The sequence below is a fragment of the Tabrizicola flagellatus genome (assembly GCF_046295235.1).
Taxonomy (GTDB): domain Bacteria; phylum Pseudomonadota; class Alphaproteobacteria; order Rhodobacterales; family Rhodobacteraceae; genus Tabrizicola; species Tabrizicola flagellata_A.
The window spans coordinates 54664-108501 of sequence record NZ_JBKBLV010000008.1 but is presented as its reverse complement, the minus strand read 5'-3'; the positions used below and the strand labels follow the sequence as shown (position 1 = coordinate 108501).

The following is a 53838-nucleotide window of genomic DNA, read 5'->3' as shown; positions in this document are numbered from 1 at the left end:
CTGCTTGACAGGGGCGCCATTCCGGCCGACCGCCTTCAGGCCGCGCGCGAGATCTTCGACTTCAACGGCTATCGCACGACGGCGCTGACGGCCCTGTAGGCACCGCTCGTCGATGCCTTCGCCACTCCTCGCCGGGTGGGCCTCCGCGACGAGGCGACGAAATCGGCCGAGGAGCATTCAGCGGACCCGGTCGAGAAGTGTCCGCAGATGGCCGCCCATGTCGCGGGCGCCGACCGCCGCCTCGCGCACCAGAAAGTCGAAATGCTGGGTGATCGTCTCGATCCGCGCGCTGTCGCGAAAGGCGAGATAATGGCGGCCGAGGTAGATCACCGCCAGCAGCGGCCCGAAGATCGTCACGGGTGCCGAGAAAAGCCGGCGCGCATCGAAGAGGCAGACGCGCAGCGACGGATAAAGCTGGTCGCACAGCGTCATCAGGTGGACAAGCTGCGCCCGCCGATGCTCGGCTGGAAGGCCCTCGTAATAGCCCGTCGCGGTGGCGAAGGCGGTCAGCTCGTGCAGGGGCAGCGCGATCTCGTAATCCGATCCCGAGGCGCGCATCCAGCGCAGACGGTCCTCGAAGGCGCCGATGGCCTGTTCCGCCGTGCGCCCGAGCTGCGGTTCGTATTCCCATTCGACCATGGTGCGGGTCTTCAGCATGTCGGGCAGGGTCGCGGGGACATGGCGGATCTTGTATCCAGCCGCCTCCTGGTGCCAGGCGAAGATGCGTTCGTCGATCAGCGCGCGCGGCGCCTCGGTCAGGGTCAGCGAGGCGGCGAGGAGGTCGGCGATCGGTTCGGGCCGCCCGGACAGGCCCAGAAGCCAGTCGGCGCTGATCCCGAGTGCCCGGGCGCAGTCGGCGGCAAGCTGGGCATTGGGCAGCCGCTTGCCCGGTTGCAGGAGCGCCGAGATGGTGGACCGGTCCACCCCCGTCTGCCGGGCCAGTTCGGCCTGGGACATCGCGCGGGCGGCCATTGCCTCGGCCAGACGGGCGCGGAACTGGGCGGCGCGGTCGCGTTTGTCGATCCTGTCCATCATGTGTTGACCTTAGAAAACATTCGTTGATTGAAGTTTACGATATCCCGAGTTCACCGCATAGGACGCATTTGCTAGCGATACAGAAAAGCTAGACTGCCGGGGACCATCTTGACGACCGCGACCCGGGCCACCGAATGGCCGACCCTCATCGTCTTTGCCGTGACCTATGCCCTCTGGGCCGCGGGAACCGCCGTCCTCTGGCCCCTGTCGCCGGTCCTTGCGATCCTCGTCACGACGGTGACGATCGCGCAACTGTCCTCGCTGACCCATGAGGTGCTGCATGGGCATCCCTTCCGGTCGCAGCTTCTGTCCGAGGCGCTGGTCTTTCCGGCGGTCGGGCTGTTCATCCCCTATCTGCGCTTCAAGGACACGCATCTGCAGCACCACAACGACGCGGCGCTGACCGATCCCTACGACGATCCCGAATCCAATTACCTGGATCCGGCGGTCTGGGCGCGTCTGTCGCGACCGGTGCGGCTGATCCTGCGGGCCAACAACACGCTGGCCGGTCGGATGCTGATCGGGCCGGCGGTGTCGATCCTCAACCTGGCGAGGACCGACCTGCGACTGGCGCTGCAGGGCGACCGGAGGGTGATCCTGGCCTGGGCGCTGCATCTGCCGGGGCTGGCGCTGGTCGTGGCCTGGCTCGCGACCGTCGGGCAGATGCCGGCCTGGGCCTATCTGACCGCGGCCTATCTGGGTCTGAGCCTGCTGAAGATCCGCACCTTCCTGGAACACCGGGCGCATGAGGCCGCCCGTGCCCGCACGGTCATCATCGAAAGCCGGGGGCCGCTGAGCCTTCTGTTCCTGAACAACAATTTCCATGTCGTCCACCACATGCACCCCTCGGTGCCGTGGTATCGGCTGCCTGCGATGTATGCCGCGCGGAAAGAGCATTACCAGCGCCGGAACGAGGCCTATGTCTATCGCAGCTATACCGAGATCTTCGCGCGCTTCCTCTGGCGCGCCAAGGACCCGGTGCCGCATCCGATCTGGCCGGTCTACAAGGGCGCGATGGGCTCAGACGAGACGGCGGAACTGCGGGGTGGTGCCGGAATTGTCGAAGAACGGCACGCCGGGCTGGTCACCGCCCGCCACTAGCGCCGCGACCTCGGCCAGCACGACCTCGGTAATGAAGGGCAGGTCCAGCGCGCGCGCCTGCGGCAGGGGCAGCCAGCGCAGGTGAGACAGTTCGCCGGAGGCGGCGGAAAAGTCGTCGCCGTCGCCCTCCAGCCCTTCGGCATGGGCCAGAAGGAAGCGCGCGTCGAACCGGCGGCTGCGGCCCGGCGGTGTGATCGCGCGGAAGACAAAGCGCAGCGAGGGGCGGTCCATCGCGGCAAGGTTCAGGCCGGTCTCCTCGGTCAGCTCGCGCAGCGCGGCCGCGACGATGGCGCCGGGCATGGGGGCGTCCTCGGGAACCATCTGGCTCAGCCTTCTGACGCAATCGGGCGACAGGAACCCCTGGCCTGCAGACGGGAGATCCTCGGGATCGACGCGACCGCCGGGGAAGACGAATTTCGACGGCATGAACACGGCGCCTTCGCCGCGCTGGCCCATCAGCACCTCGGGGCCGGTGCCGCCCTCGCGCCACAGGACCACGGTGGCGGCCGGGCGGATCGGTTCAGTCATTCGGGGCCGAGCCGAAGCCGTGCATGCGGTTGGCCCATTGCAGCGCTACCAGCGCGCCTTTGAGGCGGGGCAGCAGGTAGAGCGACAGCGCCACCGTGCCGATGGTGAAACCGACCGCCAGCACCAGCGGCTCGGGGCGCCACTTGGTATAGGTGAACAGCAGGATCGGTGCCAGCAGGTGCCCGACGATCAGGATGGTCAGGTAGGCCGGTCCGTCGTCGGCGCGGTGGTGGTGCAGTTCCTCGCCGCAGACCGGGCAGGCATCGCGCACCTTGAGATAGCCGCGCAGCATCGGCCCCGCGCCGCAGTTCGGGCAGCGGCGGCGCCACCCGCGCAGGAGCGCGGGTTTCAGCGGGCGGTCTTCGGACGTGCTGGTTTCGGTCATTGTCATGGGTGCGGTCCTCGGCTCCCGGGCGGGGCGGCCGGGTGCTGTGGACAATAGCGCCCTGCGCGGATGCTTCACAGGGGAAAGGTCGGTCCTGTGTCCGCGTGTCGCATATTCCCGCGACGGAATGGCGGGGTCTTGCCGTGTGACTGTGCAGAAGGGGCCGACAGGCGGCCCCGAGGCAGGAGATGATCCGATGAAAGCAGCGCGCAAGACCACTTTCGCACTTCTGGCCCTGACCGGTGCCTTGGCGGCATCGGCAGCCCTGGCAGACCGTGGCATGGGCGGAATGGGCGGAAGCGGCGGCATGGGTGGATCCGGCGGCCGGGGCGCCATGATGCTGGAGATGTTCGACGCTATTGACGCGAACAAGGACGGCAAGATCACCCAGGACGAGATCGCCGCGCATCGGGCGGCCGAGTTTGCCGCGGCAGACACCAACGGCGACGGTCAGCTTGGCTCCGAGGAGCTTCAGGCGCAGATGCTCAAACAGATGATGGCACGCCGGGCCGCCCGGATGATCGGGAACATGGACGCGGACGGCAACGGATCGCTCTCGGCCGACGAGATGCGTGAGGGTCCGCTGTCGGCGAACTTCGCCCGGATCGACACCGACAATGACGGCGCGATCTCGAAGCAGGAAGCGCAGGCCGCGGCCGAGAAGGTCGGCAAGCGCCGGGAAGGGCGCCGCCACATGATGGGCGGCACCGACAACTGACGCCTTTCCCCGCGACAGGTGCCGGGTTAGACCAGACGCAGGATGACGATGGCCTTCGATGCAGGCGGTGAGCTCTCGGACGAGGCGCTGATGGTGCTCTATGCCAATGGAGACCGTCAGGCCGCGCTGGCGCTGACCCGGCGCGTCACCCCGCGCGTCCTGGCCTATGCCTCCCGGCTTCTGTCCGGCGACCGGGCCGAGGCCGAGGACGTGGCGCAGGAGACGATGCTGCGCCTGTGGAAGGTCGCGCCCCAGTGGCGGCAGGGCGAGACGAAGGTGACGACCTGGGCCTACCGGGTCGCAACCAACCTGTGCATCGACCGCCAGAGGGCGCGGGGTCGCAGGCGGCAGACGGCGCTGGAGGATGCACCCGAGGTTGCCGACGCCTCCCCCAACGCGGAAGGCCGCTTGCAGGAAGCCGGGCGGATGCAGGCGCTGGAGGCGGCGCTGGCCGGGCTTCCCGACCGGCAAAGGCAGGCGGTGGTGCTGCGGCACCTCGAAGGGATGACCAACCCCGAGATCGCGGCGATCATGGAGATCGGGGTCGAGGCGGTGGAAAGCCTGACGGCACGCGGCAAGCGCGCGCTGTCGGCGGCACTATCGGGCCGGAAGGAGGCCCTTGGCTATGAGGATGACGGACATGCAGGATGATGATCTGGACCGTCTGCTTTCGGCGGCGGCGTCCGCACCCGTCCGGCCCACGGACGCGCTGATGGAGCGGGTCCTGGCCGATGCGCTGGCGCTGCAGCCGGCACCTGCCACGCTGAGGCCCGGTCTCGCCCGTGCGCGCCCCGGGCTTCTGGCCCGGATCGCCGCCGCGATCGGAGGGGGGCCGGTGCTGGCCGGCCTGGGCAGCGCCGCGATATTCGGGCTGGCGCTGGGCTATCTCAGCCCGACGACCCTTGATTACCTGACAGGATCCACCGTCGATGCGGCGGAATTCTTCCCCGATGCCGATTTCCTGACGTCCGAAGGCTGACCGCGATGACCGAGCAACCAGGCCCGACCCAAGAGCTTTCGACGCCGCCGCAGCCGCCCGAGGCGCCCGGCTCCGGCGGCTCGCGCTGGCTGAAGCTGGCACTGGCCGTTTCGGTCGCGCTGAACCTGGCCGTGGCGGGGCTGGCTCTGGGCGCCTGGCTGGGCGACGGGCCGCGCAAGGGCATGCCGCGCGATCTGTCCTTCGGTCCCTTCACCGAGGCGCTGAGCGACAAGGACCGCCGCGCTCTGCGCCGCGACCTCATGGGGCGGCTGGGCGAGTTCCGCACCTCGCGCGAGGCGGCGCGTGCCGAGTTCACCGGGCTTCTGGCCGCATTGCGGGCCGATCCCTTCGACGCCGAAGGCCTGAAGGCGGCACTGGCCGCGATCGAGAGGCGCAACGCCGAGCGGCTGGAAATGGGCCGCAGCCTGATCGAGAAGCGCCTTGTCGAGATGACGGTCGAGGAACGCCGGGCCTTTGCCGACCGGCTGGAACGCGGGATCCAGCGCCTGCCGAAACCCTGAGCCGCGACGGTCAGGCCGCGCTGAGCCGGTAGGTCACCTGGTTCCGTCCGGCACCCTTGGATTCCAGAAGCGCGAGGTCGGCCTGTTCCACCAGCCCCTCGATCCCGAAACTGTCCGGACCGGCGGTCCCGGCGACTGCGACGCCGATCGAGACGGTGACCCGCAACGCCTCGCCCGAGTCGATGCGGATCGGTTCGTCGTCCATCGCCTGGCACAGCCGCTCGGCAACCGTGCGCGCCATGGGCATGCCGGTGCGGGGCAGGATGGCGAGGAACTCCTCGCCGCCGATCCGCGCCAGAACGTCGGTGTCGCGCAGGTTGGCGGACAGGCGGCGCGCGACCTCGATCAGCACCTGGTCGCCGGCCGCATGGCCGTAAAGGTCGTTGACCTGCTTGAAGCGATCAAGATCCATCACCATGACCGCGAAGGGCGCCCCCTCGGCCCGCGCCCGCTCGGCCACGGCGGTCAGCTGCGGGGCGGCGAAGCGGCGGTTGTAAAGCCCGGTCAGGGGGTCGCGCATCGCCAGGCGCAGGCCATCCTGCATCCGGGCGCGCTGCCGGTCGGAATGGCGCTTGCGCCGCAACAGACCTCGCGTGCGCAGCACCAGTTCCTCGGCGGACACTCCCGGTCCCATGGCGTCGTCCGCCCCGAGGTCGAAGGCCATCGCCGCCTCGTCCCCGGCGCCGGCCGGGCCGACCACGCAAACCGCCGCATGGCGCGTCGCCTGGTGGCTTTTCAGCTCCGACAGAAGCCGCAGCGTTGCCGACGGATTGCGGCCATCGTCCTGCAGGACATAGACTTCCGGCAGCGGGTCGCGCCCGGCGCGCCGGGCGATCTCGGCCAGGGCCTCGCCGCGCGAGAGCACCACCAGCCGGTCGCGCAGGCGCCCGGCCAGCGCCTCGCGCAGGGTTTCGCCGGTCTGGTGCTGCGGCGTGACCAGGGCGATCGTGGCCTGCGGTTCGAAGACGGCAGAAGCCTCGGCCAGGCCGGCCATCGCCAGGGCGTCCGGCGCGGGAAAGTCGCTTTCCGCCTTGAGGCGCAGAAGGTTGCGCAGCCGCGCCAGAAGCACCCGTTCGTTGGCAGGCTGTTCCATCACGTCATCGGCCCCGGCCGCGAAGGCCGCCAGACGCTCCGCCGCCGTGCCGGTTGCCGTCAGGGCGATCACCGGAATGTCGCCGCAGACCGGGTCGCGTCGCAGCCGTTGCAGCACCTCCAGCCCCGAGATGTCGGGCAGCTCCAGGTCGAGAAGGATCAGGTCGGGCCGATGGTCCTGCACCATGGCAAGGCAGGTCGCCCCGTCCTGGGCAAGCGTGGCCTCGTAGAAGGCGGCGGAGAGCCGAGCCTGCTGGACGATTCGGTTCGAAGCCACATCGTCAACGATGAGAATCCGTGCGCTCATCTTCCTTGCCGTCTTGTCCATCGCCGTGATGCGGGACAGTCTGCGTGGAAGAAGGTTAAGAAATCCTTTAACACGCTCGGTAAGGTTCTGCCCTGGCGGAGCCGGACGCCAGGAAATGATCGTGAAGCATATTGGATGGGGGCCAGGCAGGGATGACGCCCGAGACTGCGGAGGTGCTGGCCTTGCAGGCCCTGGCATGGATCGTCGCCGAGGACGAGATCCTTCCCCTCTTTCTGGCCGCGACCGGCGCCGGGCTGGCCGATCTGCGCGCGCAGGCGGCCGAGCCGGAATTCCAGGGGGCGGTGCTGGATTTCCTCTTGCAGGATGACGCCAGGGTGGTTGCCTTCTGTGACGGTCACGGTCATCCCTACAGCGCGCCCCTGTCTGCGCGCCTGGCCTTGCCGGGCGGGGCCGAGACGCATTGGACCTGACCCTTGATCCTGGATGCGCCCGCGATGATTGACGGTCTCTTGTTCGACAAGGACGGAACCCTGTTCGACTTTCGGGTCAGCTGGGGCCGCTGGGCAGAGGGCTTCCTGTCCCGGATCGCCCGGGACGCCGGTCATGCTGCCCGGCTAGGACGGGCGATCGGTTTCGATCCCGCCACGGTCAGCTTCGCCCCCGACAGCCCGGTGATCGCGGCGACGGCGGCCGACATCGCGGCGGCGCTCGCGCCGGAACTGCCGGGCGTGACGGTGGCCGAACTGACCGAGCGGATCGACGCCAGCGCCGCCCAGGCGCCGATGGCCGAGGCGGTGCCGCTGCGCCCGCTCCTGGCGGGGCTTCGGGAGCGGGGCCTGCGGCTGGGGGTGGCGACGAACGATTCCGAGGCGCCGGCCCGGCAGCATCTGGCCAACCACGGGATCACCGACTGTTTCGACTTCATCGCCGGCTACGACTCGGGTCATGGCGCCAAGCCTGGTCCGGGCATGTGCCTGGCCTTCGCGCGGGTTACGGGACTTTCCCCCGACCGCGCGGCGATGGTTGGCGACAGCCGGCACGACCTCGAGGCGGGCCGCGCGGCCGGGATGCGCACGGTCGCGGTCCTGACCGGCATCGCCCGGCGCGAGGACCTTGCGCCGCATGCCGACGTGGTCCTGGACGATATCGGCGAGATTCCGGGCTGGCTTTCCGGCCTCTCACGCTGACGAAGCAGGGCGGGAAGCAAAAAGCGACACGTTTTTGTCGCGGATGCGGTAACGCACGGCGGTTCCGTTCCGCATCTTCGGACAGGTGCTACGGAGATTGAGCGATGACCGATGAACCAGTCCGCAGGAAGCGTGCCGGGGGCCGGGCCGGGATGAAGGTGCGGGCCGGGACCGCGGTGATCGACCAGATGCCGTGGCGGATCCCGGTGAACCCGGACGCTCCGGTCGAGCCCCTGGATCCCGAGGGCGTGCAGCGGATCCACAAGACCGCGATGCGGATCCTGCGCGACATCGGGATCGAGTTCCTGAACCCCGAAGCGGTGGAGCACCTGCGGAAGGCGGGCTGTATCGTGAACGGGACGAACGTCCGGATGGACGAGGATTTCGTGATGGAAATGGTCGCCCGCGCGCCCGAGACCTTCACCATCACCCCCCGCAACCCCGAGCGGGAGCTTATCATGGGCGGCAAGCACATGCTGTTCGTGAACGTGAGCTCTCCGCCGAACGCCTGGGACATGGAGCGGGGCAAGCGGTCGGGCGACTTCGAGACGTTCAAGGAATTCATGAAGCTGACGCAGTATTTCAACTGCATCCACATCGCGGGCGGCTATCCGGTGGAGCCGGTGGACATCCATGCCTCGGTCCGGCACCTCGACTGTCTGTATGAAAAGCTGACGCTGACCGACAAGGTCGTCCATGCCTACTCCCTGGGCGCGGAGCGGGTCGAGGACGTTATGGAGATGGTCCGCATCGCCGGGGGGCTGAGCGAGAGCGAGTTCCAGGCGAAGCCGCGAATGTACACCAACATCAACTCGGTCAGCCCGCTGAAGCACGACTATCCGATGCTGGATGGGGCCATGCGGCTGGCGCGGCGCGGGCAGCCGGTGGTGGTGACGCCCTTCACGCTGGCCGGCGCGATGGCGCCGGTGACGATGTCCGGCGCGGTGGCGCTGTCGATCGCCGAGGCTTTGGCGGCGGTGGCGCTCTTGGAATACATCGCTCCCGGCTGTCCGGTGGCGATCGGGACCTTCACCTCGAACGTCGACATGAAGTCGGGCGCGCCGGCCTTTGGCACGCCGGAATACATGCGGGCCACGCAGATGACGGGGCAGCTGGTGCGGTTCTACGGCGTGCCGATGCGGGCTTCGGGGGTCTGTGCGGCGAACGTGCCGGACGGGCAGGCGATGTGGGAGACCTCGAACAGCCTTTGGTCGGCGGTCCAGAGCCGGACCAACATGGTCTATCACGCGGCGGGCTGGCTGGAGGGGGGGCTGATCGCGAGCCCGGAGAAGTTCGTGATGGACTGCGAGGTCCTGCAGATGATCCAGCGCTATTTCGAGGAGGCGACCTTCGCCACGCGGGACGAGGACCTGGCCTTCGAGGCGATCCGCGAGGTCGGGCCGGGCGGGCATTACTTCGGCATCCAGCACACCCAGGACCGCTATCAGCACGCCTTCTATGCCCCCTTCGTATCGGACTGGCGGAACTATGAGGCGTGGCAGGCCGATGGGGCGGTCTGGACGGTGGAGCGGGCGCACCGGATCTACAAGCAGATTCTGGCCGAGTTCGAGGCGCCCGAGATGCCGGGGGACCGGCTGGAGGAGTTGCAGCGGTTCGTCGCCCGGCGGAAGCAGGAGGGGGGCGCGCCCACCGACTTCTGAGGTGTCCACGGTGGACAAACGCGGATGGTCTATTGGAAACAAGGACTTGGTCGCGGACGTCAGGGATTTGTCAACCATGTGATCCGGGGCCATCCCGGGTGCCCCCCACCCCCATCCCCTCCCCACAAGGGGGAGGGGAGGCGCCTTGACTGTCGAGGTCCGGTGCGGGGGAGGCGGCGGCGGACTGGCGCGCCTGCAGCGCAAGCCTGTTGTCTCGCCTCTGGCCGTTCCGGCCAACCGGCTTGGGTACCTCCGGCGGGAGTATTTGGGAAAAGGGCAAGGGATGGGTCGGGCGTTCCGGGGCGCCGGAAGGGCGGGGGCGGCTGGCGGTCAGGCGGGGAAGGTCAGGTCCTCGATGCGGGCATGGACCTCGGCGAGGCCGTCGGTGAAGCCCTGTGCGATGGCCTCGGCCCGGGCGGCGGCGTCGGGGTAGCGGAGGGTGACGGTCATCCTGGTACCGGAGCCTGCGGGCGCAAGGGTGGTGGTGACGGTCGGGCCACGGCTGGTGTCGCCGTTGAAATGTTCGACATGGACCATGCGGTGCGGCGGGTCGGCTTCGAGGATGGGGCAGGAGAAGAAGAATTCGGGCCAGTCGTAACGGAAGCTGCCGCCGGGTCGGGCGTCCATCCGGCAGCCGGCCAGGTCGGGCGAGAGCCATCGGCGGATCAGGGCGGGTTCCGTCAGCGCGCGCCAGACCGTCGCGGGGGGATGCGCGAAGCTGCGGCGGAGGATGATGTCGGTCTCTCCCTCCAGCGCAAGGCGGGTGTCGGGGGGGGTAGTCGGTGGTCCTTTCCGCGGAATGGCGGCGGGCGGCGGAAGGCTGTCGAGGCGCTGGAACCGGTCTTGCCGGAACGCGCGATACTTGCCGACCCAGCGCCGGAGCACTGTGAGTGCGTCGGGCCTGAGGCGTCTGGAGCCGGCAGTGCCGGCGATGCGCGCCTCGATCAGGCCGGCATCCTTCGGCATCTTCGGAGCGCGGCTGATCGCGGGCCGCGAGATGGCGAAGCGACGGGCGTGATCCCGGACCGTGGCCTGGCCCTGTGCCGGCCGGGCAAGGGGGGGATCGCCTGGTTTGACCAAGCCTTCACATGACGGAATTTTGAGAAAGGACAGTCCGTGCGGACCGGCCGGAAACCGGCGGCGGGGCGGGGTCTGCCTTGACCTTTCCGCCCCTGTCCCGCAGGTTGCCGGGCACTTCACAAGGGCCCGAACGGGGCGGCAAGGCAGATGGCAAAGAGCACGGCGCCCTTCTCGGGCTTTGAATTCATGATCGCCTGGCGCTATCTGCGCGCGCGGCGCGCCGAGGGCGGGGTCAGCGTGATGACCTGGATCAGCCTGATCGGCATCACGCTGGCGGTCTTTGCGCTGATCCTGACGCTGGCGGTCAGGGCGGGGTTCCGGGCGGAGTTCGTCGATACGATCCTGGGCGCAAACGCGCATGTCACGGTCTATTCGTCGGGCGTCGTCGGCGAGGACGGGCAACTGATCCGCGGCTTTACCCAGCCCGACGCGATGGCGGCGGCGATCGCGAAGGTGCCTGGGGTGACGCGGGCCGCGCCGCTGATCAAGGGCAAGCTGATGGTCTCGGACGGCGAGAACACCACCGGGGCCGAGGTCTATGGCATGCTGCCCGAGGATTTCGCCGCGATCCCGCGCATCGGGGCCGGCTCGGGCGCCATCGGCGACCTGGCGCGCTATCCCGAGGGCATCGCCATGGGCTCCGGCATCGCGCGCGAGCTGGGCGTGACGGTGGGGGACCGGGTGCGGCTGATCTCGCCCTCGGGCGTGCGGACCGCGATGGGGACGACGCCGCGGGTCAATGCCTACGAGGTCGTCTACATCTTCACCGCCGGCCGCTATGACATCGACACGACGCGGATCTACATGCCCTTCGCCGAGGCGCAGAGCTTCTTCAACAAGGAGGGACGCGCGGACGAGATCGAGGTCATGGTCGAGAACCCCGACGCGATCGAGAGCTATGGCCCGGCGATCCTGGAGGCGGCGGGGCCGGCGGCGATGCTGTGGACCTGGAAGGACAGTTCGGGGGCGTTCCTGCGCGCGCTCGACATCGAGGACAACGTGATGTTCGTGATCCTGTCGGTCCTGGTGCTGATCGCCACGATGAACATCGTGTCGGGGCTGATCATGCTGGTGAAGAACAAGGGCCGCGACATCGGCATCCTGCGCACCATGGGGTTGACGGAGGGTTCGGTCCTGCGGGTGTTCTTCATCTGCGGGGCCTTCACCGGGGTGATCGGGACCATCGCGGGGGTGGTGCTGGGCTGCGTCACCGCGCTGAACATCGACCAGATCATGAGCTTCATCAACTGGCTGAACGGGGCGGAGGTCTGGGACCCCTCGATCCGGGGCATCTATTCGCTGCCGGCGAAGTTGCAGCTGAAGGACGTGCTGTCGGCGGTGGCGCTATCCCTGGGCCTGTCCTTCGTGGTCACGCTTCTGCCCGCGCGGCGGGCGGCGCGGATGAACCCGGTGGAGGCGCTGCGCTATGAGTGAGATGCTGCGGCTGGAGGGGATCACCAAGGGCTACAACCGGGGCAAGCCGTCCGAGGTCATCGTGCTGCGCGGGGTGGACCTGGCAGTGGCGCCGGGCGAGGTGGTGGCGCTGGTCGCGCCCTCGGGGGCGGGGAAATCGACGCTCTTGCACATCGCGGGACTGCTGGACGTGCCGGACGAGGGGACGGTGCGGCTGGACGGGCGCGAGATGGGGGGCCTGACGGACCGGGCGCGGACCGAGGCGCGGCGGGGCGAGGTGGGGTTCATCTACCAGTTCCACCACCTGTTGCCGGAGTTTTCGGCGCTGGAGAACGTGGTGATCCCGCAGCTGGCGAACGGGGTGGCCAGGGCCGCGGCCGAGGCGCGGGCGCGGGAGCTTCTGGAGAAGGTCGGCGTGGGGGCGCGGGCCGGCCACCGGCCGGCGGCCTTGTCGGGGGGCGAGCAGCAGCGGGTGGCCTTCTGCCGGGCGCTGGCCAATGCGCCGAAACTGTTGCTGGCGGACGAACCTACGGGGAACCTGGACCCGGCGACCTCAGACCAGGTGTTCGGGGTCTTGATGGATCTGGTGCGGCAGACGGGCCTGTCGGCGCTGATCGCCACGCACAACCTGGAACTTGCCGCGCGGATGGACCGGGTGGTGCGGCTGGCGGGCGGTCGGGTGACCTGAGTCAAGGCACGCCGGGGCATGCGCTGCAAGGCTGCCGGCAAGCGATGGAGGGAAGGATGCGGCTTGTTCTGCTGGTGGCGGCCCTGGGTCTGGCGGGCTGCGTGGAAAAGGAGCGGACCCCGACCGGGGCCGAGGATTTCGCGACCTATTGCGCGGCCTGTCATGGGGCGGGCGGCAAGGGAGACGGGCCGGCGGCCGCGGGGCTGGACCGCAAGCCGGCGGACCTGACGCGGATCGCGGCCCGCAATGGCGGGGAGTTTCCGGGCACCCGGGTGATGGCGAAGATCTGGGGTTACACGGGCGGGCGGAACGGCGCCTCGCCCATGCCGCAGTTCGGGCCGCTGTTGCAGGGGGATCTGGTGCCCTATGACGGGGGCGACGGGATCGCCACGCCGACGCCGGTGCGGCTGGTGCAGATCGCCGAGTATCTGAAGACCTTGCAGGACTGAGGGAGAAGCTCCTCGTGCGGCGGGGCCGCCTCGTCGCAGGGGTATGGCCGCTGGCCGGGGACAGATGGCTCCGGCGGGAGTATCTGCATGGGGCAAGGACGACAGGCTCGGCGCCTGGCCGGGCTTCAGTCAGCTCTTGCGGACGTAGCGGATGAAGGGCGTGACCTGGCCGATTCGGTCGTAAAGCTGGCGCGCAGTCGCGTTGAACTCCTGCGTCAGCCAGTAGACTGCGGGCGCCCCCGCCGCATCGGCGCGGGCATAGACCGCCTCGATCAGCGCGCGGCCGATGCCGAGGCCGCGCGCCGCGGGGGCAGTGAAGAGGTCCTGGAGATAGCAGACGTCCTCGATCTTCCAGGCGTGGCGGTGGAAGAGATAGTGCGCGAGGCCCACAAGCCTGCCGTCCACCTCGGCCACCAGGGCGTTGAAGTCGCGCGGGTCGTCACCCAGAAGCCGGGCGAAGGTCGAGGTGTAGACCGTCTCGGGCACCTCGGCGTTGTAAAAGCGCAGGTAGCCGGTCCAGAGCAGGCGCCAGTCGGCCTCGTCCTTGGAACGCAGCGGACGGATCAGCGCGGCGGGGTGGCGGGTTGTCACGGGACACCTCGGATTGGGTCAGAGCCAGCCTGCACCCACGCAAGGGGCTTGGCAACAGGGCGGAAATCCTGACTATGCCGCCCCAAGGCCGGAGCCAATAACCGGCGGCAGGATGCAGGAGGTGCGGATGACAGGGCAGATTGCGGCGCGGTTGCAGCTCGCCGTGGCGGGCGCCCTTGGCGGGGCGCTTCTCTGGGCGGCGGCAAAGGCGGCGGAGCGGGGCTGGATCGGGGATTACCCCGCGCTGATCCTGATCGGCGCCCTGATGACGCTGTTCGCAGCGCTTCTCGGCATGGCCGGGCCGCTTGGCCTGGGACGGGCCCTGCCGCGCGCTGCGGGGCTGGCGGTCGTGCTTGCGGGGCTTCTGGCGCTGAGCATGCTGCGCTATGCGACCCCGGACGAGTTCCTGCGCGGCGGGCTGCCGGTGCTGGCGGCACTGACGGTGGCGGGCCTGCCGGTTCCGTTCCTGATCGCAGCCGCCAGGACGGGCTGGCGCGACTATCCGGCGCTGTTCCTGGAAGCCTGGTCGGTGGTGTTGCGCTTTGCCGCCGCGGTGGCGTTCACCGGGCTGGTCTGGCTGGTGATCTACCTGTCGAACGAGGTCCTGCGGATCGTGGGGATCAACGTTATCGGCTCGCTGCTGCGCCAGGAGCTTGTGGTCATGGTGGTGAGCGGCGCGGTGCTGGGACTGGGCATGGCGGTGATCCATGATCTTGCCGACCTGTTGTCGCCCTATGTGGTGCTGCGCCTGTTCCGGCTGTTCCTGCCGGTCGTGCTGGCGGTGATGGTGGTCTTCCTTGTCGCCCTGCCGTTCCGGGGTCTGTCGGGGCTGGCCGGCGATCTCTCTCCGGCGCTGCTGCTCCTGACGCTGGTGGGCGGCGGCATCGCGCTGGTCTCGATCGCGGTCGACCAGTCGGACGAGGAGGCGGCCGGAAGCCCGGTGCAGCGCCGTTCGGCGCAGGCCATGGCGATCATCCTGCCGGTCCTGGCCGGCCTTGCACTGTGGGCGATCCGGCTGCGGGTGGCAGAGCATGGCTGGTCGCCCGACCGGGTCTTGGTGGCGCTGGTCGCCGGCCTCGGGGTTGCCTATGGCCTGGTCTATGCCCAGGCCGTGCTGCGCGGCGGGCCGTGGATGGAGCGGATCCGGCAGGGCAACATCAGGATGGCGCTGGTGGTCATCGCGCTGGCGGCGCTGTGGCTGACTCCGATCCTGAACGCCGAGCGCATCTCGGCGCAAAGCCAGTTGGCACGGTTCCAGGACGGCAGGACCCCGGTCGAGGCGCTGGATGTCCAGGCCATGCGCGGCTGGGGCAAGCCGGGTGCCGAGGCTGTGGCGGTGCTGGAAGCGAAGGCGAAGGAACCGGGGCAGGAGATGCTTGCACGGCTCTTGACCGGCGAGACGCTGGGGCCCGGGGAGGCCGAGCAGGACCTCCTGCGCGCCGAGGTGGCCGCGGCGCTGCCGGTGCAGCCGGCCACGGCCACGGGCACCCGGGACACTCTGCTGGACGCGGCCGAAGCCTACATGCTGCGGGACTGGAAACAGGTCTGTGCCGCAGGCCCAGATCCTGCCCATCCGGGATGCCTGATGGTGGTTGCGGACCTGATGCCCGTGCTGCCAGGCGAGGAGGCGGTGCTGTTCCTGCGGCGCGGAGCCGACTATGTCGAGATCCTGGGGCTTTACCTCGCCCCCGACGGGAGGGTGGTGCAACGTGGCGTGTCTCGTCCAGACGGCGCCTACTTCAGCGCCTCCGAGGCGGACGACCTGATGCGGGCCTACCAGGACAGTCCTCCGCCCGTGACACCGGCGCTGTTGAACCAGCTTGGTACCGGCGAGACAGGGTTGATGATCCAGCCGTGACCCGGAAGGGATGGGGATTCCGTTAAGACATGCGCGCTAAAGTGGCTGCGAATCCGTCGGTGAGGTCGGGAATGGATGCGCTTTTGCTGCGATCCGTGCAGAACTATGTGTTGGAGACTTTCGGCCAGGCCAGATGGCAGGACATCTGCGATGCTGCCGGTCAGCCGGGCCGGACGTTCGAGCCGATGCTGCGCTATGCGCCGGGCCTTGCCGACCGGATGGCAGAGATTGCAGCAGAGGTGCTCGGCCGCCCGGTCGAAACGATCTGGGAGGACGTCGGAACCTACCTGGTGACCAGCCCCGACCATGAAGGGGTTCGCCGGCTGCTGCGTTTTGGCGGGGTTTCGTTCGGCGATTTTCTGCATTCGCTGGAGGAACTGCCGGGCCGTGCGCGTCTGGCGCTCCCGGATCTGGATCCTCCGGAAATCCTGCTGAGCGAGGTTGGTCCCGACCGGTTCGAACTGCGTTGCCGGTCGCATCTCAAGGGGATGCCCCGGGTGCTGGCCGGCATGTTGACGGCGATGGCCGACGATTACGGGGCCCTCTGCCTGATCGAGGCGGGGAAGGACGAGGTCGTCAGGATCTCGGTGCTTGACTCCCGGCACTCGCGGGCCCGTGCCTTCGACCTGGCCTTTCCGGGGCGCTGACCGATGCGTCTGGACCTGACCGGTGCGCGACTGAAGATCGACAGTATCACGCTGGCGCGGTTCATGCCGATGCATTTGCTGCTGGGGGCGGATGGCTGCGCCCAGAGCTTTGGCCCGACGCTGGCGCAGGTCCTGCAGGACAAGGCCCGGCTCGGGACGCCGTTCGAGGAGATGTTCGAGGTGCGCTCGCCCGGTGGCGCGGTGACCGTGCACGAGGTTCTGGAACGGGCCGGGCACCGGTTCAGGCTGTGGACCAGGACGGAAACCCGCTGCGGTCTGCGCGGCCATGGCCAGAGCCTGCCCTGGGACGGCCGGATCCTGTTGAACCTGACCTTCATCGATCCGGTCGGTGCGGTGCGTGACCATGGCCTGACCGACGCGGATTTCGCGGCAACCGACATGGCGACGGAAGTCCTGTTCCTGGCCGAGGCCAATTCCGCCGTCACGCGCGAGCTGAAGGGGCTGACCCTGCGGCTGGAAGGCGCCCGGATCGCGGCCGAGGAAGAGGCGATGACCGACCCTCTGACCGGCCTGCGCAACCGCCGGGCGGTCGATCTGATCCTCGACCGCCTGTGCGCCGCCCGGTCGAATTTCGGCCTGATGCACATGGACCTTGACCACTTCAAGGCAGTCAACGACACGCTGGGCCATGCGGCGGGGGATTTCGTCCTGGAACGCGTGGGCCGGATCCTGCGCGACCAGCTGCGGTCCGAGGACTGCGCCGCGCGGATCGGAGGCGACGAGTTCGTGCTGATCGTCGCGGGGCGTTCGGACGCGGCGACCCTGGTGGCCATTGCCAACCGGATCATCGCGCGGGTGGGCGAACCGATGGAGTTCGCGGGTCAGACCATCCGGGTTTCTGCCAGTATCGGCATCGTCCGGTCGGTGAACTGTCCCTCCGCCGAAGCCGCACAGGTGAGCGCCGCCGCGGATCGCGCGCTCTATGCGGCGAAACACGCTGGCCGGGGGCGGGCTGTTCTCGCGGACTGAGGCGTTACTCCCCGCCGGTTGCCGCCCGTCCCCGGGGCACGACCCACAGCGCAGCCGGGGGCAACGAGATCGGCACCTCTGATCCGGGGGAGAGGGCGCGGCCGGCATCGGGGGCGACGAAGGCCTGTAGCGCCACGCCCTGCACGGTCAGGTCGATCCGGGTCTGGGTGCCGAGAAAGGTCACCGCCCGCACCCGCGCGTCGCGCCGGTTCGGGCCGGGGCCAAGGCGGATGGCCTCGGGCCGGATGGTCAGAAGGCCCGGACCCTCCGTGAGGTCCGGCAGAAGGTCGAGCGGGCCGAGAGGGCCGTCGAACCGTCCGCCCCGGGCGGTGCCGGGCAGGAAGTTCACGCCGCCGAAGAAGCGCGCCACCGCCTCGGAGGCAGGGCGGCTGTAGAAGGCTTCGGGTGGTCCGTGCTGGGCGAGCCGGCCGTCGAGCAGAAGCGCGATGCAGTCGGCAAGCGCCACCGCCTCGGCCTGGTCGTGGGTGACGACGAGGGTGGTGATCCCGGTCTCGCGCTGGAGGTCGCGGATCAGGCCGCGCATCTCGTCGCGCAAGGTGGCGTCGAGGCTGGAGAGCGGTTCGTCGAGGAGCAGCACCGCGGGTCGCAGGACCAGCGCCCGGGCCAGCGCCGCCCGCTGGGCCTGGCCGCCGGACAGCTGCGCGGGCCTGCGGTCGGCGAGGTCCGACAGGCGGACGCGGGCCAGCATCGCGGCAACCTCGGCGGAAATCCGGTCGGGCGGCAGCCCGCGCATTCTCAGGCCGAAGCCCACGTTTCCCGCCACCGTCAGATGCGGGAAGAGGAGCGGGTTCTGGAACACCATCGCCACCCCGCGCTGTTCCGGCGGCAGGTCACGGATCGAACGGTCGTCCAGCCGGATGTCGCCGGCATCGGGGGCGATCAGGCCGGCGATCAGCTTCATCGTCGTGGTCTTGCCCGACCCGGACGGGCCGAGTAGCGCGGTCAGGCTGCCGCTTTCCACGGTCAGGTCCAGCCCGTGCAGCGTGGCCGGGCCGGTGCGGGCGTAGGTCTTCGCCAGCCCTTCGAGGGTCAGCCGGGTCATGGCCGCAGGCCCTGGGTCAGCGCCGCACCGCGGCCGGTCACCTGGCGGGCGGTCAGGATCAGGACCAGAACCCCCGGCAGGATGTAAAGCAGCGCGATGGCGCCGGCGATGTCGTTCCGTCCGGCGCTGGTGAAACTGAAGAGGAGGAGCGGGAGCGTCTGCACCCTGCCGCCGCCGATGGCGAGCGTCAGCAGGTATTGCGACCAGGAGACGAGGAAGGCGAAGAGGCAGGCGGTCAGGAGGCCGGGCAGGATTGCCGGAAGGGTCACGGCAAGGAACGCGCGGAAGGGCGTGGCGCCGAGGGTGCGGGCCTGGGCCTCGAGGTCGGGGTCGAGGCGCGAGAAGACCGCGGCCATGACCAGGGTCATGTAGGGCAGGACCGGGATCAGGTGGGCGAGGATCACGCCCGCGACCGTGCCGGTCAGCCCGAGGCGGAGGAACAGGCCGTGCAGGCCGAAGACCACGGCGATGGAGGGCAGGACGGCGGGGGCGAGGAGGAGCAGCGTGACGATGCCCTTGCCGCGGAAGCGGTAGAGCCCCAGCGCCCGGCCCGCCGGCACGCCGACGAGCGCGGCGATCAGGGTGGTGGCCAGCGCGATCAGTGTGGTCAGGGCGAGGCTTGCCAGCACTCCCGACGCGGGGTCGAGCGCATGCGCCCAGGCCCGGCCCGACCAGGCCTGCGGCAGAAGCGCGGGAAAGCGCCAGCCCTGCGCCACCGACCAGAGCGCGAGCGGCACCAGCGGCAGGATCAGGAAGCCGGCCAGCGCGAGGCCGGCAAGGAGACGCAGCCGGTCAGCGCGCATCGTGCCCCCCCTGCCGCAGGCCGCGCGCGACGATGGCGAGCAGCGCAAGGCCGATCGTCGCGATGACGATGGCCATGGCCATGGCCTCGGGCCGCAGGGTCAGGTCGGTGTCGGTCCAGGCTTGCCAGGCGAGCACGGGCAGCGCCTTGGGCGCGTGCTGGCCGAGGACCAGCGGCACCTCGTAGGCGCCGAAGGCGAAGGCGAAGACCAGCGCCGAGGCGGCGGCGAGGCCGGGCGCCAGCATCGGCAAGAGGACGTGGCGGAAGGCCTGCCAGCGGGTCGCGCCGAGCGAGCGGGCGACAGATTCGTGATCCTCGCCAAGGGTTTGCAGGTTGGCGAGCAGGATCAGCGTGATGAAGGGCACCTCTTTCCAGACGTAGAGCAGGATGATGCCGATGGCGAAGGGGTCGTTCACCAGCGCCGGAAAGTCCGCCGGCCCGGCGATCAGCCCGCCGGCATGGGCAAGCCGGGCGAAGGCGCCGGATTGGGACAGGAGGTAGAGGATGCCGATGGCGCCCACCACATGCGGGACGGTCAGATTCAGCTGGACAAGGAAGCTGATGAGGGCGCGGCCGGGGAAGCTCTGCCGCATGAGAAGTGCGGCGCCAAGCGCGAGGAGGGCGGAGAGGAACGTCGAAGCGGTGGCGATCCAGAGCGAGAGGCCGAGCGAGGCGAGAAAGCCGGGCGAGGCCAGGATCGCGGCATAAGCGGCGAGGTCGGAGTCGGTCATCCCCAACGCGGGGAGATAGCGGAAGGAACGCAGGAGCGTCAGGCCAAGCCCTGTCAGGAACAGCCCGCCCAGCACCAGAAGCGCGGGAAGAAGGAGCAGGGCGATGCGGGTGCGGTCGGTCAAGCGGGGCCTTTCGAAGGGTCGCGGCAGCTTGCGTCAGGGCGGGGCTGCGGGCAAGCGGGCGGCTCGTCCTGCGCCTGCGGCTTGTCCTCGCGCGGGCGACGACGCGCCAGAGGCGCAGGAGGAGCGGCCGTCAGTTGCCGACATTCTTCGCCCAGCCCTTCTCCAGCGCCTCGAGCCAGTCGGCCTGCAATTCCGGCAGCGCGGCCTTGGCGAGGTCGGCGGCCGGCACGACCGAAGGATGTCCCTTGATCGCGGCGAAACCGGCCTGCACCTCGGGCGAGGTGCGCGCGACAACGATCGCGGGCGCGGCGCCCCAGACCTCGGTCTTGGCCTTTTCCAGCTGCGCCTCGCCGGACAGAAGCAGGTTCTGCACCACCATCGCCGCCGCCTTGTTCGGCGAGTTGAACGGGATCAGCGTGTAGTTGGTGTTGCCGATCGTCCCCGAGGCCAGCCCGAAGGAGCGCGTCGTCTGAGGCCAGGTGCCCGCCTGCACCGCCAGGCCGAACTGCGCGGGATCGTAGTTGAAGCTGAAATCCACCTCGCCATTGGCGAAAAGCTCGTTCAGCTGGGTGACCGTCGTCGGATAGGTCTGCCCCTCGCGCCAGAGGAAGGGCTCGATTTCGTTCAGGATCTCCCAGGTCCGGGCCGAGACCTCGTCGAAGGTGGCGGGATCGAACGGGCCGATCAGGCGGTCGGGGCCGCCGGCAGCGTGGATGAAGACATGGCGCAGGAAGGCCGAGCCGGTGAAGTCGGGCGGCGCGGGGTAGGTGAAGCGGCCGGGATGGGCGCGGATCCAGTCGAGAAGCGCGGCCATGTCGGCGGGGGGTTCGAGCACCACGGCGCTGTCATGGGCAAAGGCGAACTGGACGGTGTTCCAGGGCACCTCGCAGCCGTCCACCGGCACGCCGAAATCATTGGCGATGGCGGGATTGTCCCAATCGACCAGCGCATTGTTGGGCAGAAGCTCGGTATAGCCGCAGAAGGCGAGGCCCCCCTGCTTCATCGAGCGGAAGTTCTCGCCGTTGATCCAGATGAGATCGACGCTGCCCGCATTGGTGATGCCGGCCTCCTTCTCGGAGAGGATGAGGTTGACGATCTCGGCCGCGTCGGTGATCGGCACGCGGTTCAGGGTGATGTCGTGTTCGGCCTTCAGCCGGTCCGCGACATGGCCCGAGACATAGGAGTTGATCTGGTCCGACCCGCCCCACATGAACCAGTTGACGGTGCCGCCGCGGGCCTGGGCCTCGATCTCGTCCCAGGACATGGCCTTCAGCGCCTCGCCATCGGCGGTGTCGGCCAGGGCGGCGGACGAGAGCAGAAGAAGGGTGGTCAGGATGCGCAGCATCGGGGGCCTCGGGTTGCGGTGTCGCACGCATAAAAGCCGGGCCGGCCGGAAAATCCAGTCACATCGCCGTAGGCGGGTTGTAACGGAAGTGGCAGCCCGTAGGGGAGTCGAACCCCTCTTCCCAGGTTGAAAACCTGGTGTCCTAACCGATAGACGAACGGGCCACTGGCGCGCCAGATAGCCGCCGGCGCGGGGGAGTGCAAGGGGTCAGCCGTCGATCTGCGCGCCCATGATGGCAATGGCCTGCTGATAGACCTTGGCGGCGTTCCATTCCTTGATCACGGCAAAGTTCGGCTCGCCTTCCTGATAGCCCTGGCCGGGTTTCCAGCCCTTCTGGCGCAGGTAGTTGGCGGTGGTGGCCAGTGCGTCGGCCTGGTTGTACAGGTCCACCCGTCCGTCGCCGTTGCCGTCCACGCCATACTTGTAGGCATTGCCCGGCAGGAACTGGGTATGGCCCAGCTCGCCGTGCTTGGCCCCGATGGTCTTGGCCGAGATCATGCCCTTGTCCACCATCTTAAGCGCCCCGATCAGGTGCGGGCGGAAGAAATCGGAGCGGCGGCAATCGTAGGTCAGCGTGGCGATGGCCGAGACGACATTGGTGTCGCCCATGAAGCCGCCGAAGCCGGTCTCCATCCCGTGGATCGCGATCAGCACCCCGGCGGGCACGCCGTAGGCAGCTTCGAGGCTCTGGTAGAAGCCGGCGTTCTTGGCCTTGCGGCTGCGGCCCTGCTTGACGATCGTGTCGGCGCCGCGGACGCTCAGGAACTTGTCGAGGCTGTACTTGAAGCTTTTCTGGTTGCGGTCCGCCCCGATCGTGGCCTTGGAATAGGAGGTCGCCATCAGGGCGTCGATGCCGCGCTTGCCGACCCCCTCCGCCTTGGCCTCGGCCGCCATTTCGGCCTTCCATGCCTCGTACTGGCCGCCGGTATCGCTGCACCTGGCAGCCTCGGCAGAGAAGGGGAGCGAGAATGCAATCAACGCAATGGCAGTCAAGGGCAACAGCTTCACGTCATTCACCTTTCCTGGGAATTTTTGCCAGTCTATTCAACGAGCCGAAACAATCAAGCACGCTGGCGTGATTGCCATTTCGCAGGGTCTGACATGTTGGTGAAGTGGCAGCCCGTAGGGGAGTCGAACCCCTCTTCCCAGGTTGAAAACCTGGTGTCCTAACCGATAGACGAACGGGCCGCGCTGTCGGTGGGCGGTGTCTAAATCGGGCGCGGGGCTTCTGCAAGCGGAATCTTGCGGGGTTTCCGTCTCAGGCCGGCGCGGCATCGTCAAGGCGCAGCTGCACCCGGGTGCGGCCGTTCCAGTGGTTCAGCTCCAGCTTTCCGGCCAGGTGAAAGCGGCGGTGGCCGGGGTTTTCCAGCGCCGGGCCAAGCGGGCCGTCGAAGGCACCGAAGGCGATGGCGTCGAGCGCGGGGCCCGAGCCGTCGCTGACGCTGAGCTTCAGGTGACTGTCGCCGATCCGGCGGGCGCTGACCTGGGCCGAGGCGAAGGCAAAGCGCGGAGCGGGGGCGGCGGCGCCGAAGGGGCCGGCGTTCTCGATCTCTTCCACCAGGGCCACGGTGGCGGCGCCGGTCATCAACAGGCTGTCGATCCGCAGGTCCCGCGGGCCCCCGGCGCCGGCCCCCTGGCGGGCGAGAAGCTCGGACAGACGCGCCATGGCAGGTTCGAGCTGCGCGCGCGTCAGCGAGAGGCCCGCGGCCATCTTGTGCCCGCCGCCCTTGACGATCATGCCTTCGGCCGCGAGCCGCTGGATCGCCGCGCCGAGGTCGATGCCGGGGACGGACCTGGCCGAGCCCTTGCCCTCTTCGCCCTCGAAGCCGATCACGACCGCGGGGCGGTTCGCGGCCTCTTTCAGCCGGGCGGCGACGATGCCGACGACGCCGGGGTGCCAGCCGTCCGCCGCCGCCCAGACGAGCGGCGCGTCGAGCCCGCGCGATTCGGCCTGGGCGAGCGCCTCGGCGCGGACGGCCTCGGTGATCTCGCGGCGGTCGGTGTTCAGCTGGTCGAGCAGGGCGGCCAAGCGGGCGGCCTCCATCTCGTCGGCGGTGGCCAGGAGCCGCGCGCCGAGGTCGGCCTGGCCGATCCGCCCGCCGGCGTTGACGCGCGGGCCTAGGAGGAAGCCGAGCGCGTAGGGCGTGGGAGCCTGGTCCATGCGGGCGACATCGGCCAGCGCGCGCAGGCCGGGGCGGTCGCGGCGGGCCATGACCTTGAGCCCCTGGCGCACGAAGGCGCGGTTGAGGCCGACCAGGGGCGCCACGTCCGCGACGGTCGCCAGCGCCACGAGGTCGAGCATCGCCATCAGGTCGGGGCCCTGCCGGCCCGCGGCACGCAGGCGGCGATTGGCCTCGACGAGGAGGAGGAAGACCACCCCGGCGGCGCAGAGATGGGCGAGCGTGCCGTCCTCGTCCTGGCGGTTGGGGTTCACCACGGCCAGCGCCGGGGGCAGCGTCTCCAGCGCGAGGTGGTGGTCGAGGATCACCACGTCGGCCCCTTTGGCGGCGGCGACAGGCTCGTGGCTGAGCGTGCCGCAATCGACGCAGAGGATCAGGTCGTGCGCGGCGGCGAGGCTGGTCATGGCGGGGACGTTGGGGCCGTAACCCTCGTCGATGCGGTCGGGGATGTAGAGCGTGGCCTCGATCCCGAAGGCGCGGAGCCAGGTGAGGAGGAGGGCCGCGGAAGAGCCGCCGTCCACGTCGTAGTCGGCGAAGACGGCGATCCGGTCGCCCCGGCTCACCGCGCGCACGAGGCGGTCGGCGGCGGTGCCCATGTCCTTCAGTGTCAGGGGGTCGGGCATGAGGTCGCGGAGCAGAGGGGCCAGGTAAGCGGGCGCGTCCTCGGGCGCGACGCCCCGGGCGGCGAGGATGCGGCAGAGGGGAAGGGGCAGGCGGGTCGTCTGGGCCATCGCCTCGGCCAGCCGGTCGGCGGCCGGGTCGGGGCCGGTCCAGCGGCGCCCGGTCAGCGAGGCGGTGACGTTCAGGAAGGCGGTCATGCGGCAAGGGGTGCCGGAAAGGGCGGCGCGGCGCAAGGGCGCTTTGGCTGTCCACGCGGGACAGCCAGGGCGCGTCCCTTGAAATCAGGTGGTTGGCCGTGGACGTTTACCGCCCGGCAACCAGGATCGCCGCGCCGGTCCCGAGACCCCGCGCCGGTCAGGGCGCGGGCGGGACCACGCGCAACACGAAGTTGTCCGTCGCCTCGCCCGGGGCGAAGGGGCCGGGAACATCGTTCGCAACGGGCGGCAGGGTCTTCAGGAAGGCGGCGATGTCGGCGGCGTCCCGGTCGGTCAGCGCTGCATAGTTCATCCAGGGCATCGCGGGGGCCAGCTGCCGGCCATCGGGGCGGACCCCGGTGCGGATGGCGGTGGCGATCTCGGCCTCGCTCCACTCGCCGAGGCCGGTCGGGTCGGGGGTCAGGTTCGGCCCGTGAAAGGTGCCGAGGCCGGGGATCTCGAACCCCACGTCGGACCCGCCGAGGAAGCGGGCCATGTCGGGCTGGCCGAGGAAATGGCCCGGCGTGTGGCAGTCGGTGCAGCCCATGATGGTCACGAGATAGCGGCCATGGTCGATGTCCTGCGCCTGGGCGAGGGTGGTCAACAGGGCGAAGATCAGGGGGGAAAGGCGGGTCATTCGGGTCTCCGTGCAAAGGGACGCCCGAGGAAGGCCGGGCGCCGGGGGAGCAAGGGGGGATCAGGCGGCCACGGCCGCGTCGAGGATGAAGCGCAGGTTGAACTGTTCGCCAATCCGACAGATGCGGTCCATGTCGGCGTCGGGCTCGCGCGCGGCGGCGGGGAAGAAACCCTCGAAACCGCCGGGGGTCACGATCACCATGAGCCGCCCCAGCGAGGCCCCGATGTTCTGAAAGCGATGCTCGGCGCCGCGGGGCACGCAGATCACCCCGCCCTCGGTCAGCTCGACCCGGGCGCCGTTGCACCAGAAGGCGAAACGGCCTTCGAGAACACGGAAGAATTCGTCTTCCTTTTCATGGACATGCAGGGGCGTTCCTTCGCCCGCGGGAACCTCGGATTCGAAATACCCGAGGTTCCCGCCGGTCTGGTCCGCGGAAATGCGGATGATGTGGCGCCCGAAGGCGAGGGCCTCGGCCCCCGCGCCGGGAAGGGAAAAGGCAGCCTGGTCGAAAGCGGTCATCTTCTGTCTCCTGATGAAAAAACCGTTGCGAAATTGCTTTGGCGGGTGCGGTATAGGGCCAATCGGGGGCAGGGATAAATCGCCCGGACCTTGCAGCATTGTCTGGATGATCGCACGAATGAAGACGGTGGATCCCCTGCACGGTCTGGCGGCCTTCCTGGCGGTAGCCGAGCATGAAAGCTTTACCGATGCGGCAGCGGCGCTGGGCCTGACCCGGGCGACGGTCAGCGCCCAGGTCGCGGATCTGGAGGCGCGGCTGGGGGTGCGGCTTCTGCACCGCTCGACGCGCAGCCTGCGGCTGACGCCCGCCGGTCTGGCCTATCGCGCGCGGCTGGCCGACCTGCCGGGCCGTGTGGTCGAGGCCGAGCGCGCCGCGCGGGCCGAGCAGACCGTGCCCGAGGGACGCCTGCGCGTGACCGCGCCGCCCGATCTGGCGATGCGCTTCCTGGTGCCCTGGGTGGCCGAGTTCCTGGCCGGTCATCCGGGCATCTCGATCGAGATGGAACTGTCGAACGCGCCGCGCAACCTGATCGAAAGCCGGTTCGACCTGGCGATCCGGGGCACGCTGGTCGTGGAAGAGAACCTGATCACCCGCCCGATCGGCCAGTCGCGGCTGATCGCCTGCGCGCGCGCCGATTACCTGGCGCGGCGCGGGATCCCGCAGGCGCCGATGGATCTTGCGGACCATGACCTGCTGCACTTTTCCGGTCTCAGGCAAGGGCGCAGCTGGACCTTCCTGCGGCAGGCGGAGCGGGTGGACGTGCCGGTCACGCCCCGGCTGGAGCTGTCGGACGGCTGGGCGCTGCGCACCGCGGCGCTGGAGGGGGCGGGCGTGGTGCAGCTGCCGGCCTTCATCATCGGCCATGACCTGCGCGAGGGGCGGCTGATGCCGGTGCTGCCGGACTGGCAGGGCAGGCCGGTGCCGCTGCATGCCGTCTATCCCGACAACCGGCTGATCGCGGCGCGGGTCAAGACCTTCGTCGCCTTCCTGGCCGCCAGGGCAAAGGCCGAGGCGGACCTTCAGGCGGAGTGACCCGTGCCGCCGGTCACCGGACCGGGGTCTTGTAGGTCATCCGCCGGACCGATCCGGTCTTGGAGCGCATCAGGATCGTCTCCAGCGTCACCCAGCCCGGATCGCGCTTGATGCCGGCGAGGAGCGAGCCGTTCGTGACCCCGGTTGCCGCGAAGATCACGTCGGATTTCACCAGGTCGTCGCGGGTATAGACGCGGTCGAAGTTGGTGATGCCGGCCTTCCTGGCACGGGCCTTCTCGTCGTCGTTGCGGAACAGAAGCTTGCCGAAGAACTGCCCACCCATGCATTTCAGCGCGGCGGCCGCCAGCACCCCTTCCGGCGCGCCGCCCGAGCCCATGTACATGTCGATGCCGGTGATGTCGGGCTCGGCGCAGTGCATGACGCCGGCCACGTCGCCGTCGGTGATCAGCCGGATCGCCGCGCCGGTGGAGCGGACCTCGGCGATCAGGTCCTCGTGCCGGGGGCGGTCGAGGATGCAGACGGTGATGTCCTCGGTCGAGCAGCCTTTGGCGGCCGCGAGCGCCGAGACCCGTTCGGAGGGCGACATGGCCAGCGTCACCGTGCCGGGCTTGTGGCCGGGGCCGATGGCGAGCTTGTCCATGTAGACGTCGGGGGCGTGCAGCAGCGTGCCGCGCGGGGCCATGGCGATCACGGTCAGGGCGTTCGGCATGTCCTTGGCGGTGAGCGTCGTGCCTTCCAGGGGGTCGAGCGCGATGTCCACTGCCGGGCCGTTGCCCGAGCCTACCTCCTCGCCGATGTAGAGCATCGGTGCTTCGTCGCGCTCTCCCTCGCCGATGACGACGACGCCCTTGATGTCGAGCAGGTTCAGCTGGTCGCGCATGGCGTTGACGGCGGCCTGGTCGGCGGCCTTCTCGTCGCCGCGGCCGATGTAGCGGGCCGAGGCCAACGCTGCCGCCTCGGACACGCGACCAAGGCCGAGGGACAGGAGCCTGTCCTGGAATTGCAGTTTTTCTGACATCTGGTCCCTCGGGCCGTCGCGGTTTTCCACCGTGTAGCGGGGGGCCTTCGGCACGGCAAGCATGGTGACGCTAACGGGCGTCAGGGGCCGAAGGAAATCCGGTCGCGGCGGGCGAGGACACCGGCATAGCAGGCGTCGAGGGCTTCGGCCTTGGCGCGGTCGCCATTAGGGGGCGGCCCGGGACGCAGGCGGATCAGGGCGGCAAGGCCGCGATCGGACGCGGCGAATTCCACCGGGTCCAGGACATCGGTGAAGGGTTGCCATGCCTCGACGCTGCCGAAGGGCTGGCCGGGATAGACGAGCGCCGCAGTTTCGCAAGTGGCGATGCTGTCGGGGCAATGCGCCTGGCACAGGCGGGTCAGGGGAAGAAGCTCGGCCCGTGACGCCAGCGCTTCGCGCGCGAGGGCGGCGGTGGCGGCGGGGGTGGGGGGCGTCGAATGCGAACCAGACGGCCCGGACGGCGCGGGCATTGGCGATGCGCGCCTTGGTATCGGCGGCGGACAGGCCGGTACCGGCATGGGGACTGCCGATGATGTGGAAGATCCGGGGTTCGGTTTCCAGCAGCTGGACATAGGCGACCCAGGCGGCCAGCGCGATTCTCGCGCATGAGCGTCAGCAGGCGGGCGGCCTCCTCTGCCGGGTTGCCGTCGTGGTAGACGGCTGAGGTCAGGCGCCCGGTCAGCGCAAAGGCGCCAATCATTGCGGGGATTTCGTCGGAGAAGATCTCGGCGGGAAGGTCGCCCTTTCCACCCGTCTGGTTGACCCAGGCATGAAGCAGCAGGGCGGCCTTCGCGGGCTCTCCCAGCGCCAGAAGGCCGGCCGCGCGGTCTGGCAGGGTCATCGCGTCTTCGACACGGCCCCCGTTCCACAGGGCGATTGCGGCATGTGCCGCGGCAGCGGCATCCTGGGCCTTGATGCCGGCGACCTGCCGTTGGGCGTTCTTTTCCTTGAGGTTGCCCTGCGGCGGAACCCAGGTCAGCGCGAGAGGCAGGGTGACGAGGGCGGCGGCATTGCCGGCCTCGGCCAGGTCGCGCAGCGCGGCTACGGCGGCGGGGTCGTCCTTGGCGAGAAGGTTTGTCAGCGCGGCCCGGAAGGCCGGATCATCTGCGCCGTCCAGCATCTGAGCCTGCGCGGGCGCGGCGAGGATAAGCGAGAGAAGGACGGCGCGCATGATCTCTCTCCCCACCGCTCAAGCGCAGGTGCAAGCATCGGGGCCGGCGGCGCGTCCTGTCAAGGCGAAGGTCAGACTTCCTCGATCCGGATGGCGACGGGCTTGCCGACCAGCACGCCGGTCGCGGCGAAGCGGGTCATGGCGTGGGCCACGTCGTCGGGGGCGGCCTTGTGGGTGACGATCAGGACCGGGGCGTTGGCGCCCTGGTGGCCATACTGGCGCATCTGGTCGATGGAGACGCCGGCATCGCCGAGGCAGGTGGCGATCTTGGCCAGGGCGCCGGGTTTGTCGAGCAGTGTCATGCGCAGGTAGTAGGGCGCAGGCGTCGCGGCGCGGGCGGGCTGGGCGGCGGTCAGGGTGCTCGCGGGCTGGCCGAAGGTGGGCAGGCGGAAGCCACGGGCGATGTCGATGACATCGGCCATGACGGCGGAGGCGGTGGGCCCCATTCCGGCGCCGGGGCCGCGCAGGACGATCTGGCCCACGCTGTCGCCTTCGAGGACGACCATGTTGGTGCCGCCCTGCAACTGGCCAAGCGGGCTGTCGGCGGGGACGAGGCAGGGGGTCATGCGCTGTTCCAGCCCCCGGCCCGTCATCTGCGCCACGCCCAGAAGCTTGATGCGGTAGCCCATGTCCTCGGCCAGCCGGATGTCGTCGATCGAGACATTGCCGATGCCTTCCAGTTCCACGGCGTCGAAGGCGACGCGGGTGCCGAAGGCGATGGCGGCGAGGAGCGACAGCTTGTGGCCCGCGTCGATTCCGCCCACGTCGAGGTTCGGGTCCGCCTCGAGATAGCCAAGCTGGCGGGCCTCCTCGAACACGGTCTCGTAGGGCAGGTTCTCGGCCTGCATCCGGGTGAGGATATAGTTGCAGGACCCGTTCATCACGCCCATGACGCGCTTCATGCGGTTGCCGGCGAGCCCTTCGGTCAGGGCCTTGATGACGGGGATGCCGCCCGCGACGGCGGCCTCGAACCGCAGGGCGAGGCCGGCGGCCTCGGCAGCCTCGGCAAGGGCCTGGCCGTGGTGGGCCAGGAGCGCCTTGTTGGCGGTGACGATGTGCTTGCCGGCGGCGATGGCGGCCTCGGTCGCGGCTTTCGCCGGGCCTTCATGGCCGCCCATCACCTCGACGAAGACATCGATGTCGGGGCGCTTCGCCAGTGCGACCGGATCGGTTTCCCAGTCATAGCCGGACAGGTCTGCATCGCGGTTCTTCGCGCGGTCGCGGGCGGAGACGGCGGTGATGACGACCGGGCGGCCAGCGCGGGCGGCGGTCAGGTCGGCATGGGCCCGCACGATCTTCACCACACCGATGCCGACGGTTCCGAGACCGGCAAGGCCAAGGCGCAAGGGGGCAGCAGGCATCGGGGAACCTTCGGCAGTTTGGGGCAGGTGTCTGTTAGCCGGAAGCCGGGCGGGGTGCAACGCCGTCACGACGCGGGCGGCGTGGTCTTGATCGCGGCGGCGCGGGCCTTCAGCCGGGCGGCGCGGGCCCAAAGCGCCGGGCCGGGATCGTCGGTGGTGACCTGTGCCTGACTGACGAGACTGTCGATCGGCAGCAATTGCGGCGGCGGCCCGGTGTCGGGTCCGATGGCGTCAAGCTCGGGGAAGGGGGCACAGGCGGCAAGTGCGCCGAGCACGGCAAGACTAAGGACAGGCGTTCGCATTGTCACCCCGATGAAATCCCGGCGAGATTAGCCGGGCTTCCCGCCGGGGGAAAGCCGCTGTCGCAGTCCCAGGTTCGTGGCCCCGATCAGTTGCAGGTCGTCGTGCCCTGAAGGCAGAGCCGGCGGTGGCGCGGCTTGGTCACGATGAACTGGCCGTAGGTGGCGTCCTCGACGCCGACCATGAAGCCAGCGATCGCGGTCTGCAACTGGGCCTTGAACTCGACCGAGGTCTCGACAACGTACACGCTTTCCAGATTGTTCAGCACCGGGATCTTCACGCCCTTCCAAAGCTGGATATCGGCCTGGGTCAACGGTTGAACCTTGCCGCCCGGCGAGAACGAGAACAGAAGCCGATAGGTTCCGTTCGTCGCCGTGCAACCGCCACCGTTCGCGCCCTGGCATTCGAGGCTGGTGATGCGCATCTTCACCGGGTGGCCGCCGGGCGTGAGGAAGTCCATCACGTTCTGCAGGCCGTTGGCGAAGTTGGTCGAGATCGTGTCACGCTGCCGCGACAGGAGGTCTGCGACGCCGTAGGCGGCCTTCTGGGTCACGTTGATCGTCCGGAACACGTCCCAGTAGATGAACATCGCCACCAGCGCCCAGACCACGAGCGGCAGCATCAACAGGCCCTCGGCAAGGACCAGGCCGTCTTCCTCGCGAAGGAAGCTGCGGAAACGGTGCTTGAGGCTACTCATCACGTCAGGCCCCCGGTTCGTTCACGAAGACGGAGGTCACGATCATCGCGACCGATCCGTCGGGCTGGGTCGGCATCTTCACGCTGACCGCCGAGGTCGGGAACATCGGCCATTCCTTCAGGCAGATGCGCAACAGCATGATGTCGTTGTCGGTGCCGTAGGCGAATTCGTTCGCCGGCGGCTCGTCAGTGTTCACATCGCTTGCCTTGTCCACGCAGGTGACCGGTGGCGCGTTCATCGCGAAGTTGCCGGTGTTGACCGGCTGCATCCAGATCCGCATCCGGTTCATGCAGGCCGCCTTGGAGTCGCCCATGATCCCGCTTTCGCAGATCCGCTCCTTGAGGCTCTGATGCGTGACGTTGCGCAGGTTGCCCAGCCGGATCTGGCGGACAACTTCGTCTACGCCACGTTCGAACATCACATAGCGTGCCATGTACATGCTGCTTTCGAACGAAGCGGTGAAGACCAGGAACACGATCGGGAACACGAACAGGAACTCGATCGTCGCTGTCCCCGACTCGTCCTTCAGGAAGCGACGGAGCGCGGTCATTGCGTCAGCCTCAGTTCCGAGATCAGCACGGCGATCTGTTCGAAGGCGGCGTTCAGGTCGTCGGCATTCTTGACCCAGTAGAAATAGCCGGTCCCGGGGGACGAGCAGTTCTGGATCGGGCCTGGGGTCACGTCGTCGCCCAGCACGATGCCGAAGATCTCGACGCCGGCGTTCTTGGCCGCGGTGCAGTTCTGGGCCAGCAGGGCGTCCATGTTGGCCGTGCCGCTCATCCAGTTGCCGACCATGGTGTTGTAGACCGTGTTGTAGTTGGTGGCACCGACCACGTTCGAACGCATGAAGAGCTGCTCGATCACCCAGTCCACGGTGGCGTAGCGCCAGACTTCGCTCCAGTCGAGGCGCCGGACGGCACCGCTGCCGCTCCAGGCTGGGGCGCCGTTCACCGGGGCGATCCAGGCGCGCGGGTCGCAGGCGCCGGTGACGTCGCTGCCCGTGTTGCCGTTGCCTTCCGCGCGGGTGGGGTCGGTTGTCCTGCGAACGGCGTTGGCCTTCAGGTGCGGCACGAAGAAGTTGCGCTTGACGGTAACGCCGTTGACCACGGTGTTTGCCAGAGACCAGCCCGAGCAGGAGTTCTTTGGGTTTCCGTTCGGGTTGATCCCGGGCCGGGTCCCGCCGTTCAGGCCGACGCCGCTGTCGTTGTATTCGATCGCCATCCGGCCGTCGGCGCCGCGCCAGATGGGCGAAGGGCCGGACTTGTATTCGTCCTTGACGTATTTGCTGGTGACGTGGGTCCCGTCGGTCATCAGCACGATGATCTTGCGGGTGTCGTTGTCGTTGTTCGCCGCCGGCCGGCCCGCCATGGCGGGGTCGGTGACGATGTTGTCGTAGATCGGGCGCGCGGATTCGTCGATCAGCGCGGTGGCCCAGCGCATGCCCGCGGCGATCGAGGTCGTGCCGCGCGGGCGGAACGAGTTGATCTGGGTCTTCAGCGCCGCGATGTTGGTCGTCGGCAGGGCAAGCAGATTGGACGCCCATTCATCCGCGCCGGTGCTGGGGTTGTCGCCGTGGTGGCAGGTGTAGCTGCCGTTGTTGATCTGCGGTGCCGTCGCGGCGGTATAGCCCAGGTTGAGAAGGCCGCCGTTGGCGCCGTTGGTGTTGTTCGCGCCGGGCAGAGTGATGGTCCCCACGCCCGGTGCGCTGGACTGGGTGTGCGCCACGGCCTGCATCGGAATCGCGTCGGTACGCGACAGCGCCATCGTGCCGTATGTGCTTTCCGGGATCTCGAAGCAGTTCGTCTTGGGCACACCCTGGTTCGCCACGCCATCCCACGAGGACAGATGCGAGACGGCGAACTGGCCCCGCAGGTTCGCGGGGATGTTCACGCTGGACGAATAGGGCACCATCCCGATCGAGATCAGGTTGTTGGGATCCTTCGGCACCGTGTAGTTGCCACCGGCATCCTTGCTGTACTTCAGGATGGTCAGGAAGTTCGACGCCGCCTGTTTCAGCGCGGCGATCTTGGTGGTGGACCCGGACGCTTCGGCCATCGAGCCGGTGATGTCGAGCGCCATCATCACCTCGATCTTCGAGACGCCCTGCTGGGCGGCCGCTTCAACCGGCATGTTGAAGTAGGGAATGTCCAGCATGTGCATGAAATGGTTGTAGGATCTCACCTGGCCGACGGCCTTCGCCTCGCGGGAACTGGCGGTCGAGGTGCCGGTGAAGGTCGGGGTGCCGAAATCGACCATGAACTCGTCTTCGAGGCCGGCCGAAGTATACCAGCTCTGGCCCACGGTGATCGGGGTCTGGTCCGGCGGCAGCGAGATGTTCGCCGCAGCGAGCACCGCGCGATCGAAGGTCTGCTGGTAGGTGACGCGGCGCATCTCGGCGCGCATCACGTCCACGGCGATCCCGCCGACCAGCAGCATCATCACGAAGATCATCAGGACGAAGATCGCGATCGATCCGCATTCGTCGGTCCGGAACGCCGTGACCTTGCGACGGAAGCGTGAGGAAACGGTTAGCTTGGCAGCTTTGTCAAACATGGCACGATCCATAAGCAGCAATTGCCCGCCAAATACCGACGGAACCCCAAGCTTCGAGTTAGGCATAACTTCTGGCAGAAGTAAGGCAAATCCTGAGAGTCTGGGGTGTGTTCGCCACAATCCCGAAACAATTCGCCCCAAAGAATACGGTTGGCGACTGAGCGTGGAAATTTGGCGTGCCGTTTACATGTTGGAAAGACTTTGCCGGTTGCCCGATTCGCAGGCAGTTGGGCTGGAACCCGCCGGGAGCGGCTTGTGGCGAAAATCCGCTTCCGGGGTTCCCTACACCCCCTGTCGGGGACTAGTCTGACCGCGCCGGCGCCCCAGGCGCGGCCTGTCAGGGAGGGGCAGAATGCAGCAGACGAAAGAGCCGAGTTTCCGCGAATCCGTTGATCTGATGTTCAACCGGGCGGCAAAGCTGATGGACCTGAGCCCGGGTCTGGAGCAGAAGATCAGGGTGTGCAACTCGACCTACACGGTGCGGTTCGGGGTCCGCCTGCGCGGCAAGATCGAGACCTTCACCGGCTATAGAAGCGTCCATTCCGAACACATGGAGCCGGTCAAGGGCGGCATCCGCTATGCGTTGTCGGTCCATCAGGACGAGGTCGAGGCGCTGGCGGCACTGATGACCTACAAATGCGCGCTGGTGGAGACGCCGTTCGGCGGCTCGAAGGGCGGATTGTGCATCGATCCGCGCCAATGGGACGAGCACGAGCTGGAACAGATCACGCGCCGCTTCGCCTATGAACTGATCAAGCGAGACCTGATCCATCCGGCGCAGAACGTGCCGGCCCCCGACATGGGCACGGGCGAACGCGAAATGGCCTGGATCGCCGACCAGTATGCGCGGATGAATACGACCGACATCAACGCCAAGGCCTGCGTGACGGGCAAACCCCCGCATGCCGGCGGCATCCAGGGCCGGGTCGAGGCGACGGGCCGGGGTGTGCAATATGCCCTGCGCGAGTTCTTCCGCCACAAGGAGGACATGGCCAGGGCCGGGCTGACCGGCGGTCTTGATGGCAAGCGCGTGATCGTGCAGGGCCTTGGCAACGTGGGATATCACGCGGCCAAGTTCCTGTCCGAGGAGGACGGGTGCAAGGTCATCGCGGTGATCGAGCGCGACGGGGCGCTGCTGGATCCCAAGGGGCTGAACATCGAGGACGTCCGACAGTGGATGAACCGCCACGGGGGCCTCGCCGGCTATCCGAACGCGACCCATGTCGCGGATGGCGCGCCGGTGCTGGAGGAAGCCTGCGACATCCTGATCCCGGCGGCGATGGAGGGTGTCATCAACCTGGGCAATGCCGAGCGGATCCGGGCGCCGCTGATCGTCGAGGCGGCGAACGGCCCGGTGACGTTCGGAGCCGACGAGATCCTGCGCCGCAAGGGCTGCGTCATCATCCCCGACATGTATGCCAATGCGGGCGGCGTGACCGTTTCCTATTTCGAATGGGTGAAGAACCTGTCCCACATCCGCTTCGGCCGGATGCAGCGCCGCGCGGAAGAGGCGCGGAGCCGTCTGCTCGTCGAGGAACTGGAGCGTCTGAGCGCCGACAAGGGCCTGGGCTGGACCCTGGCCGAGGATTTCAAGGAACGCTTCCTGACCGGCTCGGACGAGCTGGCGCTGGTGCGCTCGGGCCTCGACGACACGATGCGCACGGCCTACCAGGCGATGCGCGAGGTCTGGCACAGCCGGCAGGATGTCGAGGATCTGCGGGTCGCGGCGTATATCGTGTCGATCGGGCGCGTGGCGCAGACCTATCGGTCCAAGGGCCTTTAACCGCGACGCGACGGGCTGGGCTTGCACGGCCCGGCCTCAGCGTGAAGAGTGCGGGCCAGTCGGGGCTTCGGGGACCATCGTTCGGTGCAGGACACATCCAGGCGGGAAAGGGCCGAGGCGGCCGTCGTGGTCTGTTCCGATGCGACCTGGGCCTGGCAGGGCGCCTATGTGCTGGCCCGGTCGATGGCGCTGGATCGGTCGGGCCGGCTGGACCACCATGCCTATCTGGTGGGCGAGGTGCCCGAGGGGCTTCTGAAGGTCTATCCCGAGGGCGTTACGGTCCACCACCTGGCGGAATATCCGCGCGCCTTCCACTATGACGCGACCGCGCATGTGCCCGCCGCGACGATGCTGCGGCTGTTCGCGCTCGAGGACCTGGCGCGCGACTATCGCCGGGTGATCTATCTGGACGGCGATGTCTATCAGGCCTGGGGCTCGCTGGCCGATCTGCTTGACCTGCCCGAGACCGGCCGTCCGCTGGCGGCGGTACGCAACCGGTCACACTGGGCCGACCGGGGGCGGCTGCACCAGCAGCGGGCCTATGTCGCCGCCCTGCATCCCGGGATCGGCGCCAACTATTTCAACGCTGGCGTGCTGGTGGTAAACGGGCCGGTCTGGGCCGAACGCGCCCTGTCCGCGGCCGCGCTGGATTTCTTCGTCCGGAATCCGGGGCTTTGCCGCTTTGGCGACCAGTCGGCGCTGAACGCGGTCGTGGCAAGCAACTGGGACAGCCTGTCGCCCGGCTGGAACTGGCAGATCTCGCAGAGCAGCTATCTGATGCTGCAGGGGCGGCGGCCGCGGCTGGTGCATTTCACGGGGCCGATCAAGCCATGGACCGACCGGCTGAGGCTTTTTGATCCCGCGATCTACCGGGACATGAAGCGGTTCCTGCACGACCGGGGACAGGCGCATCTGCTGGACTCTCAGGCCGGGCCCGACGGGTTCACGCTGGACATGGAGCGGCGACGGATGCGCGCGCTGGCCCATCTGGCCGACGATCCCCTGGGCAAGCGCGAGGTGGTGAAGCTGTTCCTGGATGCCCCGGCGCATGTCGATCTGGCGGCCGGGATCGCGGCCTATGGCGTGGGGGCGGCCGGGTCGGACTGAGCCAAGGCGACAGGGCCGAGACCGTCTCCGACATGTGATGTCGCGGATGACCAAGGAAATCCTGGCGCGGGCTTGAATATGCCCGAGGTTCCGGTTTGATACCCGGTGCACGAGGAGGCAGAGCGATGCGCTATTCCGGGCTGAGGGTCATCACCGAGGGGCTTTTCGGCAACAAGGGCTGGACGCCCGCCTGGCGCGAGCCGTCACCCAAGGCCGAATACGACGTGGTCATCATCGGCGGCGGCGGGCATGGGCTTTCGACGGCCTATTACCTGGCGAAGAACCACGGCATCACCAGTGTCGCGGTGCTGGAGAAGGGCTATCTCGGCGGCGGGAACGTGGGGCGGAACACGACCATCGTGCGGGCCAACTATTTCCTGCCGGGCAACAGCGAATTCTACAGCCATTCGCTGAAGCTGTGGGAGGGTCTTGAGGCCGAGCTGAACTACAACGTGATGCATTCGCAGCGCGGTCTCATCAACCTGTTCCATTCCGACGGCCAGCGCGATGCCTTCGTCCGGCGCGGCAATGCGATGATCAATCAGGGCGATGATGCGATCCTGCTGGACCGCGAGGGGGTGCGGGAACATCTGCCCTACCTCGATTTCGACAACACGCGGTTCCCGATCTATGGCGGGCTTCTGCACCCGCGCGGCGGGTCGGCCCGGCATGACGCGGTGGCCTGGGGCTATGCGCGGGGGGCGGACAAGCGGGGTGTGGACCTGATCCAGAACTGCGAGGTCACGGGCCTCGACATCGAGAACGGGGTGGTGAAGGGCGTGCAGACCACGCGCGGCGCGATCCGGGCGAAGAAGGTCGGGATCGTGGTGGCGGGGCGGTCGAGCCAGGTCGCGGCGATGGCGGGTATGCGCCTGCCGATCGAGAGCCACATCCTGCAGGCCTTCGTCACCGAGGGGCTGAAACCGGTGATCAACCATGTGGTCAGCTTCGGCATGGGGCATTTCTACATCAGCCAGTCGGACAAGGGGGGCCTGGTGTTCGGCGGGGACCTCGATTTCTATGCCAGCTACGCCGCGCGGGGGAACCTGCCGATGGTCGAGCATGTGATGGAAGCGGGGATGACGCTGATGCCGATGATCGGGCGGGCGAAGGTCTTGCGGTCCTGGGGCGGAATCATGGACATGTCGCCGGATGGCTCGCCCATCATCGACAAGACGCATGTCGACGGGCTGTTCATCGACTGCGGCTGGAACTACGGGGGGTTCAAGGCGGTGCCTGCGTCCGGCTGGTGCATGGCGCATCTGATGGCCACGGGCGAGCCGCATGAGGTGGCCAGGCGCTTCCGGCTGGACCGCTTTGCGACGGGGCATCTTCTGGACGAAGAAGGCACCGGCAGCCAGCATAATCTGCATTGAGGGCGCGTGAAATGGACGGCCACCTGCACCTAGCACGACCGTCGGATGCCTCCGGCGGGGATATTTTTGGACAGATGAAAGCGGGGGCCGGATCATGCGGCTGACATGTCCCTTGTGCGGCGAGCGGGACCGGCGGGAGTTCTACTACTACGGGGCGGAGGATTACCTGCACCGGCCCTCGGAGGACGCCGAGCCTGCGGCCTGGGACAACTACCTGCACTTGCGGGACAATCCGGCGGGGCTTGTGCGCGACCTCTGGTATCACGAGGCGGGGTGTTCGCAGTGGCTGCTGGTCACGCGGAATACGGTGACGCATGAGATTTCCGGGGTGGAACTGGTAGCGGGGCGCAAGGCATGAGGATCGACGGCAAGGGGCTGATCGACCGGACGAAGCCGGTCCGCTTCCGCTTCGACGGGAAGGATTACGCCGGGTACAAGGGGGATACCTTGGCCTCGGCCCTGCTGGCCAATGACGTCCGGCTGGTGGGGCGGTCGTTCAAGTATCACCGGCCTCGGGGTGTGCTGACGGCAGGGTCGGAGGAGCCGAACGCCCTGGTCGAGGTCGTGGGGCCGTCGAACCAGACGCCGAACGTGCGCGCCACGATGCAGGAGGTGTTCGAGGGGCTGGTGGCGCAGTCGCAGAACCGGTTGGGGTCATTGCGCTTCGACCTGCTGGCGGTGAACGATTACCTGTCGCCCTTCCTGTCGGCGGGGTTCTACTACAAGACCTTCATGTGGCCGCGCGCCTTCTGGGAGGGCCTTTATGAGCCCTTGATCCGCCGGGCGGCGGGGCTGGGGAGCCTCTCGGGCAAGCATGACGAGGGAACCTACGAGAAGGCCTTTGCCTTCTGCGACGTGCTGGTGATCGGCTCGGGGCCGTCGGGCCTGATGGCCGCGCTGACGGCGGGGCGGGCGGGCGCGGATGTGATCCTGTGCGAGGAAAGCCATGCCTTCGGCGGGCGGCTGCTGTCGGACGGGGGCGTGATCGGGGGGATGCCGGCGGGCGAGTGGCTGGCGCAGGTCCTGGCCGAGCTGGAGGCCTTGCCAAACGTGCGGCTGATGCTGCGGACCACGGTCACCGGGGCCTATGACCACGGCACCTATGGCGCGCTGGAGCGGGTGGGGCTGCACAAGCCGGCGCGGCCGAACCTGCCGCGCGAATGTTTCTGGCGGATCGTGGCGAAGCATGCGGTCCTCGCCGCGGGCGCGCTGGAGCGTCCGGTCGCCTTCCCCGACAACGACCGGCCGGGGATCATGCTGGCCTCGGCCGTGCGCACCTATCTGAACCGCTATGGCGTCAGTCCCGGCAAGCGGGTGACGCTGTTCGCCAACACCGATCAGGCCCGGGCCGTGGCGCGCGAGCTGATGGCGGCGGGAGTAACGGTGGCGGCGATCATCGACCCACGGCCCGATGCCTCGGCGGTGGAGGACTGCCCGGTGCATCTGGGTGCCGAGGTGGTGGGCAGCTGGGGGCGGCTGGGGCTGGCGGGCATCCAGGTGCGCAAGGGCGGGGATGTCCTGCAGATCGAGACGGACTGCCTGGCCATGTCGGGCGGCTGGAACCCGACGCTGCATCTGACCTGCCACATGAACGGGAGGCCCCGCTGGGACGAGGATCTGGCGGCCTTCGTGCCGATGGAGGGGGCGGTGCCCGGCCTGGTCGCGGTGGGGGCGGCGAACGGCAGCATGTCCACCCATGGCGCGCTGGTCACCGGTCACGCGGCGGCGCAGAAGATCGTCGCCGCGCTGGGCCGCAAGGTGCAGATCGAGGTTCCGCAGGCCGAGGACGCGCCCTATGCGGTCCGCGCGCTCTGGGCGGTCGAGGGCAAGGGGCGGGCCTGGCTCGACTTTGCCAATGACGTGACGACCAAGGACGTGAAGCTGGCCGCGCAGGAGGGCTTCCGGTCGGTCGAGCACATGAAGCGCTACACGACGCAAGGCATGGCGCCGGATCAGGGGAAGAATTCCAACGTGGCGGCTCTGGCGGTCCTGGCCGATGCGACGGGGCGCGGTATCCCCGAGACAGGGACCACGACCTTCCGCCCGCCCTACACGCCGGTGTCGATCGCCGCGATGGGGGCAGGGGGGCGTGCCCAGGGCTTTGCACCGCAACGCTTCCTGACCAGCGACCAGGCCAGCCGCGACCGGGGGGCGCCGATGGTGGAGGCCGGGCTATGGTATCGGCCGTCCTATTTCCCCAAGCCCGGCGAAACCACCTGGCGCGAGGCCTGCGACCGCGAGGTCGCGATGGTGCGCGAGGCGGTGGGGGTGGCCGATGTCTCGACGCTGGGCAAGATCGACATCCAGGGGAAGGACGCCGGAAGGTTCCTCGACTTCGTCTATACGAACACCTTCTCGACCCTGCCGGTGGGCCGGGTCCGTTACGGGCTGATGCTGCGCGAGGACGGGCATGTGCTGGATGACGGCACCTCGGCCCGGCTTGGCGAAGATCATTACCTTATGACCACGACCACCGCTGCGGCGGGGCTGGTGATGCGGCATCTGGATTTCGTGCATCAGGCCTTCTGCGCGGACTGGCAGGTGCGCTTCATCAGCGTCACCGAAAGCTGGGCGCAGTTCGCCGTGGCGGGGCCGAAGGCGCGGGCGCTGGTGCAGTCCTTCCTGGAAGAGCCGGTCGATCTGCCCTTCATGGGGGTGGCACCCGTCCGCGTCGGCGGGGTGGAGGGGCGGCTCTTCCGCATCTCGTTCAGCGGCGAGGAGGGCTATGAGCTGGCTGTGCCCACCCGCTATGGCGAGGCGCTGTTCCGCGATCTGGTGGCGCGGGCCGAGACCATGGGCGGCGGACCCTACGGGATGGAGGCGCTGAACGTGCTGCGGATCGAGAAGGGCTTCATCACCCATGCCGAGATCCACGGTCGCGTCACCGCGCATGACATCGGCATGGAGAAGATGGTCAGCGCCAAGAAGGACTGCATCGGCAAGGCGGCGGCGCAGCGTCCCGGCCTCTGGGGGCCGGAGCGCGAGCAGCTGGTCGGCCTGAAGGCCGGCGCCCCGATCAGTGCGGGCGCGCATCTCTTCGTGCCGGGGACCGAGATCCACCGCGAGACCGACCAGGGCTATGTCACCAGCGTTTGCTGGTCGCCCACGGTCGGGGCCTGGCTGGGCCTGGGCTTCCTGAAGGACGGCCGCGCCCGGCATGGCGAGAAGGTGCGGCTGGTCGATCACCTGCGGGGCCTCGACGTGATCTGCGAGGTCTGCCCCCCAGTGTTCCACGATCCGGAAGGGGAGAAGCTGCGTGCCTGAACTGATCGCGAAATCCGCCCTGGAAGGGCGCTCCCTGACGCTTGGCGGCGTGACCCTTGCCGAGGTCGAGGTCGGGCCGATCACCTCGGTCGCGCTGTTTCCCGGCGGGGCGAAGCTGGCGGCGAAGGGGTTGAAGACGCTGGGCCTGGCCATGCCCACGCCGAATACCTTCGTCGAGAAGAAGGGGGTGCGGATCGTCTGGACCGGGCGCGAGCAGGCCTTCCTGATCGGTGTCGCCCCGCCCGCGATCGAGGGTGCGGCCGTGACCGACCAGACCGACGGCTGGACGGTCCTGTCGCTGGCCGGCGCGGCCTCGGTCGAGGTGCTGGCGCGGCTGGTGCCGGTCGATCTGCGGCTGCCGGTCTGCCCGGTGGGAACCGCACTGCGCACACAGGTGAATCACATGAACGCGGTGATCCTGCGCACGGGGGACCATGCCTTCGAGATCATGGTGTTCCGGTCCATGGCCCGCACCGCCTGGCACGAGCTGGAGACCACAATATCCATGGTCGCGGCCCGGGCGGGACTGAAAATCTAGGCGGAAAGCCGCAGGTCCCGGTTTTTGTCACTGGCGTGTGATCGAAGCCGGGTTTAAACCTTTTCTTAATGCGCGATTAAGAAAAGGTGCACGAATGGCCCCCGACGGTCAGACCACAGCCCCCAATGTCTATGACGCCGAGCCGATCCCCGAGGCCGCGCGGGCCGAGATCGACCGGCTGCTGAGTTCGGGCGACCTGTTCCGTTATACCGCCCCCTCGGACGCTCCGGTTGCGCTTCTGGAACAGGAGTTCGCGGCGCTTCTGGGCGCGCGCTACGCGCTGGCGGTGTCGTCCTGTTCCGCCGCGCTGTTCCTGTCCCTGAAGGCGCTGGACCTGCCGAGGGGCGCCAGGGTGTTGATCCCGGCCTTCACCTTCGCGGCTGTCCCGTCCAGCGTGGTGCATGCCGATTGCGTGCCGGTGCTGGTCGAGGTGGGTGACAACTATCGCGTGGACATGGGGGATTTCGCCGCCAAGCTGCCGGGCGCGGACGCGGTGATGATCAGCCACATGCGGGGGCATACGTCCGACATGGATGCGATCATGGCGCTCTGCGATGCGGCGGGCGTGCCGGTGATCGAGGACGCGGCGCATTCGCTGGGCACGGTCTGGGGCGGGCGCAACATCGGCACGATCGGCAAGGTGGGCTGTTTCAGCTTCCAGTCCTACAAGCTGGTCAACGCGGGCGAGGGCGGGATCCTGATCACCGACGATCCCGAGATCGCGGCGAAGGCCATCATCATGTCGGGCGCCTACGAGACCAACTGGAAGAAGCATCCCGGCCTGACCAATTCCTGTGCGCACTGGCAGAACCGGCTGCCGCTCTACAATCTGCGCATGCAGAACCTGTCGGCGGCGGTGATCCGCCCGCAGCTGCCCCTGGTGGCCGAGCGGGTGGCGAAGGGCCGCGCCGGGCATGACCGGGTGGCGGCGCAGTTGAACCTGTCGGCGCATCTGGCGGTGCCCGAGGCCCTGGGGCCGGAGGAGCGCGCGCCGGATTCGATCCAGTTCAACCTGGTCGGCGGCTGGACCGACCGCGAGGCGGTGGAGTTCCAGGCCGCGGCAAAGGCGCGCGGCGTCGGCGTGCAGGTCTTCGGGTTGAGCGAGGGCAATGCGCGGGCGTTCTGGAACTGGCAGTTCCTGGGCGAGGTGCCGGACCTTCCCAAGACCCGCGCCATGCTGATGCGGGCCTGCGACGTGCGCCTGCCGACCCGGCTGACCGAGGCCGAGCTGGACTTCATCGCCCGGGCCATCGTCGAGGCGGCGGCCGAAGTGCGCGGCTGATCCGGCCGGGCGCCCGCGACGGCGCAGGGACGCCCCCCACCCCCATCCCCTCCCCACGAGGGGGAGGGGAGGCTTGGGTTCTTGCCATTGTCTCGAGCCTGCGACGGCCGTTCCCGGTGCGGCGGGCGGATGCCTCCGGCGGGAGTATTTGGAAAAGGGCAAGAGCCCGGCGCAGTGCTAGAGGACGCGCAGGTCGGGGGCGAGCCAGGGCTGGTCGGCCAGGGCGGGGGCGATGACCTCGGCGGCGATCAGGGGTTTCAGGTGCCGGGCGATCCGGGCCGGCATGTCCTGAAGGATGCCGGCGCGGGCCGAGAGCGACAGGGTGCGGCCGAGCGGCGGGACGGGCAGGGGCTGGACCTCGACCTGGGCGCGGAAGGCGCGGGCCTGGTGCAGGGCAAGGGGCGTGAGGATCGTCCAGCCCTCGCCGCCCGCGACCATGGCCAGGATCGCGGCGTAGCTGTCGAGTTCGAAGCGGTGGGCGGATTTCACCCCGTGACGCGCGAGATGCGCGGCGATCTGTCGGCCCATCAGGTGCCGGGCGGTGTACTGGATCAGCGGCAGGTCCCCGATCCCGCGCCCCCTGGGGGCGACGGCGACGAAGGGTTCGGCAAGGATCGGGTGCACCTCGCGCCAGTCTTCGGGCGCCTGTTCGGCCCCGGAATCGGCCGCGATCACGATGTCCAGCGCCCGGGTATCGAGCTGGTCGAGCAGCCGGTGGCTGGCGCCGGTTTCGAGCAGGAAGCGGCAGCCCTTCAGGTCGCGCGCGAGCAGCGTGAGGAGATGCGGCGTCACGTCGCTGTCGAAATCCTCGATCACGCCTAGGCGCAGCATCGTCATGCCCGACAGGTCGGCCATGGCCAGTTCCGCCCGCGCTTCGGAGGCGGCATTGAGGATGGTCTGGGCATGGCGGCGGAACATCGCCCCTGCGGGCGTCACCTGCACCGGACGGCTGGCGCGGTCGAGCAGCGTCGCGCCGAGCGCGGTTTCCAGCGCGCTGATCTGCTGGCTGATGGCGGAGGGGCTGACGCCAAGGCGGCGCGCGGCGGCCGAGATCGAGCCTTCCTCGGCTGACGCGACGAAGACCTCGATCCCCCAGAGCGTGACGCGGCCTTCGGTTTCGGCCATGGCTCAGAGCTTGGAGAGTTTCTTCTGCAACTCGGCCAGTTGCTTCTTGATCTCGGCGATGTCGTCCGCGGCGGCGGGGGCGTCCTCCTCCTTGGACGGGCCCGAGCCACCCCAGCCGGGCATGCCGCCCATCATCGACTTGAGGAAGGCCTCTTGCTGCTTGCGCAGCGCCTCGAAGCCCGGGACGGCGGCCATCGGGTTGGGGAAGGCGGACAGGTTCTCCATCATCTTGGCCTGGCTGTCGCGCAGCATCTCGAACGAGGAGGCGAGGAACTGCGGCATCACCGCCTGCATGCCGGTGGCATAGCTGCGGACGAGGTCGGTCAGGACATCCACGGGCAGCACGCTTTCGCCTTTGGATTCATGTTCCGCGACGATCTGGAGCAGGTATTGCCGGGTCAGGTCGTCGCCGGTCTTGAGATCGACGATCTGCACCTCGCGGCCCTGGCGGATGAAGCCCGCGATGTCTTCGAGCGTGACGTAGTCCGAGGTCTCGGTGTTGTAGAGACGGCGGCTGGCGTAACGCTTGATGAGAAGCGGCTTGTCGGTTTCGGCCATGGTTCCCCCCCGGGATTATGCGCTTGCAGAGAAGCTTAGGGGAGGGTGCAGCGAAAAGCAAAGCTTTCGCAGCGGTGCATCCGTTTGTGCCGCATCTGCAAGGTTCCCGACGGGCGCCTCGCGCCGGGCGGACTTGCAGCGGGGGAGTGCAGAATGAAAGCGGCCCGGAGTCGCCTCCGGGCCTTCCACGCGTCTTGGGGGACGCCGAACCGATTACGACTACGGGTGCGAACTACTTCGCGGCCGCGGCGGCCTTCTTGGCGACCGAGGTCACGTCCGCGGTAGCTTTCTTGACGGCGGCGGTCGCGTCTTCCGACATGTCCTTGCCCGCGGCCAGCATCAGCTCGACGGTTTCCATCTGCACTTTCTTGGCGACTTCGGCGAAGGCGGCCAGGTTCTCGGCAGCCATTTCTGCGGCAGCCGAGGCGAAATCGGTCATCGACTTGGTGTAGTCGGCCGGTTCGGCCTTGGCCTTCGCGATCTCGCCAACCTTGGCCAGCGCGTCCTTGGCCCACTTGGCCGAGATTTCGGTCGACTTCTCGGCGGCTTCGATCGCCACTTTCGAGAATTTCTCGGCGAAGGCGGCCTGGGTCTTGAACGCGTTCTGGAACGCCGAGGCGTCAACCGGGAACGAAGCCATCATGTCCTGCATGACTTTGGTGAAATCCGGGGTCTTGGTCATCTGATCACTCCGATCTGAGGGGTTGTCGGTGTCGGGGATCCTACCCCGTCTTGATGACAGACATATAGATGCTGCGGCGCAGCATTTCAAGTCTTTTTCTGCATTGCAGCAAAACCGCGGGTTGTCGTGCTTAACCCTGCGTAATCTGGCTGAAATGTCAGAGTGCGGGTTGCGCCACGACATAGGTTCCGGGAGCGGGGCAAAGCGAATCGGCTGGAATCCGCGCCTTGACCATGGGGCCGGACTGGCGTGCGAGCCATTCCCCCCAGCGGGGCCACCAGCTGCCCTTGTGGAAGGTGGCGCCCTTCAGCCAGGCCTCGGGATCTCCGGCCACGGGGCCGTCGTTGGTGTAGTGGCCATACTTCTCCTTGGTCGGCGGATTGATGATCCCGGCGATATGGCCGCTTTCGGACAGGATGAAGGTCTTGTCCTTCGAGCCCATCTGCTTGATGCCGTTGAAGCTGCCCTTCCAGTGCGCGATGTGGTCGGTCTCGCAGGCGATGGCGCAGAGCGGCAGGGTGATGTCGGCCAGGCTAACCGGGCGGCCGAAGACCTTGAACTCGCCCTTCGCAAAGCCATCCTGCTGGCAGAGGCCGCGCAGGTATTCCACGGCCATCCTCGCGGGCAGGTTGGTGCCGTCGCCGTTCCAGTAGAGCAGGTCGAAGGCCGGGGGAGCCTCGCCCAGCATGTAGGACCTGATCGCCGGCGTATAGATCAGGTCGTTCGAGCGCAGGAAGCTGAAGGTCCGGCTCATGAAGAACTTGGACAGGATGCCGTCCTGTGCGGTCTGGCGTTCGATCCCGTCCACGAAATCGTCGTTGAGGAAGACGCCCACCTCGCCCGGATCGGAGAAGTCGGTCAGCGTGGTGAAGAAGGTGGCGGTCTTGACCGATGTGTCGCCGGCCTTGTGCAGATGCGCGAGCGTCAGGCCCAGCGTGGTGCCGGCGATGCAGTAGCCGACGGCGTTGATCTGCTTTTCGCCGGTGATCCGGCGCACCTCGGCCATGGCGCGGAGGAAGCCGTCGCGGATGTAGTCGTCCATCGACGTGCCCGCGTAGGAGGCGTCCGGGTTGACCCACGAGACGACAAACAGGGTGAAGCCCTGGTCCACGATCCACTTGATGAGCGAATTCGCGGGCTTGAGGTCCATGACGTAGAACTTGTTGATCCAGGGCGGGAAGATCAGGAGCGGGGTCTTGTGCACCTTCTCGGTCGTGGGGGCGTACTGGATAAGCTCGAGCATCCGGTTGCGATAGACCACCTCGCCCGGGGTGGTGGCGATGTTCTGGCCGACGTGGAAGGCCTCGCGGTCGGCAAGGGTCACCAGAAGGTCGCCTTGGTTCGCCTCGATGTCGCGGACCAGGTTTTCAAGGCCCTGCACCAGCGACTCGCCGTCCGTCTCGACCGCCTTTTCCAGCGCCTCGGGGTTGGTGCCGAGGAAGTTGGTGGGCGAGAACATGTCGACAATCTGTTTCGTGAAATACTCCACCCGGCGGCGATCCTCGGGCGACAGCGTCTCCATGTCGCCGACCGCCGTGCTGATCGCCTCGGCGTTCATCTGGTACTGCTGCTTGAGGTAGTTGAAGAAGGGATGCGTCTCCCACAGGGGGTTCTGGAAGCGGCGGTCCTTCGGGTTCGGGTCGGGGGGCGCCTTGAACTCGCCCTTGGCAAGCACCTGCTGCGCCTCGACATAATGCTTCAGCGTCTTGCCCCAGTAGTTGACCTGGTGCTCGACCACCTTCGCGGGGTTCGAGACCATCTCGGCGAAATAGGCCGCCGCCGCCTTCATGTAGACGTCGGGCGCGGGGCCATGCAGCGAGGGATCGACCGCACGGCGATGGGTCAGCGCGGCAGTGAGCCGCTTTGACAACTCCTCAACCTTTGCGAGGTTGGCGTTCAGGCGCTCGGCCTTCTCCAATGCTGCTTTGGTGTCGGGGGTGCTCTCTTCTGTTGTCATGCTAACCATTCCCCCTTATCGTCGCCGCTGTGCAGCATTGCGGTCGTCCCTGCCCGCCATGCGACATCCGCCCGACCGGGGCAAGGAGACATGATGAAGTATATGTACACCTATGACCTGATGGAAAGCGCTCGCAACACGAATGAGTGGCTGGGCGCGACCGCCAGGGCTTTTGCCAGTTACCCGGCCTTTGCCATGTCGCTGAACCCGGTCCTGCCGCTGATGGCCGCCTGGGGTGAGGTGACCGAGCGTACCTTTGGCCGCATGGTCGCCAAGCCCGACTGGGGGATCAGGTCGATCGTCGGACCCGATGGCCAGGATCACCTGGTCGATGTGAACCCGGTGGTGCAGAAACCCTTCGGCGACCTGGTGCAGTTCTTCGTCCGCCGCCGCGCGCCCATGCCACGCAAGGTGCTGCTGGTCGCGCCGATGTCGGGACACTATGCCACGCTGTTGCGGTCCACGGTCGCCTCGCTGTTGCCCGATGCCGATGTCTATGTCACCGACTGGCATAATGCCCGCGACATTCCGGTGTCGGCCGGCAAGTTCGATGTCGAGGATTACACGCTCTACCTCGCCGAATACATGAAGGTGCTGGGGCCGGACACGCATGTGATCGCGATCTGCCAGCCGGTGCCGCTGACGCTGGCCGCGACGGCGTACCTTGCGGCCGAGCATCCCGAGGCGCAGCCGCGGTCGCTTGTCCTGATCGGCGGGCCGGTCGATCCCGATGCGGCGGCGACCGAGGTGACCGACTTCGGCCGCCGTGTGACGATGGGCCAGCTTGAACACATCGCGATCCAGCGAGTCGGCTTCAAGTACAAGGGCGCGGGGCGGCTGGTCTATCCGGGGCTGTTGCAGCTGCAAAGTTTCATGGCGATGAACGCCGAACGCCATGGCAAGGCTTTCGTCCAGCAGATCTTCCGTGTCGCGCAGGGCGAGGCGTCGGACCACGACGCGCACAACCGCTTTTACGATGAATATCTGGCAGTCATGGACATGACGGCGGAATTCTACCTTTCGACCGTCGAACGCATCTTCAAGAAGCGCGAGATCGCCCGGAACGACTTTGCCGTGGCCGGTCGCAAGGTGGACATGGGGGCGATCACCAGGGTGTCGGTGATGACGGTCGAGGGCGCGAACGACGATATCTCGGCGCCTGGTCAATGCGTTGCGGCGCTGAAGCTGCTGACGGGACTGTCCGACGACAAGAAGGGCCACCATGTGGAGCCGGGCGCGGGCCACTACGGCATCTTCGCGGGCAAGAGCTGGCGGTTGAACATCCGTCCGCTGGTCCTGAACTTCATCGACCGTGCCGCCGGCAAGCCCAAGACCAGGATCGCGCTCGCTTCGGCGCAATAGTCGCGGGGGGGGCACGTCGAGCACTTCGTGCACTCCTCGCGGCGGGCGCATCCGACGCCTGCATGACATGCCCGGGGAGGTCTACTTCAGGACAAGCGTGGGCAGGCGTCCCGCGAGGAAGGTTTCAAGCACCTTGGTCACCGCCTCGGGCTGTTCCAGCTGTGGCATGTGACCGGCCTCGGGGATGATCTCCAGGCAGCCCTGCGGCATCATCGCGGCCAGGAACTCGGCCCGGCGGCGGGGGATCAGCGTATCGCTTGCACCGGTGATGATGAGCGTGGGAATGTTGGCCTTGCGCAGCGTCTTCTGCTGGTCGGGCCGGCGCTGAAGCACGCGCAGGTGGCGCTGGAACTGCCTGGGGCCCAGGGTTTCGGCCATGTCCATGACCAGGGCCATCACCTCGTCGCGCCAGGGCGCATCGTGCAGCGCCGTCGCCGGCAGCATCTGGGCGATGCAGGCCCGCAGGTGTCCCGTCTTGGCCGCCACCAGCAGGGCCTCTTGCTGCGCGGCGAGTTGAGGCGGTTCCGGCAGCGGATCGGTCGAGATGAGCGCGATGCGGGTCACGGCACTGGGACGCTTGCGCAGGATCTCGATGGCGATGTTGCCGCCGAGGCCATGCGCCACCACGGCAAAGTGCGGCGGCAGGTGCGGGGCATGTTCGGCGACGATCTTCTCGAGACTGTCGCCGAGACCCGGACCCAGCAGGATCACCTGCCGGTCCGCCCCCAGCCGGGCAAGCTGCGGCATGAAGCTTCGGGCATCGGCCATGAAGCCAGGGATCAGCACCAGCGGTTCGGGAGGGGTCGGGTCTCGCAGGACGAGCATGTTCACGGGCGCGGGCCTTCAACGCAGGGTTTCTGCAAGCGGCTGTTCTTCGTCTTTCGTGAACGCTAACCCACAAGGGTCTGGATTCAAATCCGGTTTCCATCCAACTTTCGCAAGACTGGCGGAAAGGTCACATCAGCGAAGGTTCGATACCTGCAAGCCCGCCGCATCCTCCACGGGCAATGCCTCGCGGGCGAGGATCACGTCCTCGACCGCGTCGGCGATCATGGCCAGGCAGGCCGGGCTGGAAAACCGGTGGTCGGCATCCTTGACGAGGGTCAGCCGCAGGTCGGGGCTGGCGATCTGGTGGAAAAGCTGGATCGCCACCGCGGGCGGCACATCGGCATCGGCGCTGCCCTGCAACAGGCGCACCGGCATGTGCAGATGCAGCGGCCCGTTCATCACCAGGTTCTGCCGGCCGTCCTCGATCAGTCGCAGCGTGATCGGGTAGGGATCGTCGGAATAGTCGGAAGGCCGCAGGAACAGGCCCTCTTCCAGAAGGGCGGTGCGCTCGGCCAGGGTGAATTCGGCCTCCCACATCCGCTCGGTGAAGTCGGGCGCCGCAGCGATGCCGACGAAGCCGGCAACCCGTTCCGGCATGTCGCGCGCCAGCAGAAGCGCGATCCAGCCGCCCATGGACGACCCGACCAGGATCTGCGGCCCCTCGGTCAGCACCTCGATCACCGCCGCCGCGTCCTCGCGCCAGTCCGAGATCGCGCCATCGACGAAGGCCCCGTGCGAGGCGCCGTGGCCCGAATAGTCGAAGCGCAGGAAGGAGCGCCCCGTGGCCTCGGCCCAGGCTTGCAGATGCAGCGCCTTGGTGCCGGTCATGTCGGACCGGAACCCGCCCAGGAGCACCACGCCGGGACCGCGCCCGGGGGTGTGGTTATAGGCGATGTGGCGGCCTTGCGGGGTGGTGAGAAAGGTTGTCATGGGCAGAAGATAGCAAGCCCAAGCAGCTTTGGTCAGTGTCGCCGCAACTGGCGGGCGAAGAACCGCGCATGGCTTGACTTGCCGCGCAGCCAGGGGCATGAGGTCGCCCGATACAACCCGCAACCGGGCGTTTCGTGGGCGCCAAACCGACGAGGAGCAGGCCGATGGCCCAGATTTCCCTGACATTTCCTGATGGCAACAAGCGTGTCTACGACGCGGGCGTGACGCCTGCGCAGGTGGCTGCGTCGATCGCGCCCTCGCTGGCCAAGGCGTCGATTTCGGCGATGATCGACGGCAAACACTGGGATCTGGCCTGGCCGATCACCACGGATGCGACGATCAGCCTCAACACGATGAAGGACGAGGCCCCGGCGCTGGAGCTGATCCGGCACGACCTGGCGCACATCATGGCCCGTGCGGTGCAGGAGATCTGGCCGGAAGTGAAGGTCACCATCGGGCCGGTCAGGGACCAGGGCTGGTTCTACGACTTCGACCGGGAGGAGCCGTTCACGCCCGAGGACCTCGGCCAGATCGAGGCGCGGATGAAGCAGATCATCAACGCGCGCGATCCGGTGCGGACCGAGGTCTGGGACCGCGCCCGCGCTGTCGAATACTACCGGGGCCGGGGCGAGCCGTTCAAGCTGGAACTGCTGGACCGGATCCCCGAGGGCGAGGACATCCGCATGTACTGGCACGGGGACTGGCAGGACCTGTGCCGGGGGCCGCATTTGCAGCACACGGGCCAGGTTCCGGCGGATGCCTTCAAGCTGACCCATGTCGCCGGGGCCTACTGGCTGGGCGATGCGTCCCGCCCCATGTTGCAACGCATCTACGGCGTGGCCTTCCGCAACCGCGACGACCTGAAGGCGCATCTGACGATGCTGGAAGAGGCCGCCAAGCGCGACCACCGCAAGCTGGGCCGCGAGATGGAGCTGTTCCACCTCCAGGAAGAAGCGCCCGGCATGGTGTTCTGGCATCCGAACGGCTGGACGATCTATCGCCAGCTCGAGGATTACATGCGCGGCCGCCTGCGCCAGGCCGGCTACAGGGAGATCCGCACGCCGCAGGTCGTAGACCGCATCCTGTGGGAGAAGTCGGGCCACTGGGAGGCCTACCGCGAGAACATGTTCATCGTCGAGGTGGACGAGGAAGGCGCCAAGGAAAAGCGCATCAACGCGCTGAAGCCGATGAACTGCCCCTGCCATGTGCAGGTGTTCAACCAGGGCCTCAAGAGCTACCGCGACCTGCCCTTGCGGCTGGCGGAGTTCGGGTCCTGCCATCGTTATGAAAGCAGCGGCTCGATGCACGGGCTGATGCGCGTGCGCGGCTTCACCCAGGACGACGCGCATATCTTCTGCACCGAGGACCAGATCGAGCAGGAATGTGCGGGCTTCATCTCGCTTCTGTCCTCGGTCTATCGCGACCTTGGCTTCGACAAGTTCGACATCAAGCTTTCCACCCGGCCCGATGTCCGCGTGGGCAGCGACGAGATCTGGGACAAGGCCGAGAACGCGCTGCAGAAAGCCATCGAAGGGCTGGGGTTGCCTTACGAGATCAACCCTGGAGATGGTGCCTTCTATGGCCCGAAGCTGGACTTCAAGCTGACCGACGCAATCGGGCGCGAATGGCAGTGCGGGACCTTCCAGGCCGACTTCAACCTGCCGGTCCGGCTGGATGCGGAATATGTCGGCGAGGACGGGATGAAGCATCGCCCGGTCATGCTGCACCGCGCGGTCCTCGGTTCGTTCGAACGCTTCATCGGCATCCTGCTGGAAAACTACGCCGGGAAACTGCCCTTCTGGCTGGCCCCGCGGCAGGTGGTGGTGGCTTCCATCGTCTCCGACGCCGATCCCTTCGTTCACGAGGTCGTGGCCGCGCTGAGGAAGGCCGGGGTCCGCGCCGAGGCCGACGTGCGCAACGAGAAGATCAATTACAAGGTCCGCGAGCATTCGGTCGGCAAGGTTCCCGTGATCCTGGCCGTGGGCATGCAGGAGGTCGAGGCGAGAACTGTTTCAGTGCGCCGCCTGGGCGAGACCCGGACTGAAACGATCTCCCTCGATCAAGCCGTGGCGACCTTCGGCCTGGAAGCGCTGCCGCCCGCCGGTAGTTGAACGCAAGCCATTGATCTGATTTCAAAAGACCCGGATGGCCTTCGGGGCATTCGGCATCGCTGCGCCTGCGACATCCTGTCACGATGCCGTGCCTCACGGCGCCGTGGGTCGTCTGTGATCGTAGCCTGCCCTTATCCAGATGGCAGTCGCAAGGGATGCGACGCTCACTGGATAGAGGGAACTGCTCACATGTCCTACCAATCGAAAACCCTGGTCATCGCCGGCGCGCTGGCGGCCGCCCTGTCTGCTGCTGGCGCCGTCTCGGCCCAGGAAAACGAAAAGTGCTTCGGCGTGGCGCTGGCCGGCCAGAACGACTGCGCGGCGGGCGAAGGCACCACCTGCGCGGGGACCTCGAAGGTCGACTACCAGGGCAATGCGTGGAAGCTGGTCCCGGCCGGCACCTGCGAGACGATGGAACTTCCCGCCGGCATGGACGGGATGGCGCGCAAGGGCTCGCTGACGCCGCTGGAGCGCGACCTGCCGAAGGCCTGACGCCCCTCGCCCCTCCGGCCGATCTGCCGGAGGGGCGTCTCCCTGGAGGACACCATGCTTGACCAGAGCCTGACCGCGCTGCCCGCGAAACCCGGTGTCGGCTACAAACCGCAGCACTTCGCCGCGATTCTGGCCGACCCCGGCCCGGTCGGCTGGCTGGAAGTGCATGCCGAGAACTACATGGGCGCGGGCGGGCGTCCGCTGGCGCAACTGCGGCACCTCGCGGAACGCTTTCCGATCTCGGTCCACGGCGTCGGCCTGTCGATCGGCGGCGAAGGACCACTCGACCGTGATCATCTGATGCGACTGAAGCATCTGTGCGGGTGGCTGAACCCCGCAAGCTTTTCCGAGCATCTGGCCTGGTCCACCCACGACAGCGCCTATCTGAACGATCTTCTGCCCTTGCCCTACACTGCGGCCACCCTGGCCCGCGTCGCCGATCATGTTGACGAGGTGCAGGATGTTCTGGGCCGCCGGATGCTGCTGGAGAATCCCTCGACCTACATCGCCTTTGCCGAGTCGACGCTGGGCGAGTTGGACTTCCTGGCCGAGGTCGCGCGGCGGACGGGCTGCGGGCTTCTGCTGGATGTCAACAACGTTCATGTCTCGGGCACGAACCAGAATCATGACCCGGTGGCCTATCTGGATGCCTTCCCCCTGCATCTGGTGGGCGAGATCCACCTGGGCGGCCATGACGCGGACCGCGACGACAGGGGGCGGCCCTTGCTGATCGACAGCCACGGGGCCGAGGTGGCCGATCCGGTCTGGTCGCTGTTCGCGCGGGTGATCCGGCGGGCCGGCGCGATCCCGACGCTGATCGAATGGGACAACGACGTGCCCGAGTGGCCAGTGCTGGCCGCCGAGGCCACCCGCGCCGCCCGGATCCTGGAGCCGGTCGCATGAGCCAGTCCGCCTTTGCCCAGGCCCTGCTGGACCCTGACGC

Annotated in this window: 56 protein-coding genes and 2 tRNA genes (2 of these 58 cut by a window edge); 28 read left to right on the top strand and 30 right to left on the bottom strand. The window is 68.0% G+C overall.

The features are described from left to right. Positions 1-99, top strand: the end of a protein-coding gene (locus ACK4IU_RS05185) for a lipocalin (protein ID WP_409732331.1). It extends 393 nt beyond the left edge of the window; the window shows 99 of its 492 coding nt (coding positions 394-492); its start codon lies beyond the left edge, outside the window; its stop codon occupies positions 97-99. A gap of 78 nt (positions 100-177) precedes the next feature. Here ACK4IU_RS05185 and ACK4IU_RS05180 read toward each other — a convergent pair whose 3' ends face one another. Next, the gene (locus tag ACK4IU_RS05180; RefSeq protein WP_409732329.1) at positions 178-1035 is read right to left on the bottom strand and encodes a helix-turn-helix transcriptional regulator; all 858 of its coding nucleotides are present in this window, start codon (positions 1033-1035) and stop codon (positions 178-180) included. Positions 1036-1143: 108 nt separating this feature from the next. On the opposite strand from ACK4IU_RS05180, the gene ACK4IU_RS05175 reads away from it, so the two are divergent. Next, positions 1144-2136, top strand: a complete 993-nt coding sequence (locus ACK4IU_RS05175; RefSeq protein ID WP_409732327.1) for a fatty acid desaturase — start codon at positions 1144-1146, stop codon at positions 2134-2136. Here the strand turns inward: ACK4IU_RS05175 and ACK4IU_RS05170 are convergent. Both ACK4IU_RS05170 and ACK4IU_RS05165 read right to left on the bottom strand, forming a co-directional pair. After that, positions 2056-2664 carry an NUDIX hydrolase gene (locus ACK4IU_RS05170; protein ID WP_409732325.1) on the bottom strand — a complete coding sequence of 203 codons (609 nt, stop codon included), beginning with the start codon at positions 2662-2664 and terminating at the stop codon, positions 2056-2058. The genes ACK4IU_RS05175 and ACK4IU_RS05170 overlap by 81 nt on opposite strands. Then, positions 2657-3055 carry a DUF983 domain-containing protein gene (locus ACK4IU_RS05165; RefSeq protein ID WP_409732323.1) on the bottom strand — a complete coding sequence of 133 codons (399 nt, stop codon included), beginning with the start codon at positions 3053-3055 and terminating at the stop codon, positions 2657-2659. Before ACK4IU_RS05165 ends, ACK4IU_RS05170 begins: the two co-directional genes overlap by 8 nt. Positions 3056-3200: 145 nt before the next feature. Between ACK4IU_RS05165 and ACK4IU_RS05160 the strand changes: the two genes are divergently transcribed. Genes ACK4IU_RS05160 through ACK4IU_RS05145 form a run of 4 tightly spaced genes read left to right on the top strand, consistent with a single transcriptional unit; the run spans position 3201 to position 5267 of the window. Beyond that, entirely contained in the window at positions 3201-3767 is a 567-nt protein-coding gene (locus ACK4IU_RS05160) for an EF-hand domain-containing protein (protein ID WP_409732321.1), read from the top strand. A 42-nt stretch (positions 3768-3809) separates the two neighbouring features. Next, positions 3810-4418, top strand: coding sequence for an RNA polymerase sigma factor (locus ACK4IU_RS05155; protein ID WP_409732319.1), 609 nt, complete (start codon positions 3810-3812; stop codon positions 4416-4418). Continuing rightward, on the top strand, positions 4408-4746 hold the full coding sequence (locus ACK4IU_RS05150; RefSeq protein WP_409732317.1) for a hypothetical protein: 339 nt from the start codon (positions 4408-4410) through the stop codon (positions 4744-4746). Before ACK4IU_RS05155 ends, ACK4IU_RS05150 begins: the two co-directional genes overlap by 11 nt. A gap of 5 nt (positions 4747-4751) precedes the next feature. Beyond that, the gene (locus ACK4IU_RS05145) at positions 4752-5267 is read left to right on the top strand and encodes a periplasmic heavy metal sensor (protein WP_409732315.1); all 516 of its coding nucleotides are present in this window, start codon (positions 4752-4754) and stop codon (positions 5265-5267) included. 10 nt (positions 5268-5277) lie between these two features. Here ACK4IU_RS05145 and ACK4IU_RS05140 read toward each other — a convergent pair whose 3' ends face one another. Further along, the gene (locus tag ACK4IU_RS05140; RefSeq protein ID WP_409732313.1) at positions 5278-6666 is read right to left on the bottom strand and encodes a diguanylate cyclase; all 1389 of its coding nucleotides are present in this window, start codon (positions 6664-6666) and stop codon (positions 5278-5280) included. 152 nt (positions 6667-6818) lie between these two features. Between ACK4IU_RS05140 and ACK4IU_RS05135 the strand changes: the two genes are divergently transcribed. From ACK4IU_RS05135 to ACK4IU_RS05125, 3 genes are all read left to right on the top strand, one after another. Next, positions 6819-7097 carry a DUF3572 domain-containing protein gene (locus ACK4IU_RS05135; protein WP_409732311.1) on the top strand — a complete coding sequence of 93 codons (279 nt, stop codon included), beginning with the start codon at positions 6819-6821 and terminating at the stop codon, positions 7095-7097. A gap of 24 nt (positions 7098-7121) precedes the next feature. After that, complete coding sequence (locus ACK4IU_RS05130; RefSeq protein ID WP_409732309.1) at positions 7122-7814, top strand: HAD family hydrolase; 693 nt, start codon at positions 7122-7124, stop codon at positions 7812-7814. A gap of 104 nt (positions 7815-7918) precedes the next feature. Beyond that, positions 7919-9475 (top strand): trimethylamine methyltransferase family protein, encoded by a 1557-nt coding sequence (locus tag ACK4IU_RS05125; protein ID WP_409732307.1) that lies wholly within the window; start codon positions 7919-7921, stop codon positions 9473-9475. A gap of 330 nt (positions 9476-9805) precedes the next feature. Here ACK4IU_RS05125 and ACK4IU_RS05120 read toward each other — a convergent pair whose 3' ends face one another. Further along, positions 9806-10441: an SRPBCC domain-containing protein gene (locus ACK4IU_RS05120; protein WP_409732305.1), complete on the bottom strand. Its 636-nt coding sequence runs from the start codon at positions 10439-10441 to the stop codon at positions 9806-9808. A gap of 261 nt (positions 10442-10702) precedes the next feature. Here ACK4IU_RS05120 and ACK4IU_RS05115 point away from each other — a divergent pair, with 261 nt between their 5' ends. Genes ACK4IU_RS05115 through ACK4IU_RS05105 form a run of 3 tightly spaced genes read left to right on the top strand, consistent with a single transcriptional unit; the run spans position 10703 to position 13105 of the window. Further along, positions 10703-11989, top strand: coding sequence for a lipoprotein-releasing ABC transporter permease subunit (locus ACK4IU_RS05115; RefSeq protein ID WP_409732303.1), 1287 nt, complete (start codon positions 10703-10705; stop codon positions 11987-11989). Continuing rightward, positions 11982-12656, top strand: coding sequence for an ABC transporter ATP-binding protein (locus ACK4IU_RS05110; RefSeq protein ID WP_409732301.1), 675 nt, complete (start codon positions 11982-11984; stop codon positions 12654-12656). The genes ACK4IU_RS05115 and ACK4IU_RS05110 overlap by 8 nt, the downstream gene beginning before the upstream one ends. 56 nt (positions 12657-12712) lie before the next feature. After that, positions 12713-13105, top strand: coding sequence for a c-type cytochrome (locus ACK4IU_RS05105; protein ID WP_409732299.1), 393 nt, complete (start codon positions 12713-12715; stop codon positions 13103-13105). 129 nt (positions 13106-13234) lie between these two features. On the opposite strand, the gene ACK4IU_RS05100 is transcribed toward ACK4IU_RS05105, so the two are convergent. Further along, the gene (locus ACK4IU_RS05100) at positions 13235-13696 is read right to left on the bottom strand and encodes an N-acetyltransferase family protein (protein ID WP_409732297.1); all 462 of its coding nucleotides are present in this window, start codon (positions 13694-13696) and stop codon (positions 13235-13237) included. Positions 13697-13823: 127 nt separating this feature from the next. On the opposite strand from ACK4IU_RS05100, the gene ACK4IU_RS05095 reads away from it, so the two are divergent. The 3 genes from ACK4IU_RS05095 to ACK4IU_RS05085 all read left to right on the top strand — a co-directional run bounded on the left by ACK4IU_RS05095 (position 13824) and on the right by ACK4IU_RS05085 (position 17191). Continuing rightward, positions 13824-15554 (top strand): hypothetical protein, encoded by a 1731-nt coding sequence (locus tag ACK4IU_RS05095; protein ID WP_409732295.1) that lies wholly within the window; start codon positions 13824-13826, stop codon positions 15552-15554. Between the two features lie 71 nt (positions 15555-15625). Then, positions 15626-16201 (top strand): heme NO-binding domain-containing protein, encoded by a 576-nt coding sequence (locus ACK4IU_RS05090; RefSeq protein WP_409732293.1) that lies wholly within the window; start codon positions 15626-15628, stop codon positions 16199-16201. Positions 16202-16204: 3 nt separating this feature from the next. After that, positions 16205-17191, top strand: a complete 987-nt coding sequence (locus ACK4IU_RS05085; protein WP_409732291.1) for a diguanylate cyclase — start codon at positions 16205-16207, stop codon at positions 17189-17191. A 4-nt stretch (positions 17192-17195) separates the two neighbouring features. Here the strand turns inward: ACK4IU_RS05085 and ACK4IU_RS05080 are convergent, their stop codons facing one another. From ACK4IU_RS05080 to ACK4IU_RS05035, 10 genes are all read right to left on the bottom strand, one after another. Then, positions 17196-18254 carry an ABC transporter ATP-binding protein gene (locus ACK4IU_RS05080; RefSeq protein WP_409732289.1) on the bottom strand — a complete coding sequence of 353 codons (1059 nt, stop codon included), beginning with the start codon at positions 18252-18254 and terminating at the stop codon, positions 17196-17198. Beyond that, entirely contained in the window at positions 18251-19057 is an 807-nt protein-coding gene (locus ACK4IU_RS05075; protein WP_409732287.1) for an ABC transporter permease, read from the bottom strand. The genes ACK4IU_RS05080 and ACK4IU_RS05075 overlap by 4 nt, the downstream gene beginning before the upstream one ends. Further along, entirely contained in the window at positions 19047-19910 is an 864-nt protein-coding gene (locus ACK4IU_RS05070; protein WP_409732285.1) for an ABC transporter permease, read from the bottom strand. The genes ACK4IU_RS05075 and ACK4IU_RS05070 overlap by 11 nt, the downstream gene beginning before the upstream one ends. A gap of 130 nt (positions 19911-20040) precedes the next feature. Then, complete coding sequence (locus ACK4IU_RS05065; RefSeq protein WP_409732283.1) at positions 20041-21255, bottom strand: ABC transporter substrate-binding protein; 1215 nt, start codon at positions 21253-21255, stop codon at positions 20041-20043. 89 nt (positions 21256-21344) lie between these two features. Next, positions 21345-21419 (bottom strand) — tRNA-Glu (locus ACK4IU_RS05060). Positions 21420-21462: 43 nt separating this feature from the next. Beyond that, complete coding sequence (locus ACK4IU_RS05055) at positions 21463-22263, bottom strand: lytic transglycosylase domain-containing protein (RefSeq protein WP_409732359.1); 801 nt, start codon at positions 22261-22263, stop codon at positions 21463-21465. A gap of 105 nt (positions 22264-22368) precedes the next feature. Further along, positions 22369-22443: transfer RNA gene (locus ACK4IU_RS05050), tRNA-Glu, on the bottom strand. 70 nt (positions 22444-22513) lie between these two features. Further along, entirely contained in the window at positions 22514-24253 is a 1740-nt protein-coding gene (gene recJ / locus ACK4IU_RS05045; RefSeq protein WP_409732281.1) for a single-stranded-DNA-specific exonuclease RecJ, read from the bottom strand. Between the two features lie 157 nt (positions 24254-24410). Then, on the bottom strand, positions 24411-24887 hold the full coding sequence (locus ACK4IU_RS05040) for a c-type cytochrome (protein WP_409732279.1): 477 nt from the start codon (positions 24885-24887) through the stop codon (positions 24411-24413). A gap of 60 nt (positions 24888-24947) precedes the next feature. Continuing rightward, positions 24948-25406 (bottom strand): cupin domain-containing protein, encoded by a 459-nt coding sequence (locus ACK4IU_RS05035; protein WP_409732277.1) that lies wholly within the window; start codon positions 25404-25406, stop codon positions 24948-24950. Between the two features lie 106 nt (positions 25407-25512). On the opposite strand from ACK4IU_RS05035, the gene ACK4IU_RS05030 reads away from it, so the two are divergent. After that, a complete protein-coding gene (locus tag ACK4IU_RS05030; protein WP_409732275.1) occupies positions 25513-26439 on the top strand; it encodes a LysR substrate-binding domain-containing protein in 927 nt (308 codons plus the stop codon). A 13-nt stretch (positions 26440-26452) separates the two neighbouring features. Here the strand turns inward: ACK4IU_RS05030 and glpX are convergent, their stop codons facing one another. From glpX to ACK4IU_RS04990, 8 genes are all read right to left on the bottom strand, one after another. Next, positions 26453-27418, bottom strand: a complete 966-nt coding sequence (glpX, locus tag ACK4IU_RS05025; protein WP_409732357.1) for a class II fructose-bisphosphatase — start codon at positions 27416-27418, stop codon at positions 26453-26455. 80 nt (positions 27419-27498) lie between these two features. Continuing rightward, positions 27499-27651, bottom strand: coding sequence for a hypothetical protein (locus tag ACK4IU_RS05020; RefSeq protein WP_409732273.1), 153 nt, complete (start codon positions 27649-27651; stop codon positions 27499-27501). A gap of 125 nt (positions 27652-27776) precedes the next feature. Then, on the bottom strand, positions 27777-28589 hold the full coding sequence (locus tag ACK4IU_RS05015) for a hypothetical protein (protein ID WP_409732271.1): 813 nt from the start codon (positions 28587-28589) through the stop codon (positions 27777-27779). 71 nt (positions 28590-28660) lie between these two features. Next, entirely contained in the window at positions 28661-29950 is a 1290-nt protein-coding gene (locus tag ACK4IU_RS05010) for a homoserine dehydrogenase (RefSeq protein ID WP_409732269.1), read from the bottom strand. A gap of 65 nt (positions 29951-30015) precedes the next feature. Beyond that, on the bottom strand, positions 30016-30252 hold the full coding sequence (locus ACK4IU_RS05005; RefSeq protein ID WP_409732267.1) for a hypothetical protein: 237 nt from the start codon (positions 30250-30252) through the stop codon (positions 30016-30018). An 86-nt stretch (positions 30253-30338) separates the two neighbouring features. Further along, positions 30339-30947 (bottom strand): TadE/TadG family type IV pilus assembly protein, encoded by a 609-nt coding sequence (locus ACK4IU_RS05000; RefSeq protein ID WP_409732266.1) that lies wholly within the window; start codon positions 30945-30947, stop codon positions 30339-30341. Positions 30948-30951: 4 nt separating this feature from the next. Then, positions 30952-31497, bottom strand: coding sequence for a TadE/TadG family type IV pilus assembly protein (locus tag ACK4IU_RS04995; protein WP_409732264.1), 546 nt, complete (start codon positions 31495-31497; stop codon positions 30952-30954). Continuing rightward, positions 31494-33500, bottom strand: coding sequence for a pilus assembly protein TadG-related protein (locus ACK4IU_RS04990; RefSeq protein WP_409732262.1), 2007 nt, complete (start codon positions 33498-33500; stop codon positions 31494-31496). The genes ACK4IU_RS04995 and ACK4IU_RS04990 overlap by 4 nt, the downstream gene beginning before the upstream one ends. Before the next feature lie 352 nt (positions 33501-33852). Between ACK4IU_RS04990 and ACK4IU_RS04985 the strand changes: the two genes are divergently transcribed. The 7 genes from ACK4IU_RS04985 to ACK4IU_RS04955 all read left to right on the top strand — a co-directional run bounded on the left by ACK4IU_RS04985 (position 33853) and on the right by ACK4IU_RS04955 (position 42850). Then, entirely contained in the window at positions 33853-35283 is a 1431-nt protein-coding gene (locus tag ACK4IU_RS04985; protein ID WP_409732260.1) for a Glu/Leu/Phe/Val family dehydrogenase, read from the top strand. A gap of 84 nt (positions 35284-35367) precedes the next feature. Then, the gene (locus tag ACK4IU_RS04980; protein ID WP_409732258.1) at positions 35368-36390 is read left to right on the top strand and encodes a glycosyltransferase; all 1023 of its coding nucleotides are present in this window, start codon (positions 35368-35370) and stop codon (positions 36388-36390) included. A 125-nt stretch (positions 36391-36515) separates the two neighbouring features. Then, positions 36516-37766, top strand: coding sequence for a sarcosine oxidase subunit beta family protein (locus ACK4IU_RS04975; protein ID WP_409732256.1), 1251 nt, complete (start codon positions 36516-36518; stop codon positions 37764-37766). A 94-nt stretch (positions 37767-37860) separates the two neighbouring features. Beyond that, a complete protein-coding gene (locus ACK4IU_RS04970) occupies positions 37861-38124 on the top strand; it encodes a sarcosine oxidase subunit delta (protein ID WP_409732254.1) in 264 nt (87 codons plus the stop codon). Then, positions 38121-41030 (top strand): sarcosine oxidase subunit alpha family protein, encoded by a 2910-nt coding sequence (locus ACK4IU_RS04965; protein WP_409732252.1) that lies wholly within the window; start codon positions 38121-38123, stop codon positions 41028-41030. The genes ACK4IU_RS04970 and ACK4IU_RS04965 overlap by 4 nt, the downstream gene beginning before the upstream one ends. Beyond that, entirely contained in the window at positions 41023-41568 is a 546-nt protein-coding gene (locus ACK4IU_RS04960; protein WP_409732250.1) for a sarcosine oxidase subunit gamma, read from the top strand. The genes ACK4IU_RS04965 and ACK4IU_RS04960 overlap by 8 nt, the downstream gene beginning before the upstream one ends. 94 nt (positions 41569-41662) lie before the next feature. Continuing rightward, positions 41663-42850 (top strand): DegT/DnrJ/EryC1/StrS family aminotransferase, encoded by a 1188-nt coding sequence (locus tag ACK4IU_RS04955; RefSeq protein ID WP_409732248.1) that lies wholly within the window; start codon positions 41663-41665, stop codon positions 42848-42850. A gap of 177 nt (positions 42851-43027) precedes the next feature. On the opposite strand, the gene ACK4IU_RS04950 is transcribed toward ACK4IU_RS04955, so the two are convergent. The 4 genes from ACK4IU_RS04950 to ACK4IU_RS04935 all read right to left on the bottom strand — a co-directional run bounded on the left by ACK4IU_RS04950 (position 43028) and on the right by ACK4IU_RS04935 (position 47172). Continuing rightward, positions 43028-43975 (bottom strand): LysR family transcriptional regulator, encoded by a 948-nt coding sequence (locus ACK4IU_RS04950; RefSeq protein WP_409732246.1) that lies wholly within the window; start codon positions 43973-43975, stop codon positions 43028-43030. A 3-nt stretch (positions 43976-43978) separates the two neighbouring features. Next, entirely contained in the window at positions 43979-44533 is a 555-nt protein-coding gene (gene phaR / locus ACK4IU_RS04945; RefSeq protein WP_409732244.1) for a polyhydroxyalkanoate synthesis repressor PhaR, read from the bottom strand. Between the two features lie 232 nt (positions 44534-44765). Beyond that, positions 44766-45215: a Phasin gene (locus tag ACK4IU_RS04940; protein WP_409732242.1), complete on the bottom strand. Its 450-nt coding sequence runs from the start codon at positions 45213-45215 to the stop codon at positions 44766-44768. 157 nt (positions 45216-45372) lie between these two features. Further along, on the bottom strand, positions 45373-47172 hold the full coding sequence (locus ACK4IU_RS04935) for a PHA/PHB synthase family protein (protein ID WP_409732240.1): 1800 nt from the start codon (positions 47170-47172) through the stop codon (positions 45373-45375). 93 nt (positions 47173-47265) lie between these two features. Here ACK4IU_RS04935 and phaZ point away from each other — a divergent pair, with 93 nt between their 5' ends. Beyond that, complete coding sequence (phaZ, locus tag ACK4IU_RS04930; protein ID WP_409732355.1) at positions 47266-48534, top strand: polyhydroxyalkanoate depolymerase; 1269 nt, start codon at positions 47266-47268, stop codon at positions 48532-48534. 81 nt (positions 48535-48615) lie between these two features. On the opposite strand, the gene ACK4IU_RS04925 is transcribed toward phaZ, so the two are convergent. Then, on the bottom strand, positions 48616-49359 hold the full coding sequence (locus ACK4IU_RS04925) for an alpha/beta fold hydrolase (RefSeq protein WP_409732353.1): 744 nt from the start codon (positions 49357-49359) through the stop codon (positions 48616-48618). A 135-nt stretch (positions 49360-49494) separates the two neighbouring features. Continuing rightward, entirely contained in the window at positions 49495-50292 is a 798-nt protein-coding gene (locus ACK4IU_RS04920; protein WP_409732238.1) for an alpha/beta hydrolase, read from the bottom strand. A gap of 164 nt (positions 50293-50456) precedes the next feature. Between ACK4IU_RS04920 and thrS the strand changes: the two genes are divergently transcribed. From thrS to ACK4IU_RS04900, 4 genes are all read left to right on the top strand, one after another. Further along, entirely contained in the window at positions 50457-52403 is a 1947-nt protein-coding gene (gene thrS / locus ACK4IU_RS04915; RefSeq protein WP_409732236.1) for a threonine--tRNA ligase, read from the top strand. Positions 52404-52592: 189 nt separating this feature from the next. Beyond that, positions 52593-52895, top strand: coding sequence for a DUF2282 domain-containing protein (locus tag ACK4IU_RS04910; RefSeq protein WP_409732234.1), 303 nt, complete (start codon positions 52593-52595; stop codon positions 52893-52895). 54 nt (positions 52896-52949) lie between these two features. Further along, positions 52950-53798 carry a DUF692 family multinuclear iron-containing protein gene (locus ACK4IU_RS04905; protein ID WP_409732232.1) on the top strand — a complete coding sequence of 283 codons (849 nt, stop codon included), beginning with the start codon at positions 52950-52952 and terminating at the stop codon, positions 53796-53798. Next, positions 53795-53838: the 5' end (the start) of a DUF2063 domain-containing protein gene (locus ACK4IU_RS04900; protein WP_409732230.1), read on the top strand. It continues 688 nt past the right edge of the window; only the first 44 of its 732 coding nucleotides appear in the window; the start codon lies at positions 53795-53797; its stop codon lies beyond the right edge, outside the window. Before ACK4IU_RS04905 ends, ACK4IU_RS04900 begins: the two co-directional genes overlap by 4 nt.

Excerpts from the sequence above, each read along its gene's own strand:
- ACK4IU_RS05180 (WP_409732329.1), bottom strand. The coding sequence starts at position 1,035 with ATGATGGACAGGATCGACAAACGCGACCGCGCCGCCCAGTTCCGCGCC.
- ACK4IU_RS05170 (WP_409732325.1), bottom strand. The coding sequence starts at position 2,664 with ATGACTGAACCGATCCGCCCGGCCGCCACCGTGGTCCTGTGGCGCGAG.
- ACK4IU_RS05165 (WP_409732323.1), bottom strand. The coding sequence starts at position 3,055 with ATGACAATGACCGAAACCAGCACGTCCGAAGACCGCCCGCTGAAACCC.
- ACK4IU_RS05155 (WP_409732319.1), top strand. The coding sequence starts at position 3,810 with ATGACGATGGCCTTCGATGCAGGCGGTGAGCTCTCGGACGAGGCGCTG.
- ACK4IU_RS05150 (WP_409732317.1), top strand. The coding sequence starts at position 4,408 with ATGCAGGATGATGATCTGGACCGTCTGCTTTCGGCGGCGGCGTCCGCA.
- ACK4IU_RS05145 (WP_409732315.1), top strand. The coding sequence starts at position 4,752 with ATGACCGAGCAACCAGGCCCGACCCAAGAGCTTTCGACGCCGCCGCAG.
- ACK4IU_RS05140 (WP_409732313.1), bottom strand. The coding sequence starts at position 6,666 with ATGAGCGCACGGATTCTCATCGTTGACGATGTGGCTTCGAACCGAATC.
- ACK4IU_RS05135 (WP_409732311.1), top strand. The coding sequence starts at position 6,819 with ATGACGCCCGAGACTGCGGAGGTGCTGGCCTTGCAGGCCCTGGCATGG.
- ACK4IU_RS05130 (WP_409732309.1), top strand. The coding sequence starts at position 7,122 with ATGATTGACGGTCTCTTGTTCGACAAGGACGGAACCCTGTTCGACTTT.
- ACK4IU_RS05125 (WP_409732307.1), top strand. The coding sequence starts at position 7,919 with ATGACCGATGAACCAGTCCGCAGGAAGCGTGCCGGGGGCCGGGCCGGG.
- ACK4IU_RS05120 (WP_409732305.1), bottom strand. The coding sequence starts at position 10,441 with ATGCCGAAGGATGCCGGCCTGATCGAGGCGCGCATCGCCGGCACTGCC.
- ACK4IU_RS05115 (WP_409732303.1), top strand. The coding sequence starts at position 10,703 with ATGGCAAAGAGCACGGCGCCCTTCTCGGGCTTTGAATTCATGATCGCC.
- ACK4IU_RS05110 (WP_409732301.1), top strand. The coding sequence starts at position 11,982 with ATGAGTGAGATGCTGCGGCTGGAGGGGATCACCAAGGGCTACAACCGG.
- ACK4IU_RS05105 (WP_409732299.1), top strand. The coding sequence starts at position 12,713 with ATGCGGCTTGTTCTGCTGGTGGCGGCCCTGGGTCTGGCGGGCTGCGTG.
- ACK4IU_RS05095 (WP_409732295.1), top strand. The coding sequence starts at position 13,824 with ATGACAGGGCAGATTGCGGCGCGGTTGCAGCTCGCCGTGGCGGGCGCC.
- ACK4IU_RS05090 (WP_409732293.1), top strand. The coding sequence starts at position 15,626 with ATGGATGCGCTTTTGCTGCGATCCGTGCAGAACTATGTGTTGGAGACT.
- ACK4IU_RS05085 (WP_409732291.1), top strand. The coding sequence starts at position 16,205 with ATGCGTCTGGACCTGACCGGTGCGCGACTGAAGATCGACAGTATCACG.
- ACK4IU_RS05080 (WP_409732289.1), bottom strand. The coding sequence starts at position 18,254 with ATGACCCGGCTGACCCTCGAAGGGCTGGCGAAGACCTACGCCCGCACC.
- ACK4IU_RS05075 (WP_409732287.1), bottom strand. The coding sequence starts at position 19,057 with ATGCGCGCTGACCGGCTGCGTCTCCTTGCCGGCCTCGCGCTGGCCGGC.
- ACK4IU_RS05065 (WP_409732283.1), bottom strand. The coding sequence starts at position 21,255 with ATGCTGCGCATCCTGACCACCCTTCTTCTGCTCTCGTCCGCCGCCCTG.
- recJ (WP_409732281.1), bottom strand. The coding sequence starts at position 24,253 with ATGACCGCCTTCCTGAACGTCACCGCCTCGCTGACCGGGCGCCGCTGG.
- ACK4IU_RS05040 (WP_409732279.1), bottom strand. The coding sequence starts at position 24,887 with ATGACCCGCCTTTCCCCCCTGATCTTCGCCCTGTTGACCACCCTCGCC.
- ACK4IU_RS05035 (WP_409732277.1), bottom strand. The coding sequence starts at position 25,406 with ATGACCGCTTTCGACCAGGCTGCCTTTTCCCTTCCCGGCGCGGGGGCC.
- ACK4IU_RS05030 (WP_409732275.1), top strand. The coding sequence starts at position 25,513 with ATGATCGCACGAATGAAGACGGTGGATCCCCTGCACGGTCTGGCGGCC.
- glpX (WP_409732357.1), bottom strand. The coding sequence starts at position 27,418 with ATGTCAGAAAAACTGCAATTCCAGGACAGGCTCCTGTCCCTCGGCCTT.
- ACK4IU_RS05015 (WP_409732271.1), bottom strand. The coding sequence starts at position 28,589 with ATGCGCGCCGTCCTTCTCTCGCTTATCCTCGCCGCGCCCGCGCAGGCT.
- ACK4IU_RS05010 (WP_409732269.1), bottom strand. The coding sequence starts at position 29,950 with ATGCCTGCTGCCCCCTTGCGCCTTGGCCTTGCCGGTCTCGGAACCGTC.
- ACK4IU_RS05005 (WP_409732267.1), bottom strand. The coding sequence starts at position 30,252 with ATGCGAACGCCTGTCCTTAGTCTTGCCGTGCTCGGCGCACTTGCCGCC.
- ACK4IU_RS05000 (WP_409732266.1), bottom strand. The coding sequence starts at position 30,947 with ATGAGTAGCCTCAAGCACCGTTTCCGCAGCTTCCTTCGCGAGGAAGAC.
- ACK4IU_RS04995 (WP_409732264.1), bottom strand. The coding sequence starts at position 31,497 with ATGACCGCGCTCCGTCGCTTCCTGAAGGACGAGTCGGGGACAGCGACG.
- ACK4IU_RS04990 (WP_409732262.1), bottom strand. The coding sequence starts at position 33,500 with ATGTTTGACAAAGCTGCCAAGCTAACCGTTTCCTCACGCTTCCGTCGC.
- ACK4IU_RS04985 (WP_409732260.1), top strand. The coding sequence starts at position 33,853 with ATGCAGCAGACGAAAGAGCCGAGTTTCCGCGAATCCGTTGATCTGATG.
- ACK4IU_RS04975 (WP_409732256.1), top strand. The coding sequence starts at position 36,516 with ATGCGCTATTCCGGGCTGAGGGTCATCACCGAGGGGCTTTTCGGCAAC.
- ACK4IU_RS04970 (WP_409732254.1), top strand. The coding sequence starts at position 37,861 with ATGCGGCTGACATGTCCCTTGTGCGGCGAGCGGGACCGGCGGGAGTTC.
- ACK4IU_RS04965 (WP_409732252.1), top strand. The coding sequence starts at position 38,121 with ATGAGGATCGACGGCAAGGGGCTGATCGACCGGACGAAGCCGGTCCGC.
- ACK4IU_RS04955 (WP_409732248.1), top strand. The coding sequence starts at position 41,663 with ATGGCCCCCGACGGTCAGACCACAGCCCCCAATGTCTATGACGCCGAG.
- ACK4IU_RS04950 (WP_409732246.1), bottom strand. The coding sequence starts at position 43,975 with ATGGCCGAAACCGAAGGCCGCGTCACGCTCTGGGGGATCGAGGTCTTC.
- phaR (WP_409732244.1), bottom strand. The coding sequence starts at position 44,533 with ATGGCCGAAACCGACAAGCCGCTTCTCATCAAGCGTTACGCCAGCCGC.
- ACK4IU_RS04940 (WP_409732242.1), bottom strand. The coding sequence starts at position 45,215 with ATGACCAAGACCCCGGATTTCACCAAAGTCATGCAGGACATGATGGCT.
- ACK4IU_RS04935 (WP_409732240.1), bottom strand. The coding sequence starts at position 47,172 with ATGACAACAGAAGAGAGCACCCCCGACACCAAAGCAGCATTGGAGAAG.
- phaZ (WP_409732355.1), top strand. The coding sequence starts at position 47,266 with ATGAAGTATATGTACACCTATGACCTGATGGAAAGCGCTCGCAACACG.
- ACK4IU_RS04925 (WP_409732353.1), bottom strand. The coding sequence starts at position 49,359 with ATGCTCGTCCTGCGAGACCCGACCCCTCCCGAACCGCTGGTGCTGATC.
- ACK4IU_RS04920 (WP_409732238.1), bottom strand. The coding sequence starts at position 50,292 with ATGACAACCTTTCTCACCACCCCGCAAGGCCGCCACATCGCCTATAAC.
- thrS (WP_409732236.1), top strand. The coding sequence starts at position 50,457 with ATGGCCCAGATTTCCCTGACATTTCCTGATGGCAACAAGCGTGTCTAC.
- ACK4IU_RS04910 (WP_409732234.1), top strand. The coding sequence starts at position 52,593 with ATGTCCTACCAATCGAAAACCCTGGTCATCGCCGGCGCGCTGGCGGCC.
- ACK4IU_RS04905 (WP_409732232.1), top strand. The coding sequence starts at position 52,950 with ATGCTTGACCAGAGCCTGACCGCGCTGCCCGCGAAACCCGGTGTCGGC.